The sequence below is a fragment of the Lactiplantibacillus paraxiangfangensis genome (assembly GCF_036246185.1).
Lineage (GTDB): Bacteria > Bacillota > Bacilli > Lactobacillales > Lactobacillaceae > Lactiplantibacillus > Lactiplantibacillus paraxiangfangensis.
Genome location: NZ_BTPW01000024.1, coordinates 1 through 44,144 on the forward strand (window position 1 = coordinate 1; position 44,144 = coordinate 44,144).

Sequence of the window (44,144 nt, forward strand, 5' to 3'; positions counted from 1 at the left end):
AGATAATCATTTGCTTCGTATCTTCTGATATCTGGCAATGCGGTTTAACTAATGATGTTTGTGCGCTAAAAGTATGCTTACAGGATTTACACCGATAACGTTGCTTACGCAATTTTAAAATAATTGGTCGTTCTTTGACTGGGGGCATTCTGACATTAATTAGATTAGTCCCAAAACGTACTACTTCGGGCTGGCCACAAAGTGGGCAGTTCTTTAAAGGATAGGTCAGTTTAGCGTGAATGACCTGTTTGCTTGGATTACTACTATCAATATCAGTACAAATAATATTTGGGTCTTTAATTTGAAGAGTATCTTCGATAAAATGATTTTGGGACATCTTTTCTCACTTGCCTTTACTTTTACTTTGGTCGGTACGGGTGGTGCATTGGGGGAAGTTGTCCTTTTATTTTACACAAAAACTGGGTGTTGATGGATTTCCATCAACACCCAATATTCTAGAGCCACTATTTCTGAGAGAGATTTTGTTTTTTAGTATCAAAATTTCCGGTTAACGACTGACACGGGAATGTGTCACAAGTATCGTTGAGAATGAAAACGCTAACATGGTATAAATACTGTGCAAGCGAGATTTAAGAAAAGGAGGTACAAAAAATGAAACACTTTATTGCTTTTATGGAGAAGTATTTTTTACCAGTTGCTAGTAAGATTGGTAACCAGCGCCATTTAGTGGCCGTGCGGGACGCCTTTGCGTACACCATGCCACTGATGATTCTGGGTGCCTTTGCCGTATTGATCAATAACTTACCAATTCCGGGCTTCCAAGACTTTATGAATGGCATCTTCAGTGAAAAGGTCGGCGGATCCTACGTCTGGACGCTACTTGGCGGTAACATTTGGAACGGAACGTTCGCCGTGTTATCCCTATTTATCGCGTTCTTAGTCGCCTACAATTTAGCCACTTCGTATAAGGTCGACGGAATTTCCGCGGGGATTATTTCCTTAGGAAGCTTCTTCGCCGTAGGGGGCGCCAAGGGCATGGACTCGGCTGGGTTATTCGTTGCCTTGATCGTTGGGCTCCTCTCAGCTGAAATCTTCCGGCGCTTATCCAACGTTGATAAGTTCGAGATAAAGATGCCAGACGGGGTGCCACCTGCCGTTGCGCGTTCATTTGCCGCGTTGTTACCAGCTATTCTTACCATTACAATTTTCGGTTTTGCGACAATGTTACTCAACGCAATGCACATTGAAAACGTGGTGACCGCCTTCTACAAAGCGGTTCAACAACCATTCATGGGGATGGCGAACACGTATCCAACCGCGCTGTTGTTAGCGTTTATTACACCATTCCTCTGGTTCTTTGGGCTTCACGGCGCCAACATGATCGAACCGTTCATGCAGACGATCAACGCGCCGGCCATTCAAGCCAACGCCGCGGCGTTGAAGGATGGTAAGCCAATTCCATACATCGTCAACAAACCCTTTATGGATTCGTTCGTTAACCTTGGTGGGACCGGGGTGACGATTGGGTTAATCATTGCGATTTTTATCATCGGTCGCCGCAACAAACCTTACATGTCGGTTGCTTCGCTTGCCGCGGCACCGGGAATCTTTAATATCAATGAACCCCTTGCCTTTGGATTACCGTTAGTCTTGAATCCAATGCTGTTCGTGCCGTACATCTTGTCGCCGATGGTCAGTGTAAGCATTGCTTACTTTGCGACGGTCAGTGGCTTCATGCCGGCGTGTTCCAATATGCCGCCTTGGGTCACACCGCCAATTATCGGCGCCGTGATTGCGACGGCTAGTTGGCAAGGTGGCGTGATTGCCGCCATTAACATTCTGGTTTCGATTCTGATTTATGCGCCGTTTGTTTATATGAGTACCGCAATGGAAATTCGGCGGACAAAGAAAAACACCGCTCAGGAAGCCGTTGTCTAAAACTTAGTTGCATCATTAAAAAGCCTGTGACCGTGGTCGCAGGTTTTTTTGCGGGTGTGATTAAAGCTAAAAAATTGAAGGAATTTTGTCGAATGGTACAAGATGTATCACAAATGATACTTGTTTCAAGTTAGCCGAATTGTGACGCGTTTGTTCTGTGTTCACGTCATTCGTGGTACCGTTTACACGAATATGGATAATCGGAGGAAGACAGTTGTGGACTTATTGGGGAAAAAGAAAGCATTGGCAGACTATTTGATCTGTCTGGATATCGATGGCACGCTGGTTGGCGCCGATTTAGTTGTCTCTTCACGGAATCGTCAGGCGTTAAAAATGGTACTCGACGCGGGTGCCCACGTGTATTTAGTTAGCGGTCGGATGTGGTACGCGGCAAACGTCATCGCGGAAGATATTGATCCGCGCATTGGGGTCGTGGCTTCAAACGGCGCGGTTATCGACACGGACGGGGACATTGAGATGCACGGGCTGAGCAATCAGGTCGTTTTTAAATTAGTCGAACTGAGTTACCGCTTGAATTTTTCACTCTTTTTATTCGGGCAACGGCAGGTCTATTACACGCTGACCAAGCCAGAATACTTGAGTGGGGATGGCTTTCAACGCGTGCACAGTCCCAACCTGGCTGACTACCACCAGTTAACGCCGCTGGACCATGCGTTGGACCGGCCAGTAGCGAACGGCATCGTCGTGGACACGCAGCACCCAGAGCGGTTGCCCATGTTGCGGCACCAACTTTACAATAATTTAGGCTCCATGTTAAAACTGTCGACTTCTAACGTCACTAACATCGAATTGATTCCTAATTGGGTCAGCAAGGGGGGGGCGATTGCGCAGCTTCAGGAACTAACGGGGGTTGATGCCCAGCACACGGTCGCAATTGGTGACGGTGAAAATGATTTAAGCATGTTTGCCGGCATTAAATACAGCGTTGCAATGGGCAATGCCGCTTATTGTGTGCAGCGGGCGGCTAATTATCAAACCTTAGATTATCGGCACGACGGCGTGGCCGCATTTTTAGAGCGCGAGCTTTTAACGATGAAAGTGTAAACCGGTTTCAATTATGACTTGCCACTGGGCCCATAAACCCGCTAAAATATGGTTAACGAGAACTGTTGGGAGCTGACACTTGGGGATGAAGGTGGTGTTCAGCTAGTTTGGTTGATCATAGTAGGGGGTAGCGTATGCTTTTCTTGGATCACACGCCGGATTTAACGGAAACCGATATGATTATTTACCGTGCCATTGTGAAGAATATGAACACGGTGATTTACATGCGAATCCGTGATTTAGCGGGAACGACGTATTGTAGTACGGCTAGTATTCAACGATTCTGTCAAAAGTTTGACTGTTCTGGTTGGGCGGAGTTCAAGACCCGGCTACGATTATATTTAGATAATCAGGCGGCCCGCAACGCTTATCCAACTGATTTGGATAGTGGGGAAATCGTGCGCTCAATTATGGAAACGGACGCGACCGATAACTTACGGAAAATTGACCAGGCTGCGGAGCTGCTGTTTAACCGAAAACAAGTGCTCTGGTTTGGATGCGGGACGTCCCGGCTCTTGGCGGAGTTTGGGGCGTTGACCTATTCTGGGTTAGTGAATATGGCGGTGGCCATCAACGACCCGCTGAATCAGCCCATTATTAATTTGAATCCTAGCGTTGCGCGGGAAATGTGTCTGGTCGTTTGCTCGGTATCCGGTGAGAATCGGCTGGTGATTCAGTACATGGCGGAATTTATTAAGCATGACGTTCCGGTAATTGCGATTACCAACAATGCTAATTCGACGGTGGCAAAAATGGCCCAGCATAATTTGACTTACTTTGCGACGGTCCAAAATGTGGCGGGCGCTAACGTGACGACGCAGACGCCGGCCCTATTTTTAATTGAGAAGTTAATTCGCAGGGTGTCGTCACTGAGCCACGTGACGGACCCCAATATTGATACCCAGGAAAATATGCGGTAATAAAAGTGACACGACGAATCCGATTTGGATAAGTGGTGTCATTTTTTTTGATAGGACGTAATATTAAGAATCAGAATTATAATATTAACATTTCAACTAATAAGAAGTTGTAACTTGGGATCTATTCCGGTTGGCACTGATGGTATGCGGTCGTGGGACCGGGGCTAGCCTGGGGAGCGGTCTAGCCTCTCGCCCGGAACGATTGCAAAAGGCGCAATTGTCCCGGACCGTCCATGGCCTAAGACCGGAAAAATCACCGGTCAAATGCCATCTTCACGACCGATGCCATCAGTGCCAACCTCAGATAATCCGACAGTAATAGCAATCGTAAAGCTGTTTTAGCGGAGTCGGGAAGCTTTGGTGTGCTGTGTCGGCAAGATTAGCGAGTGAATTTTACGCTAATCTTGTGGGGCGATTCAAAGACGTGGGTTATCGACTTTGAATCGAGGTTGCAGACCGTACTATGGCTGCGACCATCCCCCATAGCGCACCAAGGCTTCCAGACGGAGCGGCTAATTTAGAAATGAATTTTGACTAAAATATCGGTAATTAATAGCTAGAGGTGGATTATCGTAAAGAGTTTATTAATTTGTGGCGGAATGAGTGCATTCTTGGCCAGTCCATGGTTTAATTATTATTTGAGATAACAAACGGCATAATTAGAAAGGAATGACATTGATGGCATATCGAACACCTCCCTTTATTTCACCATTTGCAATCGTATCAATTGTATTAGCACTTGGTGCCACAAACGTGGTGGTCAATAAAACGACTCATACGGTGAACGGTGCGGCGGCAAGTACTACTAGTCGCGTTGTCACATCGTCTTCTGATAGTAGCGATAAAAATAAACCTGACGATAATAGTTCTAGCGATAAAAGCTCATCGGACAAATCTAGCAGTGATTCATCCAGCGATAATCAAAGTTCAAGCTCAAGTAGTGAATCGCAAAGTGATAGCAGTTCAACGACGGATGAAAGCAGTAGCTCGGCGGCTAGTTCCAGTCAAACAACGACCCATAGCAGCTCGTCCAAGGCACACAGTAGCTCAGCTAATAATGATGACGATAATTCATCAGAATCATCAAGTACGACGCAGTCTAGTTCTGCAACAACGACGGAATCTGCGGACGATACGACTAGCGACGGGGGCGAATAGTGAATGTTTAGTATTTTAGATATGATCAACCACGCGCTAGGTTACGTGAACGTTAACCTTAAAATCAAGAACCAGATTTACATTGCGATTGGGATTGCCGGGAACCTTTACTTGGGTTACGTGGCGATTCGTTTGATGCAAAACGGGGCTTGGTTACGTGGCCTGGTTTACATGCTGGTCTTTTTGGTGCTGATTTACTTCATCGTGTTAAACGTGCTCTATTACTTTACCAATAAGACGGCTAAGTACGATTTATCACCGAAAATTGAGAAGTTACTAGGTGGCAAACCTAAAGAGGCGCTGGCAGCGGAGAAAAACGGGCAACAAAATCAGCAACAACCGTATATTCCAGCCAACGGGATTTTTGATGGTCAAGAGTTGTTACCAGCAACCGTCAAAACGTCGCGCGCGGAACAGGATAACGTTCATCAAATCGTTGACCAGCTACAAGCAGCCAATATTGTCCGGTTGGATTACGGTGGTTTAAGCGATAAAGAAATCATGCAACAGGCACAGGCAACGGGTGACTCGGTCTACGCAATTGGACAAGGCATCCAGATTCCGTTTTCACAATTGAAATTGGAAAACCACCACTTAGTGATCTATGCGGGGATTAACCAGATGGATCAAAAGCCCGTTGGACACATTAAACGGGTTGGATTGACCGACGTCCACGATGCCCATGAAGATTACAAGTTGTACTTGGCGTCAACGGTAATTACCGGTGGGATGGAAAAAATTGCGGGGCGCAATTCGACCATCGAACAGGCGGGCGATTATCAAGTGACGGCCCAAGTGGCGTACGAGGATCGTGAAAGCTAAAATAGATGTTATTAAGCAAGAAAGCTGTGATACTAGTTGTCATGGCTTCTTTTTGTTTTACCGCGATTACATAAGATGCTAGATCACGCCGACATTTTATGGACCGCCTGGGATGGCCCTAAATTAGTTGGCGTAAAAAAATGCAGCGCAGAAATTTTGAAATTTCTGCGCTGCATTTTTTATCATCTGAATTTAATTTTTAAATAATCGACCGATATCGTCAGGATGGTCAAAGCGGTGGGCGACTTGTTGATGGTCGGCGTTGGGGTCCATCCCCCAAACGGCTAAGCCGAAGTCGACGTTGGCTGCCTTGGCCGTCTGTTCGTCACTAAGCGAATCCCCAATGAATAAAGCATTTTCGGGGGCGACGTGGACGCGTTCTAACGCGGTCAGTAGGGGTAGCGGGTCGGGTTTTCGTTTAGGTGTGTCATCGGCCCCAATCGTGACGGCCATCTTCGCCATCATCGCTTGGTGGGGTTGCATGCCAGCTTCCATTTCGTTGCGTCGTTGTGACGTCACAATTCCGAGTTTGACGGTTGCTGGTAACGTAGTAATCAGGCGTTCAATTCCAGGATAGAGTTGAATATCCTGAAAATGATCGGCCATAACGGCTTCGTAACGAGCTTGGAAATGGTCAAACTCGTCAGCGGCGACGCCGAGGTCTGCCATGGCTTGTTCAGCGGCCATGGGAAAGGTCCGCTGGGCTTGTTCTTCGTTGAAGCTAAGTCCGTATTCTTTCAAAACTTGGCGCATGACCCGCGTGTACGCTGGTAGACTGTTGGTCAAGGTGCCGTCAATATCAAACATCAGTGCTTGGTAAGTCAAAATGCATCATCCCTTCAAAGTCATCTGTCTCTAGTATAGCAAATTACCTGTTGACAGAGATTCTTTGAATGGTTATAGTTAGATTAACAATTGATGAGGAGCTAATGATATGTCATTACCGTTAAGTCACATAAAAAATTCAACTAGCTTTTACTTTTGGTATTTTCGCTAGTGTTTGTGCCCGCTGCTTAGGTGCAAACACGGACTCGATGTTTGCATCGATGCGGTTGCCAAAAGCTTTTTGTGATTAAACGGCGCCCATGGATGTTTGAAAATTCCAAGGGTGGCTAAATAAGTGTTTTTTGGTGGCGCACCCTTTGAATTTTCAAAGGGTGCGTCTTTTTTGACGTAACCGAATGCCACCCACGTGACGCTCGCACCAACTTTTAAATAAACGGGAGGAACCAATATGTCAATTAGTCCAGAAGCATTAGTTCAAAATATGAATCATGAAATCGCGGCCATCCAGCCATCCGATATTTTAGCTTTTAACGCGGAAATCGCCAATATTCCGGGAATTGTTCGGTTAACCCTTGGCGAACCTGACTTCAATACGCCAGAACACGTGAAGCAAGCGGCTATTAAGAGTATCGAAAACAACGAAAGCCACTACGCTCCATCAAACGGGACGCCGGCATTACGCGAAGCGGCGGCTAATTTCTTAGCTAAGAAGTACGATGTCCATTACGATCCAGCTAGTGAAGTCATTATTACCGCTGGTGCCACTGGTGGGATCTACACCGCACTGAGTTCGATTTTGAACCCCGGCGACGAAGTCTTGATTCCAACCCCAATTTTTCCACTCTACATTGCGATTGCGAAGTTAAACGGCGCAACGCCAGTCTTCATGGATACGTCCAAAAATGGGTTCGTGCTTTCACCAGAAATGTTGAAGGAAACGTTAGCGGCCCATCCTAAGACAAAGGCGGTTGTTTTGAACTTCCCATCCAATCCAACTGGGGTCACTTACCGTGAGGATGACTTAAAGGCGTTAGCCGCCGTGTTGGCAGACAAACCAATCTTCGTTTTATCTGACGAAATTTACAGTGAATTGACGTACGGTGCGACCCACGTATCGATTGCGCGCTACTTACCAGAACAAACCATTTTACTCAACGGGGTGTCGAAGTCCCATGCGATGACCGGCTGGCGTATCGGAATCATGTGCGCGCCAAAGGCCATTACGGCGCAACTCGGTAAAATCCATCAATTCACGGTTACGTCGACGACGACAAATGCGCAAGCCGCAGCCGCTGAAGCATTGAGCAACGGGATGGATGACGCACAAACAATGAAGAAGGAATACCAGGCACGGCGCGACTACTTATACGACGCGTTAAATAAGCTCGGGTTCGAATCCGCCAAACCAGAAGGGGCCTTCTACCTGTTCAGTAAAATCCCAGCGGGCTTGCCACAAGATAGTATGGCCTTCTGCCGTGAGTTAGCGCACGAAGCCCGGGTTGCCTTAATTCCAGGAAGCTCATTTGGTCCTGGCGGGGAAGGCTACGTGCGGATTAGCTACGCGGCTTCAATGGACAATTTGAAGACGGCGGTCGAACGCATTGGTGAATACGTCGGTAAGAAAGCAGCGGAGGAAAAATAAGTATGAAAATTTTAATGTTCAGTGTTCGTGACGATGAAGAAGCAGCGATTAAGGCGTGGGCTGAAAGTAACCACGTTCAAGTTGATACCAATGATTTAGAATTCCATCCCGATACGGCGGAACTCGTGAAGGGTTACGACGGGGTCGTTATTCAGCAACGGAGTGCGATTGGTGACGATCCTAGCGTTTACCAAAAGCTCGCCGATATGGGCCTCAAACAGCTGACGAGTCGGACGGCCGGGGTGGATACGATTGATATTCCCGCTGCTAAGAAGGCCGGCTTAACGGTAACGAACGTCCCAGCTTACTCACCAAACTCAGTCGCTGAAATGTCAGTGGCGCAAACGATGCGTTTGATTCGTAACTTGGAACTCTTTGACAGCCGTCTGGGCCAACAAAACTTCCAGTGGGCCGGCTTACAAGCCCGTGAAATTCGTTCCTTAACGGTCGGAATTATCGGTGCTGGCCGGATTGGTGGGACCGCGGCCCGGTTATTCCACGGGTTAGGCGCTAAAGTGATCGCCTACGACGTTGTGCGCCACCCAGAACTAGAAGATGTTTTGACTTACGTTGAGACGAAGGAAGACTTGTTGAAGCAAGCTGACGTGGTTGACTTACACGTGGACCTCAACGAAACGTCAAAAGGGTTGATCGATGCCGCAGCTTTAAAGTTGATGAAAAACGATGCTTTCATTATCAACGCGTCCCGTGGGCCCGTTATTGTAACGGGGGACTTAGTTGATGCTTTGAAGGCGGGAGAAATCGCCGGGGCGGCCTTGGATACCGTTGAAGGTGAAGCCGCGTTATTCAACCAGAACCACCAAGGTGAAGTACTACAAGACACTAATGTTGCACAACTCATGCAGATGCCAAACGTCATGATTACGCCACACGTTGGGTTTTACACGAACTTAGCCGTTAAGAACATGGTCGACATCAGCCTGAATGACGTTCTCGCCATTTTGAAGGGTCAACCAACCGATCACGCTTTTTAAGATTGAAAGCTAAAATTAGGGATTAATTACTGTTGTATCGGTATCTAGATCAATATAAACACTTATAAGCTAATCCGGTTGCCATTGATGACATGCGGTCGTGGGACCGGGTCAAGCCTGAGGAGCGGTCTTGCCCCTCGCTCGGAACAATTGCAAAAAATACAATTGTCCCGAATCGTCCGTGGTCTAAGGCCGGAAATTCACCGGTCAAAGACCACCTTCACGACCGATGCCATCAGTGGTAACCTCCGATCATCCGATAGTAATAACAATAGTAAGACTGTTTTGAGCGCAGTTGGGTAGCCTTGGTGTGCTGTGTCGGCAAGATTGGCGAGTGAATTTTGCGCCAATCTTGCGGGGCAATTCAAAGACGTGGGTTATCGGCTTGGAATTGAGGGAGCAGACCGTCCTTTGGCTGGGACCGTCCCCCATAGCACACTTAGGCTACCCAACGGAGCGGATAATTTAAGTATAGCTACCGCTACTGTTATGGTGTTAAATAGTAATTTTAGTTTTTTTAAACTTTAGTTAGTCATTAAATAATTTCGATTGTGGGCACAAAAAGCGCATTCCTAAAATTTAGGGATGCGCTTTTTAGTAATGTTTATAATCGAATTTATGAAATGGGGGTTGGGGCTAACCAGCCGTTGTCTAGCAACTGGTGGTAGTGCCGGCCGACGGGGACCCAGAACTTAGCTTGTAAAATACTGCGGAGTTCGTCCCAAAATAGGGGATCACACTGTTCACTAGCAGATAGTTTTAATTGAAGATAGGTCCCATTTTCAGTTCGTGCGATGACAAAGGGATAGAACACTTTAAAAATTTGAGCGGCAATTATGTTAGTCATCGTTGTTTTTTGATCGAGTAACATACGCGGACCTCCTAAAATATTTTTCTATTATTAGTCATGATCATTAACTGCAGTTTAACCATTAAAAGTAAAGAAACTGGGATTAAAGGGTTAATAATTAGTTAAATGACTAAAATGAGAATTTTTCAGAAAATGCTAAGTTAGCGGTGCTTTTAGGCGGCGTCACAAACGGTTAGACTAACGTTAAACATCAAGAAAGCAGGGATTAACATGTTACCAATTAAATTAGGGTTAGCCGTCGTGTGGTTTGCGCGCCCAGTCCTCGTGGATATGACCGCGTATGCATTGTGGGGCGTTTTAATGTTAATGCTGGTTGGCTATATTGGCGTTATCATTTATGAAAAATCAAAGCAGAAATAAAGCTGCATGATAATGGTGGGCGTTGTCATGATGGCGGAATCTTAAAATAAAATTTTTAGTAAGCGACTACAAAATTTAAAAATTTTGTAGTCGCTTTTTTGGCCTAAATTCCGAACAATCTACGTTGAAAAAGACCTGCTATTCAGAATAAAAACGAAAAATGAGTTATTTTAACTGAAATAGTTTGGAAACTATACCACTATTTTGGCTATAGCGAACAATAAAAGTATGCTTTTTGACAGATTTACTAATTATGTATTAAACTATTTAAATAGCATTAACGAAGGATAAGGTTTATTTAACTTTTGATATTAATGCGATTATTCTTGTCCGTCAGTCAAAAGACTGATAGAGAAAGCGAAGGTGACAACGATGTCAATGATCGAATTTCACAACGTGGAAAAGTATTACGGTGATTTTCACGCCCTTAAGAACATTAACTTAACAATCAACGAGGGTGAAAAAGTTGTTTTGATCGGCCCCTCTGGTTCTGGTAAGAGTACCTTGATTCGAACCGTTAACGGTTTGGAACGGGTTCAGTCCGGGCAGTTGTTAGTCAATGGATTTGACTTGGCGGACCGGAAGACCGATATGAACAAGATTCGGAAAAATGTCGGGATGGTTTTTCAACATTTTAATTTATACGCTAATAAAACGGTATTAGAAAATATTATGATTGCCCCCCGGTTGGTGTTAAAACGGCCGGAAGCTGAAAATAAAAAATTGGCGATGGCGCTATTAGACAGCGTCGGGTTGGCTGATAAAGCGAATAATTTACCGAGCCAACTTTCAGGTGGACAGTCACAACGGATCGCCATCGCGCGGTCACTTGCGATGAAGCCCAAGTGTCTGTTATTCGACGAACCAACGTCGGCGCTTGATCCTGAAATGATTGACGACGTGTTAAACGTGATGAAGTCAGTCGCCGAAGATTCCAGTATGACCATGCTTGTCGTGACCCACGAAATGGGCTTTGCCCGCGAAGTGGCTGACCGCGTGATCTTCATGGCAGATGGCGAAATCTTGGAAGATGATGCCAAGGAAACCTTCTTCGATGGGCAACCGGCTAATGAACGGGCCCGCCAATTCTTGAGCAAAATCATCGCACACTAAGTAAGCGGGGAGGCATATGAATGAAAAAGTTGAAACGAATAACGAGTGCGCTCGGGATACTTAGCTTGTTGGTGATTGTACTGACGGCGTGCGGTTCCCGTAAGTCGTTATCCCAACAAGACGTTTTACAAAACGACCGGACGAGCAATACGATTACTTGGGGCGTCAAAGCCGATACTAAACTGTTTGGCTTGATGGACGTGAAGGATAACCAAGTTAAGGGATTTGACGTGGACATTGCTAAGGCGGTGACTAAACGCGTTTTAGGGAAGAACGGGCACGCTAAGTTTGTCCAAGTAACTAGTCAAACCCGAATTCCGTTGTTGAAAAATGGGAACATCGACGCGATCATTGCGACGATGACGATCACCCCCGAACGTGAAAAGCAGGTTGATTTCTCGCAATCGTACTTTGACGCGGGCCAGTCCTTACTGGTTAAGGAAGGGAGCAATATCAAATCTGTGAAAGATCTGAACAAACCTGGCACTAAAGTTCTCGGGGTGACCGGGGCCAACTCGGTGGCTAACATTAAGAAGTTTGCACCTAAAGCCCGGGTGTTGGAACTATCCGACTATGCGCAGGCCATGACGGCGTTGAAATCCGGTCAAGGCGCTGCGTTGACGACGGATAACGGGATCCTTTACGGGATGGCGACGCAAAACCCCGGGTACCAAGTTGTCGGGGGTGCCTTTACGAAGGAACCTTACGGAATTGCAATCAATAAAGGACAAGGGGACTTTAAAGCGGAAGTGAATAAGGCCCTAAAAGAAATTGAAGCGGACGGCACTTATAACCGCATCTTAAATAAGTGGTTTGGCAACGTGCCCGGCTTTGATTATAAGGAGGCGGCGCGCTAATGATCTATATCGTAACGCATTACTGGTCTGAGCTGGTTCAAGGAATCGGCTATACGTTGTTGTCCAGTGTCATTGCACTGGTCTTTAGTACCATCATCGGAACGATGTTTGCCATTTTTGAAGTGTTGCCGAATAAGGCGATGCGCGTCATCGGCCGGGTTTACATTGAAATATTCCGGAACATTCCGTTGTTAGTGATTGCGATGTTTTTTTACGTGATTATTCCACTGTACGTCGCTAAGATCGACGGCTTTACGGCCGGGACGATTGGGTTAACTATCTACACGTCATCGTTTATCGCTGAAACGGTCCGTGCGGGGATTCAGTCGGTTGATCCGGGACAGATGGAAGGTGCCCGGGCGAACGGGATGACGTACTGGCAAGCCATGAGTAAAATCGTGTTGCCACAAGCTTTCAAAATTATCATTCCGCCGCTAGGAAATCAGTTCATTAATTTGGTTAAGAACTCGTCGGTGCTCGCGTTCGTTGCTGGCTTTGATCTGATGTATCAAGCCAACTCGATTGCGTCACTGTCACTTGATACGATCAACAGTTACATGGTCGTTGGGGTCTTTTACCTCGTTATTACGCTGCCGCTGAGCTATTACATGCGGCACCTTGAAAAACGGCTGGCAAATTAAAGGGGGCATTCAGTATGCAAAATTTTATCCAAGCCTATTCGTGGGTTAACATCCGTTTTTTGCTCGAAGGCCTCTGGGTGACCGTGGAAGTTTCCGTGGTCTCCATCATTGCTAGCTTTATTATCGGGTCAATTCTCGGCGTGTTACGCTACGTTAAAATTAAGTATTTATCCGCGGTCGTCGGTTTTGTTGTCGACATGGTCCGCAACTTACCGTTGATTTTGATCATCTTCTTTACGTACTTTGGATTACCGCACTTGGGCTTTAAACCGGGAATCTTGTTCGCAACAATCCTCGCCATGACGATTTTTGAATCGGCCATGCTTGCAGAAATCGTTCGTTCCGGGATCTTGGCCGTTGATTACGGTCAGATGGAAGGGGCGCGTGCCAACGGGATGACTTACGTTCAAGCGTTGTGGCACATCATTTTCCCCCAAGCCATCAAGAAGACGATTCCAACGATTGTGAGTCAATTTATCTCATTAATTAAAGATACATCGCTGGCAACCATCATTGTTTTGCCGGAATTGTTAAATCATGCGCAAATTATTTACGGGCAAAATACGGCCTACATCATCCCAATGTTTATTATGATTGCGTTGATGTACTTCGCCATTTGTTACGCGTTATCCGTGTTATCACGAATCTTAGACAAAAAATTAGCGTAAGAATAAGGGTCTGACAGAAAATGTCAGATCCTTTTTTTACGTTATTTTGTGATTTTTTTAACAAATGTTATTTTTTTAATAAAATAAAGTGAATTATCCAGTATAATATCCGTAACAAGCGACAGTAAGATTAAAAGGAGGCGGAAGTCGGTGTTTAGTTCAGATGAAGTGATCACACAGGCAATTGATAAGGGACAAGCGAAAGTTAAGTTAGCGTTAGGTGCTAAGTTAATTCTAGGATTCTTTGGTGGGGCGCTGATTGCGCTCGGCTTTCTCGCTGATGTTCGGGTGGTGGCCGCCGTGCCGAAAGTCTGGGCGAGTTTTGCGCCGGTCCTCGGTGCGGGGGTCTTCCCGTTAGGTCTCATTGTGATTCTGCTCATGGGCGGGGAGTTGGTGACTGGCAACATGATGGTGGTCAGTTTATCGGCTTATGATCATAAGGTCAGCTGGCGTGATTTTTTAGTGAACTTATTAGAAATTACAATCATGAATTTTATTGGGGCGACGTGCGTGGCGTTCTTTTTAGGCCACGTGACGGGGCTAACCCACGCGCAACCCGTCCAAGCGACGGTGATTGCCATGGCGCAATCAAAAATTACCATGCCGTTTTGGGCGAGCCTCGTTTCGGGGGTCGGCTGTAACTGGCTGGTCGGAATTTCCGTTTGGCTGGCAATGGCAGCTAAGGACGGCGCCGGTAAGATGCTCGGCATCTGGTTGCCGATCATGGCCTTCGTTGCCATTGGGTTTCAACATAGTATTGCCAATTGCTTTTTGATTCCAGCAGCGATTTTTGAGGGCGGCGCGACCTGGGGGCAGTTCGTGACCAACATCATTCCAGTCTATTTAGGCAATATTATTGGCGGTGCCGGCTTGGTCGGCGGCTTGTATTACTTGAGTTTACGCAAGCTTCGTTAGGAAAGCTAATCATCACTATGGGGGATTTACAATATGAAGCATCAAATGATCGACAACGTTGTTTTTATGGGGATACTCGCTATTTTGGCGTATCAATACACGTTACTGTATTTTAGTGTCATCAATGGGTCTTGGCTTAACTTCATGGTCGTCGCGGGAACCTTTGGCGTCGGGCTGCTGTTAGGACGGTCAACTTACATTATCTTGGGCGGTATGCTGTCGTTTGTTGGGATGAGTGCCGGCGGTTTAATGCTGGTCATGCCCTATACCCGAGAAATGTATTTTTGGGCCGCAATCGCGTTATTAACAATTACGCCCTTAACGACCTACTTAACGTTCCTGTTAGACCACCATTTATTAAAACGGAAGGCGTTAGCGGCAACGTTGAGTGATCTTGAACGTGCCAAACCGGACTTGGAACTCATTACCGGTGCGCAAAATAAACACGCGCTAAATAATGCGATTAAACGGGAAATGAAGTTAGTCTGGCACCATGAACAAAATTACCGTTTTACGCTAACGATGGTCAAAATTGATTTCTTAGAAAACGTCGTTAACTTCTTAGGAAGCCAGCAGTTTAACGCGTTACTGCGGTCAACGGCGAAGCACTTGGATGGCTTGCTCTACGCGGAAGACCAGTTGTACTACTTGGGTGCTGGTAAGTTTATTATCTTGTCACCGATGCTCAGCCGCGCTAAGGCGCCAACGATCCGGCATAAGTTTAAGAAAAATATTGCCCAAGTTGCGGGAGGCATTGGCTTGGAGAGCAACGCGTTAATTTTGCGGGTCGGCCAGGTCACCTATTCGACGCAGCACATGGTGCGGGAATGTAACGCCACCAAAGCGTTGGCACAACTGGAACGGAATGCGGAAACTGATATTGCCAGAGAGTATTTATAGGAGAAATAACGAATGAATATGGAATTAGAAAACTGCCTGTGGGTCATGCCCATGTGTACGATTGTGACAGTTCTCTTAGCTTTGACGGTGATTACCCTCGGGCTATGTTGGTGGCGCATTTTTAGGTTGACCGTCCACCGGTTCAACAAGGAGGATTGCCGCCGTGATTAATACGTTATACATCATTGCGATTCTCTCAATTTGGTTATCCGTGACGGTGACCGTGATGACGTTAATTGGCGGTGTTTGGTTTATTTTTAAGCAACTGAAGCAGAATAACTCGGCCACGTTGGTGCCGCTAAAACGGACGCCCAGCGTGACGATCGTTGTTCCAGCCCACAACGAAGCCTTGGTGATTCAGGCAACGGTTCGCGCCATTCTTAACTTAAACTATCCGGCAAAACGGGTCGAAGTCCTCGTTTACGCGGATAATTGTCAGGATCAGACCGCGGCGCAGGTTCGCAAGCTAAAGGCAACACCGGAATTTGCGGGGCGGAACCTCCAAGTCATTGAACGAACGGGGACGGGGGGCAAGGCCGGGGTCTTAAACGACGCCTTGAAGATTGCGACCGGCGAATACTTGTGCGTGTACGATGCGGATGCGGCGCCAGAAGTCAACGCGCTCTACTTCTTAATCCAGAAAGGTTTAGAAGATCCTGAACGCTACGCGGCGGTATTTGGCCGCAACAAGACTCGGAACTATCAGCAGAACTTTTTGACGCGGTGCATTCACTTAGAAATCGTGAATACGCAACGCATTCAACATACTGGGATGTGGCAACTGTTTAAGATTGGCCGAATTCCGGGTACGAACTTTATTATCAAAACGCAGGTCGTGCGTGAGCTGGGGGGATGGAATAACGGGGCCCTCACCGAAGACACGGCGTTGTCATTTCGGTTAATGCGGTCGGGCAAACTGATTGCGCTGGCCCATCGTTCCGAGGCTTTTCAACAGGAGCCCGAGACCCTGTTTACCTACTACCATCAGCGTAAACGTTGGGCCCGTGGGAACTACGAAGTGATTTTTAGCAACTTACGCTACTTATTTGACCGTACGCCGTGGCGGGTCAAGTTGGAAATCTTGTATTACGTCTGCGTCTACTTGTGGTTTAGCGTCGCCATCATCGTTTCGAACATTTTGTTTGTGACGAACACGGTCTTAGCGTTTGCTAGTATCTGGTGGCCGCAGCTCAACCCGCTCGTTTCTTTGGAGACGCCACTCGCTATCGTGTTTGGAATCAATTGGTTGTTGATGTTTTACCTGTATTTGTTACAAATGAACATTGCCTTGGCCAGTGATTACGGTCAGGCAACGGTCACTAATTTTGTGCATACGGTGATGGCTTACTTTACCTATGCTCAGCTGTTTATTGTAGTTTCAATCGTCGCGTTATTAGAGATGTTAAGGGATAAGGTCACTGGCAAACGCCAAACCAAATGGTATAAGACGGAACGCTTTTAACGGGGGAAAAAGAGTTGAAACGACATTGGCAATTTTTAGTTGGTGGACTGAGTATCATCGCCGCTTTTGCGTTGGGGGTCGGAATCTACGTGACCCAACGACCAACGGCGACGATTAAGGTCAATAAACCAATGGTCGCGAAGCATTACCGTGTCTGGAAAGGCACCTACTTATATGGGGATTCGAACGCGAAGTTTGTCGTTACGAATGAAGATAAGAACAAGAAGCAGACGTTATCCGAAGCACAGGGATACGGGATGTTGATTGCGATTATGTCAGCCAGACAAGGGTTTGGGAGTCAAAAGACGTTTGACCAGTTAACGCAGTATTATATGGATCACCGCATTTCCAGCGATAACCCGCTAATGGCCTGGCGTCAGCAGCAGGTCGGCAAACGGATGGTCAGCACGGCTTCAGAGAAGACTAGTGCAACCGACGGGGACCTAGACATTGCGTACGCCCTGATCTTAGCGGATGAGTATTGGACTCAGCGTGGAAAACCAGGACGGCACGACTACGGCAAACTCGCGCGCCGGTTGCTTAAGGCCATTGCGGCACGTGAAATCAATCCGGTGACGAAGCTACCCCGGGTTGGTGACTGGGCAAAAGACGGACAGAGTAGCGAACTGGTGCGCTCTTCAGATTTGATAACCGCCTATTTCCGGAAGTTCGCGCGGTATACGCACGACGGTACGTGGACCCAAGTTGTTCATAACAGTCAGACCGTGTTGCAACGGTTAAGTGGAAAATACGAGACTGGTTTGATGGCGGATTTTGTAACGGTCCAAGGCCGCAACTTGGATGTGGGGTCGGTTTTACCTAAACAGGTGGATTCACCGTATGACCACCAGTACGGCTTCAATGCTTGCCGGGTACCTTGGCGGGTGGCCTATGATTATCAGTTGAACCACAGTCGGATCAGTTATGACGTTACGGCCAAGATGCTGAAGTTCTTCAGACACTGTCAGCGGCCAGGAACGGTCCATGACTTAAGCGGAAACTTATTAGCACAATATGATAGTGCTGCCTTTACCGCGCCGGTTGCGTATGCGGCCTACGTGTTAAATGATCAAAAGCTGAGTCAGCGGTACGCGCCTGAATTAGATATGGGCTTGGTTAAACAAGGCTACTATCCCGCGACGCTACACATGGTGACGTTGCTGGCAAGTGGGACGCTCGGGGACGCAGATTAAAAAAATAGTCAATAAAAATGAGCTGTGATTTTTATCACAACTCATTTTTTGTTTAAGAATTAATGGTCAGAGATTGTTTTAATCCGCTTAAGCGTTTTGCCGTTGTTTCCAGTAGTAAACGGGAATCCCAATGGCAACGATAACCATGGAGAGTAGGACCCCGGGAAGGTCGGAACCAATTTCACTGACGATGACGAACAGGGCCCCTAAGATGGCAATTAGTGGGGTGACTGGGAAGCCAGGTGTTGAAAATGGTCGCTCAATGCCCTGCTTGCGTTTACGTAACCGGAAGACCCCGATAAAGGTCGCCACGTAGAAACAATAAACGGTGAAGATACACAGGTCGGATAACCGGTCAGGATTAAAGAAGAGAATCATGACACTCGCGTAGGCCAAGATGACCAAAGTTGCGATGATCGGTTCGTGAGATTTTTTATTTAAGTAACTCAATTGTTTTGAAAATGGTAACTGGTTACGTTCAGCCATGGCGTAGACGATTCGGGGAAAGGTCATGATTTTCCCGTTTAGACAGCCCACCATTGAAACGATGATCCCGATATTGAGTAACCGACCGCCGATGGTTCCGAAGGCTGCGTTGGCGAAATAGACGGTCGTCTGTTGACCAAGCTTATGAATCGTATCAGCTGGAATAAAATGAAGAATCCCATAACTAACTAACGTGTAAGCAATTAAAACGAGTGAAATCCCAAGAATAATCGCTTGGGGAAGAATCTTTTGGGGATTCTTGATTTCCCCGCCTAAGTTGGCGACAAGAATCCAGCCGTCATAAGCAAACAGGGTGGCTAACACGGCGACCCCGAAACTTCCGGTCGATTGGGTAACGGTATGTAAGGATTGACCAAAGGCGTCTTGGTTACCGAAGAATAGACCGAAGATGATGATGGCGGCGATGGGAAGTAACTTTCCGAGGGTCGTCACAATTTGAAAGGCAGCGCCCCAGCGGTTCTCGAACATGTTTAGAATCCCGATTAACACAATGACGATAATCGCTAACGGTGCCTGCCAGCTCCCGTTCAAGTTGAAGAAGCCAACTAACAGGATGCCGAGGTAAGCGGCAATTGAAGCGATGATTGCGGGGCCGTAAACGACAACTTGCATCCAGCCGGACAGAAAGCCCCATAGTTTGCCGTAGATCTCCTCCATGTAAACGTAAAGGCCACCGGTATGCGGCATTTGGGCCCCAACTTCGGCAATGGTCAAGCCGGCCGTTAAGGTAATGAGTCCCCCTAGTAACCAGGCAAGCAGGGCCATGCCGGTGGAGCCAGCGCTATCGAGTACTGATGATTGTTTAAAGAAAATTCCCGAACCAATCACGGTACCGACAACGAGTGATAATGCTGACCAGAAGCCGAGGGACCGGTTCAAGGTCGTTTCTTGTTTCGCATCTTGCATGAAAAAGAGGTCCTCACTTTCAGAAGACCGTCCGGATAAGCCGGGCGGCCCGTTTCAAAATAACCACAGATAATTGTTCTAAGCATAGCAGAAATTTTATGGGGTGACAATGAAAAAAACATTAGAAAACTCACTTTTTAGCTTTAAACACGAACTAATGACAATTATTTTATTTTAAAGTTCGATAAAATCAATTGCTAGGCAACTTGCGATTGGATTTAGTTCGCCTTTAATAAAAATAATTATATCTAACGATAAAATTTAGTCTCTGATTGGCAATGGCTCTGATTATCGTTAGAAATTCAGTGTTTTTCGGCGCTTCGCCGGCAGAATCCGTGGGCCATGGGGTCGGCTACAGACAAAGAACGGTCTTCCGCCTCGCTTGAAAGCCTCAAAGGACGAGTCTTTCAAGTCGTCCCGCAATGTAACCTGGCAAAAAAACGCCAGCTAACATTGCCGACACGGCCCGCTGCTTCTGCCGGCTACGCTAAGATTGTTTTAAAACAAATTAGTCATGTTTGATAATACCCCATAATATAGCTGGAGGTCGCCACGGCAGATGAAATCACGGACGACCGGAAGTGGAAGGCCTAACAACTTTATTGATCCTAATGGTGCTATATCAATTAATTGGTAATCATTTTGTTTTTCAATCTTTAGGCAATGAATATAAATAGGTTCCCCTATCGGACTAAGTAGCTCGATGGGGGAACCTATTTATTGTTTGGTTTTATCTAATTTTGTTTGATAGTCAACCTTGATTGGATTGAATCCATAACGGAAATTAAGTTGTCACTAATTTAAATTGATGGTTGCGTCGAAGGTCTTAAAGTCATTGTCATCGTCGTAATCATCGGTATCGTAACTAGAATCCCATTTCAAACGGATACTTGTCAGGTCTTTAACACTGGATAATTTTGGCAAAATAAAGTATAAATTACCATCAGCATTGGTGCCACTGTTCAAATCACCGTCAAAGTCATCACTATCGAAATCGGCGTCCACCTGTTGGCCATCGTTGGTGCTGAGTTTAGCTTGAGTTGGGAATGCTGAAATATCGCGACCGGCATGAATACTCATGTGGACTTTTACGATCCCGTTAAACTCTTGCTTATCGCTACCCTCACCGTTAGTGTAAGTCCCGTCTGTTTTGTAAACCGTAACTTTGTCGATTTTAAACGTCGAACCAGCCCAGCTACTATCAGAAAATGAAGTCGTGTAAGCTTGTTGATCAGCAAGGTTAATCTTATCATCATCAATAGTAATACTGTCGGTATCAGAACTTGATTCAGAATCGGTATCGGTATCGTCGTCCTCACTATCAGTATCTTCATCATCACTATCATCATCGCTGTCATCGTAACTATCGTCAGAGCTGGTAGTGGTGGTCGTTGGATAATTGGCAAGGGACATCGTATAAGTTGAAAAACCAATAACGCCCGCAAAGACGGCGGTGGCTAGCACTAGAATGCACCAAGTCCACCATTTTTGTACCCAAGGTTTTGATTGACCTGATAGGTGATCGAAACGTTTACCGGCTTCCTTAGGTTTTTGACATAAGAAAACAATAAGTAAAATTGGTCCGACAATTGGAATAAGTGCTAACCATAAATAGTGGGCTGATCGGTTGGTATCATGGAGTCGGCGAACACCCGCTGTAAATTGCATGACTGAGATCCATGTGGAGAGGGCAGAATAAATAAGAAGCAAGATAGTATGTAAAATACCAGTTTGTAATGGGTCGCTATAGATTTTAGTACCAAGCATGATGTTTAAAATAAAACTGATCAACACTAAGTCTAAGTAAAGCCACCAGTATTGCGGGCGAGAAATGCGTTGCGACCAAGTAAAGGTTTGCTGAACGCCTAGTTTTAGTGCGGTCCACATATTGTCACGCTCTGGACGTTTAGGCTGATTGTTCTTTTCTGGAGCGTCGGTGTTCTGGTTCTGACCTTCAGTGGCGGACGTTGTTTCCTGGGTTGCACCACAAATAGGGCAAAAGGTAGCGTTTATGGGAATCTTCTTCCCACACTTCATACAAAATTTTGATTCTGACATCGATGTTCCTCCTAAGGATACTTATACTAGGCGAAATATTATAAATATAAGTAAAAATGTGTAACTGAGTAAATTATTATCACAGTTAAAAACTATCATATCATAATCGATTATCTTTATTAATAAAAAAATCACAAAATATTCACATTTTTATTATTTTGACGCGCGGTGTTAGTAGCAATTTATTTTGTTCCACCCCAAAAGGCGAGTATAATCTGACAAGTACGCATTAGAGAGTGGGGAAGAATTATGGTAATTGCAATCGTGGTCATTCTGACGTTATCCAGCGTCGGTTTATTTGGCTTGCTGCTAAACGGTGCCAAGCGTCGCGGCGTTGCTATTATTGATCGTAGTTTTGGCTGGGGGATGGGCATTGGCGCGCTGACGGATTTTTTAGATACTTTGGGCATCGGCAGCTTTGTCACTTCCACGGCGATTTTTCAAGCGAGTCACTATTTAAAGGATGAACGGCGTTTGCCGGGGACCTTGAACACAATGCACGCGATTCCGACGGCGTTTGAGGCGTTGTTCTTCGTGACGACGGTGAAAGTTGACCCCTGGACGTTGATCAGTCTAGTCTTGGCGGCAACCATTGGAGCGCTGTTAGGTAGCGAGGTCATGACCAAGTTAAATCAACGGCGGATACAGCTGATTATGGGGATTGCGCTAGTCATCACCGCTGGACTAATGGCGGCTAAACTCCTTGGCTGGATCAGCTTACTAGGTGCGGCGAATCAAGCTACCGCGTTACGCGGTTGGCCGCTTGCCATCGGTATTGTGGGTAACTTTATTTTGGGACTGTTAATGTCCGCCGGGGTTGGGCTATACGCGCCGTGCATGGTGATGGTTTACTTCTTAGGCCTAACACCGATTGCGGCTTTTCCAATTATGATGTTGTCATGCGCGCTATTGATGCCAACGTCAGCCGTCAACTTTATCCGTCACGACCGGGTCGATTACCGGGGTCTCTTTGGCATCATTTTAGGCGGCATTCTCGGGGTCATCGTTGCGGCGACGGTCGTCAAATCGTTGTCGCTGACGGCATTGAGCTGGCTAATCGTTATTGTAAGTTTATGGACGGCAAGTTCGCTATGGCGCGCCGCGGTCCGGAGCGGGAAAAAAGACTTCATGCAATAATCGCTCCGTCAGCCAGTATCGTTGTTATTGGCGAAAAAAACTTTTTAAAGTTAGTGATAAACAAAAACAGCTCCCGCAGTCAATTCTGCAGGAGCTGTTTCGTTTATTCATCTTTAAGCGGGTGTAACCACGTATTTTTCATAACGTTGGGCATCCACACTGTTAAGTTCAACTTCTAGCTGGGTTCCGTCGGCCACGTAATCCGTCTTCAGGATGTTAGCGTTGTCGTTTAAATAAGCAACCACGTCGCCATCGCTAAATGGGATGAGGAGCGTCGTCGTGACATAACCTTTGAAGACCTTGTCCTTCATCATTTGAGTCAGAACTTGTAGTGACTTTTCATCTCTGGCCGCGTAGATCAATTGATCATCTTGTTGATTAGGATAGTTGGCTTCCGTCAAATCAGCCTTGTTGTAGGCGTAGATCATCGGAATATCATTGACGCCGATTTCTTTCAAAGTCTTATCGGTCGTTGCCATCATTTCCTTGTAATGCGGGTCAGAGTAGTCGATAACTTGAATCAACAGGTCCGCGTTAGCGGCTTCTGCCAGCGTCGAGCGAAAGGCGTTGATCAAGTTATGCGGCAAGTCGCTGATAAACCCGACCGTATCGCTGAGTAACAATTGCTTGTTATCAGGGAAGGTCAGTTGCCGAATACTCGTATCCAAAGTGGCAAACAGCATGTCTTTTTCAAAGACCTGCTTGTCTTCGCCCTTGCCAAATAACCGGACTAAGCCGTTCATGGTCGTGGACTTACCGGCGTTGGTATAACCGACTAGGGCCACGTTAGGCAAACCGGCTTTGTCGCGTTGCAAGCGCCGGACTTCTTCGTCCTTATTGAGTTCCTTCAGTTCATGCTTAGCATGGCTGATACGGTCTTGGATCGTCCGTCGGTTTAATTCCAGTTGTGTTTCACCAGAACCACGGTTGGTAAAACCACCGCCACCACCAGCTGCCGCACCGGCCTGTTGGTCAAGACGGTTCGAAATACTGGTTCGTAAGCGTGGTAATTGGTATTGAAGCTGAGCAATCTTAACTTGGAGATTGGCTTCCTTACTGCGAGCCCGAGTACCAAAGATTTCCAAAATCAGACCAGTGCGGTCAATGATTTGAAGCCCCGTTTGTTCTTCAAGGTTACGGACCTGACTGGGCGTCAAGTCGGCGTTAATGACCATAATGTGTAAATCATGTGCTTCGGCGTCTTCCTTAATCTCAACCACTTTACCTTTACCAAAGTAGGTGGCTGAGTTGGGTTTGTCCAACCCTTGGTCGATCCGTAGCGCAGCGTGCATGTTATTTGCCTCAACGAGGGCTTCTAATTCCGACATCGCATAATCGTAATTAGAGACCGTTTTAGACATCCCGGCAATAATAACTTCTTGAACTTGATTGACGTTAGTTTCGGACATTCAATCACTCCTGACGTGTTATAGTTGCTTTAAGTATAACATGCCTAATTAAAATATTATTGGTTCGGGTATTAAGGGGGACTTTTAAATGGGTTACGTTTTAAATCTCAGAAAAAAAGTGGGCCACCAGCCGTTAGTCGTGGCCGGAGCGGCGATGCTTGCGCAAAATTCGGTGGGAAAAGTGTTGTTGGTCTACCGCAATGATAACCACTGCTGGGGGTTACCAGCGGGATCGACCGAACCCGGTGAGTCCGTTCAGCAGACGGCCCGTCGTGAATTAAAAGAAGAAACGGGTCTAACCGTTGGCGACCTGACCTTGATCGACGTTTTTAGTGGTCCCAAGATGCACTACCGCTATCCCAATGGGGATGTCATTGATAGTGTGACCGTGCTTTACCGTGGCAATACTAACGGCGGCGAACTCGTCAAAGCAACGGATGAGACGAGTACGGCCGGGTTCTTTGAACTAGATGCGCTCCCGGAACCACTAACGCCGCTAACAAAGTGGATGTTAATCGGTGAGTGAGCTTGACCGCTCAACCTACCTTTGCTATAGTGGACTGAATTAATTAAACGGATTGTCACCGGACAACGTGCAATCACCTTCCTTAGGTCTAAGTGGAAGGTGGGGCGCGTTGTCTTTTTTTATTTTGGGAGGGAATTATGATGACGTGGATTTATTTAGTAGTTGCCGGATTGTTTGAAGTGGTGTGGGCGACAATGATGAAATTGAGTAACGGTTTTAGCCATATAGGGTACAGTGCGGCGACCATTGTTGGGATGATCTTAAGTTTTGGCTTTTTAGCCCTAGCCACCAAACATTTACCGTTGAGTATTGCGTACCCGATTTGGACGGGGATTGGCGCGGTGGGCGCAATTCTCGTCGGTCTAGTCTTTTTCAAGGATACGATTGCGCCAGTGACCTGGATCTTTATCGCAATGCTGATAATTGGCATCATCGGCATTAAGGTTACGAGTTAATGGGACAGATAGAGCTTGAAAGTTAAAGTTAAGGATTATTGGTATCTAGATCAATACAAATTAGCTATTCCGGTTGTCACTGATGGCATGCGGTCGTGGGACCGGGGCTAGCCTGAGGAGCGGTCTAGCCCCGATTCCGGAACAGTTGCAAAACCCGCAATTGTCCCGGACCGTCCGTGGTGTAAAAACCGGCAAAAAATCGCCGTTCTAACGCCACCTTCACGACCGATGCCATCAGTGGTAGCCTCCGATCATCCGACAGTCATAACAATAGAAGACTGTTTTGAGCGCAGTCAGGTAGCCTTGAGTGCTGTGTCGGCAAGATTGGCGAGCGTTTCATACGCCAATCTTGCGGGGCGATTCAAAGACGTGAATTATCGGCTTTGAATCGAGGTCACAGACCGCACCATGGCTGTGACCGCCCCCCCCTAGCACTCAAGACTACCTGACGGAGCGGCTAATTTAGGACTAACTAGCGCTACTGTTATGGTGTTGATAGATTTTTTAACTTTTAGGGCGACATAAATAGGCCTCTCAAACAGCGGTGATTGCTGCTTGAGAGGCCTAATATTTGATTGGTTATTATGAATGTTGATTGGCGATGGTTGGGACGAGTTCTTTGGCGTAGTCCACAACTTTGATTTGGTCGCCATCCACGTCAATGCGGGTCAGGCTACCATTCTTAGGGCCCTGAGTGATGTCAATGTCAGGGGCGAAGTGGGCCACCATGCTTCGAATGGTCGTGCCGTGCGAAACGACCAAGAGGTTTTCGTGGTTATCATGGTGTGCTTTTAGGTAGTCGAAGCCTTGGTTGATGCGTTCCCAGAAGGTCGCGTTATCCTCAGCTTCATGCCAAGGATCGATCGACTTCATCAGGTCGCGGCTTTCTTCGATGCTGATATGGTCCAAGAGGGCGTGCAAGCTATTCACGCCGTACTTTTGGCCAACCAATGACCACGTGCGGCTCGAATCGTCACCTTCGTAGTAGCCGTAAAAGACTTCGCGGAAGTTCATCAATGACTTAGGCGTTAAATCAATCAAGTTCGCGGCTTCACTGATGAGGCGCGCGGTATCAATGGCCCGCTTAGAGTCGCTTGAGTAAACGGCGTCAAACTTAGTGCCGTTGAGGGCTTGCCCGACCTTGGTTGCCGTTTCCTTACCGTAGTCCGTTAGCGGGGAATCTGACCAGCCCTGCATCCGGTTGAATAGGTTAAAGTAGGTTTGGCCGTGGCGAATAAAGTAAATTGAAAATTGTGACATGGTTATTCCTCCTTACGCCAAGTGGTCTTTGCGACCCAAGTAGTCTAGCTGGACGTCGTCATCGGTAATTGTAAATTTAGTGACGCTCCCGTTTTGGGGACGTTCTGGTGAAGTCAGCGTGGCAAAGCGGTCGGCGATGCTATAAATGGTATTGCCGTGTGAAACGAGCAATACTTTGTCGCCGTCTTTTTGATTGGCGCGCAAAGTATCGATCCCGCCGTTGACCCGTTGCCAGAATTCATCGTTATTTTCAGCGCTGTGGAAAGGATCGGCCTCCTTACAGAAGTCCTTAGCCTTTTCGATACCGTACTGATCAATGATGGCTGAAAGGGTCGGGGCCTTGTGGGGCGCGCCGACTTCAAACCAAGTCTGAGACGTGTCGCCACCTTCGAAGTAGCCGTAAAAAGCTTCCCGGAAGGCAGCCAGTGGTTGGACGGTTAAATCAGCGTTATCACTGGCGGGTAGCATCAGTTGTGCGGTCCGCATTGCGCGGGACATGTCACTGGCATAGGCAGCGTCGAAATGAATGCCGTTAAGCATCTTACCCGCGTTGCGCGCGTCATTTTCGCCCACGGTGGTCAGTGGGGAATCACACCAGCCTTGCATCCGGCGGTATTTGTTGAAGTAGGTTTGTCCGTGTCGAACCATGTAAACGGAAAAAGTTGCCATTCTCAAACTCCTCTATATTTTAAACTAAGACACAATGTGTTCATTCTACCATAAAATGTTCAGGCGTTAGTTGGCAGTTGCTAAGGCTTGCCGAATGCGCGGCGCGTCTTGCTTTGAGCCGGTAAAAATCAACCGGTCGCCGAACATGATCATCGTATTTCCGTTTGGCACGATCAGTTTGCGGTTACGAATAACCTGACTAATGGTAATGTCCTTCGCAAAGGCGAGGTTCTTAATCTGAACGTTGGTATAGAGGTGGTTCACAACGCGGACTTCGTAAATGCTGTTTTCGGTATCACGGAGCATCAACATTGTCGATGGCGATTCAATCAGGGCACGCAGTAACGTGATATTAGCTTCCGGTGTATTGTAAACTTCTACGCCTAAGTCCTTCAGTTCGTCTTCGTGTTCGTTTAAGACATTGCGGTCTTCAAACCGGACAATGATCCGTTTGACCCCGTAGTCGTGAGCGGCCTTTGCCAACTCGTAGTTCCGTTCGGCGTCGATGTGACCTAAGACAAGAATGTCCGTATCAAAAACGGCGGCGTCTTCTAGGTCACTGGCGGAAAAGTTTTCCATTAACGTCACGGGTAGCTGTGAGTGGTAGGTCTCGTAGTTGTGCTCGTGGTTCGTGTACATCTGAACGTCGTACCAGCCTTTGCGCAACTGTTGGGCGACCGGCACCGTGCTTAAGTTGGCCCCGATAAAGTGGACCGACGTCTTGACGAGGTCTTCTTTTTCCGCGGAGTAGGCGCGGTTGAAAATCAACGGCGACACGATGCAGGTGACTAACGCAGCCAGCAAGAAGGCGCCGGACTGGTCGGTCGTAATCGTGTGCATGGATTTAGCGACCCGTAAGACGGCTAGGACCATGGTCATGGTCGTGGCGCTTAAAGCCGTTCCGGCTAAGGCGTTCGCGGATTTGAAACGTAATTTGAGTACCCAGTAGGCCCCGACTTTGGCGACCATGTAGGCGAGGAAGAATAACGGAATTAAAAGTAACGTTTTTCCGCTAGAGAGTAACGTGCGTAAATTCAAGTCGACCCCGGTCGTAATGAAGAAAATCGGGATGAAGAAGCCGTAACCGATGGAATCTAAACGTTCACGGGTACTTTCACTCGGTTGTAACAACTTCAACACGATCCCAGCGACGAACGCGCCCAAGATATTTTCAGCCCCGACGGATTCGGCGACCGTAACCATCGTGACGATTAGGAAGAAGGCTAGGCGAATGTCTAATTGCGTCGTTGATTTATTGATATTTTGATAAAAACGGAAGAACGGTTTGAACCGCAGAAGTAACAGTGCGGCAACCGCCAAGATTAATAATAATAACCATAAGCTTTTGGAATCACTCCCGTAAACGGAAGCGTAGAGCGTTAAGCCCATCATGGGAACCAGTTCACCGAAGACCCCAATCAGCAGGACAGTTTGTCCGAACGCTTTACTGAGGAGTTCCTTTTCCTTTAAGGCGGCGATAACGATTCCGAGGGAAATGGTGGCAAATAAGATGGTTGCCAGCCAGAAGTCACTGAATAACCCGCTAACTTTAAAGGATGCGGCTAGAAGCAGGGATAAGATGACAATGGTTCCGTAAGCGTAAACCGATAGCCGAACTGGCGAGTACTTTGGCAGGTTAACGGCGTTTTTTTGTTCCAGCGGCGTCAAGGCCGTGCGACGCTTTTTGAATAAACTGAAGTCAATTTCCATCCCGCTTAAAAATAGGAGGACGATGACGCCGATAGTGGAGAGCTGCGAAATTGAGCTGGTCGTGTTGACAAGGTTGAACACGCTGGGGCCAAGGATGATTCCGATAATGATTTCCATGACCGCGGTTGGCAGACTACTGATTTTAAACTTGGCCATCACCAGTGGAATCAGTAAAGCGGCAAATAAAATAATGACTAGTGAAACTTGATCCATAAGATAGATTCCTCGATTCGTTAATAAACACGGAGTTGGTCGTCGTCAAAGCCCCAGAAGGCTTCGTTTTGACTCGCGTCGGTAAAGACTTTGAGAATGGCGCTGATTCCGGGAGCTAGTTTTTCGGGCGTGAGCGCGCTGAGTGGCTGCCAGCTGATGGCGCCTTCGTAAGACCCCGCCAGCAGGTGACCGGAGTAGTCGTTAGTGGTGTACAGCGTTCCTAGCGACACGTCGCCTTGGTCATTTTCGACCCAGGTGACGGTGCCGACGAGCTTGAGCTGATTGACAGTCAGGCCGGTTTCTTCTAAGACTTCGCGTTTCATGGCGCTGACTTGCGATTCACCGGGATCGACGTGCCCGCCGGGAAAAGTTAGCCCGCGCCACTGTGCGTCGATCTTATTTTCGACGACGACCTCGCCGGTTTGAGGATTAACAATCAAACACATGTTGACGAGTTCGGCGCGAACGGTGCGGTCGTGATGCTCATGCTGATTCTTTGTAGCTAACCAGTCGCTGGCTTTGTCATTGATGCCTGCCATAAAAGCGGCCTTAGTCTGCAGGTAAGTTGTGGCATCCTGACTGGCCTTTTGCCGAATGGCCGTGTATTTACGACTGTCAGTGCGGTGCGCGTTGAGGTAGTCACGAAACGTCAGTAATTGCTGGTAGTCGTCTCGGTTCGTTAAAATAATCAGGTGGACCGTTTGACCCAGCAGAACCGTGCTAAACGTATGCGGGGCGCCATCAATTAAGGTGAGGTCGAGTTGCTTGGCGACGGTCACGACATCGGTCACCAGTAGGGCTAAGTCGATGGTTGGCCGCGCAAGGACTTGTGGCATGGCGGTACTACCAACGTGGCTGCTGGCAAGTAGGCTTGTTTCCAGAATCGTTTTTAAATTTGTCTGTAAGCGACTAGCCGTCGTGCGCCAGTCTGGTTGGTAAGGTGTTAATTCAACTATTTGCATGGCATTTTCCTCCAAGTATTCCCTTGAAAGATTACTCTTTTTGACGATTTTTGAAAAGGAATAGCCCACTTTCATGTAAAAATTAGTGCAAACGTGAAAATAATGGTCGTACAATCCCGGAAAAAACGATATATTAGAAGAATGTTGTTAAAAGGAGGAATCCCAAATGCGAACTAACCCAGACTGGATTTACTGGACGAACCGGATCTTTCAGGCGTTTTGTGTGCTGTTAGTCATTGCGATTGCTATCGCTTGGTTAACGGGCTTCGTCGAAGAATAAACAGAGATTAAATACATATTAATGAAAAAAGGGCCCCGCTCCGCCAGTCAGGCTCAGTACGCTGTGAGGACCGGTCGCAGCCAAAAATCGGTCTGCAACCTCGCTTTGGTGCCTAAAAGGCAAGTCACCAAAGGCGTCCGCAATCTAAACCGACAAACAACGTCGGTTAACATTGTTTTCACAGCGTACTGAACCTGACTGGTTGCGCTGGAAGCGTGATATAAATGATGACATTTCTGACCATTAGAATCGAAAGTTGGTATTAATTTTAGTTTGCCGAAGATTCAATTAATAATTATAGGGTGAAAGCTATGTTTAAGGACTGTTAAATTGGCACTCATGCTATCTAATGAATTTAAATCAATCTATAATAGTATGGACGTATTTAGCGCAGGCGGTCAGAATTGGTGTGCTGTCTCGGCAACATCAGGCGGCGATTTGAGCCGACTGGATGTTGCGGGGCACTTCAAAGACGTGGGGTATCGGCTTTGAAGTGAGGTTCCAGACCGAAGTTTGGCTGGAACCGTCCCCAATAGCACGCCAGTTCTGACCACCGAAGCGGCTAATTTACACGAGTTTTGTAGTTTTCATCCTTATAAACCATAATTAAACGGTTATTAATTGAGTCATGGCGCTGATAGTGCTAAAATTATTGTTCGATATTTAGGAATGGAGGGCGTCATAGATGGCTAAGTCAATTAAAGCTTTAGAACAAGAACACTTAGATCACGTGGTTGCAAAGATTAAGGTGGCCGAGGATCAACAAAGCCAAACCATTGCGCGCTCGGAGAAGGATCAAGCCGACATTAAAACCAACTTTTATAACGACGTTAATATTAAGACGGATAGTTATGAAGGGATGATGGAGACTGGCCTGTCCGTGCGCCAGCAGCAACAGATGTTAGATGAGCGTCAAAATAGCTGGCAACACGCGACTAAGCAGTTATCAACGCTTAAGAAGTTGGAAAAAAACGCGTATTTTGCGCGCTTGGACTTCCACGAAGCCGGTGAACCGAAGACTGAGACCATTTATATTGGGCTAAGTTCTTTTTCGGATACGCCGGATCACTTCTTGATCTATGACTGGCGGGCGCCCATCTCTAGTATTTATTATGACGGTGGTCTCGGCAATGTGACCTACAGAACGCCGGACGGTCCCCAGTCAGTCAACGTGAAGCTTAAGCGGCAGTTGATGATTGATGACGGGAAGCTCGTGACCGTCTACGATACTGACGAAGCGGTCGGGGACTCGATGCTCTTAGAAGTTCTAGACGAAAAGTCAGACGTTAAGATGAAGAGTATCGTAACGACGATTCAAAAGGAACAAAATACGATTATTCGGGATACTAGCTCCGATTTGTTATTTGTTCAAGGGGCGGCCGGTTCCGGGAAGACGTCGTCGGTCTTGCAACGGGTCGCGTACTTGTTGTACCGGTACCGCGGGAATTTAACGGCCGGACAAGTTATCCTGTTTTCACCGAACCAATTATTCAACGATTATATTAACCAAGTGTTGCCAGAACTAGGCGAACAAAACATGGTACAGATGACGTACTACCAGTACGCCTCGTACCGGTTGCCACGGATGCAGGTCGAAACCTTGCAACAACGGTTTGAAGCTGAAAATACGGATGCGATGTCCAAAGTGACGAAGCTGGAAGGTAGCCTAGCGTTCTTTAACGCGGTAACGACTTACGGTAAACACTTGGAACAAGCCGACATGCGTTTTCGAAACATCACGTTGAACGATGAGGTCATTATTCCACGGGAAAAAATTAAAGAAATCTACTATTCATTTAATGAAAATTATCACTTAGGCAACCGGTTATCGGAAACCAAGGAAGATTTAATTAAAATTTTGAATCGCAAAGTGGAATCTGAGATGCGGTCTAAGTGGGTTGAAGACGTCGTTCAGGACTTATCACGCGAAGAAATTAACCAGTTGTATGGTAATCAGCCCCGTGAGTTTAAGAACGGGGATCAGGAATTTAAGTTCTTAGCACGTAAAATTGTCATGAAACGGTTAGGGACGGCTAGAACACAGATCGTCCGGAACCGGTTCTTGAGTATCAACATGCAGTACGCGCACTTTTTACGCGAAGTACCGCAAATTATCGACCTAGCGAAGTACGATATTTCGCAGGACGAGTGGGACGCCGCGGTTGAACAGAAATTAGCCAGCATCAAGGAACGGCACATTTCATTGACGACCGTTTCAGCTTACATGTACTTGCATGATTTAATGACGGGTAAGAAGGGCCAACGGGATATTCGCTTTGTCTTCTTGGATGAAATTCAAGATTACAACGCCTTCCAGTTAGCTTTCTTGAAGTTTAGTTTTCCAAACGCGCGTTTTACGATGCTCGGTGACTTGAACCAGGCCATTTTCACTAAGGAAAACAGTCACACGCTGATTGGTGAACTTGAAACGTTGTTTGATCCGGAGAAGACCCGGGTGGTTCAACTAACCAAGTCGTACCGGTCGACCCAGCAAATCACCGATTTTACTAAGGAAATCTTAGTGAACGGTGAAGCCGTAACCGCCTTTGATCGCCAAGGGGACCTCCCTAATGTGGCGGTAACGAGTGATTTTGATGATGCCGTGGATCAAGTCGTTGACCAACTTGCCATGAATGATTCGGACCGGGACACAACGGCCATCATTGGTAAGACGTTGGCCGAATGTGAAGCGTTGACCGACGCGTTGCAAGCTCGTGGCGAAAAGGTCACGCTGATTCGGACCGAAAATCAACGGTTAGCACCCGGCGTCATCGTAGTACCGTCCTTCTTAGCTAAGGGACTTGAATTTGACGCAGTGATCGTGTGGAACGCTAACCCGGATAATTATCAGCGCGAAGATGAACGGCAATTGCTATATACCATCTGCTCACGGGCGATGCACGAATTAACGATTGTAGCGGTGGGCGAATTGTCACCACTGCTCAGCCGTGTTAACCCGGATTTATATACGTTAAATGAAGCGACCGTTTAGTCGCCGTAAAATGACCCGCCATGGTTAGACCAAGTCTAGTTATGGCGGGGCTTTTTTTGCGCTTTAATACGGGACAAATTTGATGAATTGTCGATAGTAATCAACGTTTAATTGTGATATTCTTAACAAAATGGAAACGATTACATAACAGGAGGAATGAATAATGACTATTACTGAAATGTTAGGAATCCAGTACCCGATATTTTCTGGTGCGATGATGCATATTGCGGATCATCGGCTCGTTGGGGCAGTGTCTGAAGCGGGCGGCCTCGGCGTTTTAGCTTCTGCCGGCCTCAGTGCCGATGAATTACGGGTTGAGATCGTAAAGACGCGGGAATTAACGGATAAACCATTTGGCGTTAACTTGATGCTTCAAATGAAAAATTGTCCGGAATTAGCACAGGTCATTATTGACGAAGGCGTCAAGGTTGTGACGACTGGTGCCGGGAACCCGGCGTCGTACATTGGCCCGCTGCATGCTGCCGGGATTAAAGTCATTCCGGTGATTGCGTCGGTGCACCACGCGCATAAAATGGTCGCGGCGGGGGCCGATGCGGTCGTCGCTGAAGGTCAAGAGTCTGGTGGACATATCGGGCAAACGTCAACGATGGCACTATTGCCACAAGTTGTTGACGCGGTTGATATTCCCGTCATCGGGGCCGGGGGTGTCGGTGACGGCCGCTCGGTTGCCGCCATGTTTGCGTTGGGTGCTTCCGGCGTGCAATGTGGGACCATCTTCTTAACGGCGGCCGAATGCCCGGTAGCGGAAGCGTACAAGCAGCGGGTCTTAGCGGCGAGCGATACGGAAACCATCGTAACGGGACGCGCCCACCGGGATCCGGTCCGGTCATTACGTAACCCAATGTTGGAACATTATTTACAATTAGAACAAGCAGCGGCACCGGTAGTGGACTTGAAACAGTTAGCAGACGGCTCGTTTGAGCGTGCGGTCGACGACGGGGACGTTGAAGGCGGCAACCCGATGGCTGGTGAAATTGCGGGGATGTTCACCAAGATTCGTCCCGCTAAAGAAATTATTGAAGATTTATTTAGTCAAGCAAACCAAGTGGCGAGTGCGTTAACGATCTAAGTTCGGGCTGATAAATGGATTGGCTATTTGAGAAAGCGCTTTCTTTTGCTATAATTGACCTATAAGCCGACGGTATTGATAGGGCAACTACTAATAGAAAGCGTGATTAATATGATTATTAAGTCAACGTTAGAAAATTATTTAGCATTTTTCAACACCCCACTATTATCAGCTGGGCAAACCATTGGTGAACTGGTCGTTTTAATTCAGGCACATTACGCACAACGGCGGACCGATGAACATCTATCGATTTACTATGACGCGGTCGCCGATAACATCGTGATTGATTGGAATGATCAGCACCAAGTCATCAAGCGGTTCACAAACGACCACTTTAATCGCATTGAATCAGCTTATCTAGCCATGCAGGCCGAACAGCGGACTGTACAAGCTTAGTCTTAATATAAAAAAAGGCCTTTTCCGTTTTTGCGGGAAAGGCCTTTTAGATTGGAAGCAGTTATTATTGGTAGCTCCGTCGGGCAGTCTTGGTGTGCTGTGGGGGACGGTCCCAGCCACGGTGCGGTCTGGAACCTCGATTCAAAGCCGATAAACCACGTCTTTGAATCGCCCCGCAAGATTGGCACAAGGTTCACCTGCCAATCTTGCCGACACAGCACACCAAGACTGCCCGACTTTCGCTAAATACGAAGTGGTCTGTTGTTATTACGCTAGTAATTAATGGCATAGCTATCAGCGACGACCAGACTAGGTTATAAAGGAATAACGCTCTTTGGGCCGTTACTGCTTAAAGTAGGCCGTTAAGAACGGCGCAGTTTTGCTGACGACTTGGGCTTGCGAATAAGTCTTCTTGCCGTCGCCCCAGATGGAGATGGCTGAGCCGATGTTTTTGCTGCTCTTCGCAAGGTCTTGGGGGTTCGTCTTATCCCAGACCTGAACGTTCCAGTTCTTCTTTAAGTCATTTTTCCAGTAGCTGACGTTGGCCTTCTTGAACGTCGCTGGTTTCGTAATGACGTAGAGGTACCAGAAGTTGGCGTTGATGGTCTGAAAGCCCGCTTTGTTGAGTTGGGGAAGGGTCGGACGAATCTTGCGGTGGAGTTTGACTTGCTTGGGGTCGTCGTTTTCACCGTCATAACTCCAGTAGGTGATCAGGATGTTATGGTCGATCTTTTTCAAATCCGCGCGCATCAGCCCGTCGTTCCACATGGTGGTTTTGAGATGCTTCTTATTCAGGTAGCGGTTCAACGTGTTGGTGTATTTAACAGTGTTAGGTTGATGAGTTGCGGTGGACGCACTGTATTCGTCGCCCCCGATAGCCATGTGCTGACCGCGGTAAAGCAGGCCGACGTACTCACCCAGGAGTTTTTTGACAAACGGGGCCGTTTTGGCTGACCGGAGATTCATCTCGTTGCCCGTTGTGACTTGTTTGGCCAATTTTTTGTTAGTGGCGCTGGACGTCTTGAGCAATTTGACGAGCGCCTTAGCGTGACCGGGCGTATCGATTTCGGGAATCACTTCAACGTGGCGCTTGTGACCGTAAACGATCAGAGAACGGAGCTGTTTTTTGCTCAAAAAGGCGAGCTTGGTTTTGCGATTATAATAGACGCTTCCCTTGTGACGGGCGTTTTTAGTGGTTTGATTCAGCGTTTTGCTTTCGACGCCGTAACGGTGGTCGTCCGTTAAATGTAACTGGATAAACGTTCCGCCCCCAGCGTGAACGCGGCGGATGAAGCCTTGGATCGTTTTGACCGAGTAATACTGACGAGCATTATCTAGAATTAGTCCCTTGGATTTCTTAGTTGCCTGTGCTGACTGTGTCATGAGGCTAATTCCTAAGATTAGCGTTAATGTGAGTAAACCCCACCGCCATTTGTGCATATTTATTCCCCCAATTAATAAAAGCTAATAGTTTAATATATATAGTTTTTTTATAAGAGTGCAACCATTTAGCACTATAAAGTTTAGAAAACTTTGGATTGGTAACGATTAATGACTAATCCGTTGAATTGAGAAGCGGGATTAGCGGTATAATATTTCCTGTTATTTTAATAAAGTTAAAATTTGGCGTGAGAGAGTGTTAGTTGATGAATTCAAAGGTGTTAGGCTCAGTGTTGCTGAGTAGCGCGGCGGCAATCTGGGGCGGAACGTTTGTGGCGGTCAAAGAAGTCGTTGGTTTGATCCACCCGTTACAACTCGTGTGGTTGCGATACTTGGTAGCGCTGATTTTTCTAATCGGGTTTGCGTTGTTAAAACGGGAAAAGTGGCACGTGCAAGTTAAGGATTACAAGTGGTTTGCACTGATTGGCCTGACGGGGTATACCGTGTCAATTGTCATGCAGGAGACGGGAACTTGGTTTTCCAGTGCCCAGACGGGAGCGGTCGTGACCGGCTCGACGCCGACCTTCATGGCGCTATTCGCGTGGTTATTATTCAAGGAAAAGCTCAACCGGGTTAAAGTGTTCGCGCTAATTTTGGCCACCTTAGGTGTGGTGATGATCGTCGGGATTCATCTCGCCGGCAAACACATCTTAGTCGGAGTATTATTGCTGATCCTAGCGGCGCTGACGTGGTCGTTGATGTCTGTCCTAATCAAAAAGGTGCCCGATTACAGTGCGTTGCAGATTACCATTATTTCCACGATCATTGCGATGGTCTGCTTGACGCCGTTTGCGCTGAGCATGCCGGACGCTTTTGCGGGCGTGAACTTCTTAAATCTGAAGGTGTTAACCTGCTTGATTTACGTCGGCGCCATTTCCACCGCGTTTGCGTTTGTGATGTGGAACGCCGGGTTAACGCTAATCAGTACGAGTACTTCTGGACTGTTTTACTTACTACAGCCAGTCGTAGGAACGTTGCTTGGTTGGCTATTGCTCGGGGAAAATTTAACGCCCGGATTTGTCGTCGGGTCGGTACTGATCTTAGGGAGCGTCTTTGTATCGGTCAGGTACGCGGCGTAACGGGAAAAATAATTTAATAAAAAGATTAATACGGGACACTGTGGTCAAAATGACGATGGTGTCCCGTATTTTGGCATGTTATTACGTTGAGATAGTTAATGAGGGTAACTTTTTAGACGTTTAAGTTGATTTACGCAATATGATTGAGTACTATAATTAATAAGAGCGTTGTTATTTAAATATACTTAATTGTTGTGGTATAAAAGTGATTAATAGCGGGGGCGACAAATCATGACACAATTACAAACAACTAAACGTCATTATAAGATGTATAAAAAAGGTCGGTTTTGGATCATTGCCGGAATTACGGTGGCAACTATGGGGTTAACACAGGTTGTGGGACAAGCCGATACGAATGAACCAGTTAATAACAATATTGATACGACGGCTACAGGTACGCAATCGACGGAAAAAGAAGTACCGTTGAAGACCACCAGTACGCCAAAAGTTGAATCGGAATCCCTTACCATGACTGGTAAGGTTGAAACGGAAAATCAAGGCAATTCAGAACAACCAGTAAAGCCCGCAGCGTCAGACGCGCAGCCTGATGAAAAGACGTCGGCTGAACCAGAAACACCAGCACAGTCTGGCACGTCCGGTGCGCAAAATGATGAAAAACCAGCGGCGGGTGCTGGGCAGGAATCTAATCAGAATAATGAGCTAACTAGTGATGCAGCTGCGCCGGCTGACAAAGATGTCGCGCAACCGACAGCGACTAATCAGAAGAAGACGTTGCGGGATGCACCCGTTGCGCCAGCGGACGATAATCAAGATTTGAGTGACCAGTTTGAGGATCCAACCTTACTGGCTGCCGTTCGCAAAGGTCTGAGTTTAAAGGATAATCAGTTACTGACTAAGGCCGTCATCAAAGCTTACGGTAACGGTTACGGGCAGAGTCTGAACGTGACAACCGCGGTCAACGGGGCTGTTCAGCCGGTGACGAGTCTTAAAGGCTTGGAAACCTTGGCTGATTTGCCATCCCGGGTTTCAGTTGGTGTCCAAGTGGCAATCGGGGCCAGCTACCAGGAAATGCCTAATTTCGATTTTTCACCACTGAAAGCGGTTACTCTAAGAGGATTAACGCTGGAGACCCCTTACTGGGGGGCCGCAACGGATGAGCAATTACGGACGATTGCCGATTTGGACCCGCACTATATCTATGACTTAGACTTTGGCTCTACTGAGCCGATGTCAATTAATCCTTACGGGATGAACAACCATCAATTTGCGATTTTAGCGCCGTTTGTTCAGGCAGTGCTTGAAAATAATTATCCGCAGTCTAGTCCAATGATGTCGTTTGGCGGGAATAATATTACCGACTTTAGCCCGTTGAACACGTTATCAGCGCATAAGGGCGGACGTGTAACCGGTTGGCTTCAGTATGCTTTTAACAAGCAGGCCGTTAGTTATCAGCAGGGCGACACGGTCGTCGTCACTTCCCCAATCAAGGGGATTCACGGCGAATCAATCAATTATCAAGTGCGCTACTATCAAGCTGATGGAACGGCAGATGGTAAGTTGGTCGTTGCCGACGCAAACCAAGTGACTCAGAAACAGGCTGACGGCACCACGGCAACCGTTTGGCAATATACACTAGTTAACCCACAGTTATTCCAAGGGCAGCTAGTGTACGGTCAATTTTATCTAAGCGACGCGTCATATACGACGTACCCAACGGATCTCAACGGCCAGTCGATGAACGGGTTTGATTTGCTAGCGGGGGCGTTGGTCTTCCAACCAGTGACCCAATCAAAGGCGCAAATTAGCTTTGATCCAAGTGAAGTGGTCATGGGGCCTAACGCCACGTGGAACTACTTAGACCACCTTGCCAGTGTCAGTGATTACGACGGTAATTCGATCGACGCCAGTGAGTGGGCTAATTTAAAGATTACTAACGTAAATGGCGGTCCAGATTTAACGCAGGCGGGCCAACAAACCGTCACGTTCGCGTACACCGATGACCAGGGCACCGTGCACTCAGCGACGGCCATCGTTAACGTACTTGCCAGTCAGGCGACGATTACGGCTAAAGCGGAGCAAGTGGTTTGGCCACAAGACGTCTCCAAGCTGACGGCGGCTGATTTGGTGCAAAGCGTGACGGACGCCTCCGGTAAAACAATTACTGATTTTACCGGGGTTACGATGACGTCAATCGATAAAACACAAGCGGGTGCCCAAACGGTGACGCTAACTTATACGGACGCAGCGGGAAATCCCGTCACGGCAACGATGACTGTGACCGTTGACCTAGCCAGTTTGGCGACCAAACCAACGCAAGTCATCGCTGGTCCGAACGCTAAGTGGGACTATTTAAGTGACGTCGACAGCGCGACGGACAGCACGGGGCAATCAATTGATAGCAAAAACGCTGACGTGCAAGTGATTACGGGACCCGATTTGAGCGATGCCATGATTGGGCAACCACAGACCATCGTGTTGGCGTACACTGACAACTTAGGCCGGACGCAGCAGTTTACCGCGGTGGTCACGACCGTTAAAACTAAGGCGGCTGTGAGTGGTGTTCAAAACGTGACGATTATCGCTGGACCAAAAGCCAGCTGGACGTTAAACGACAGCATCGATTGGCAAAAAACGTTTGCGGCGGACGGCACGCAGCTTTCCGCAGCGAACTTGAACCAGATTACGGCTACTGGGACACCAAACGTTCAAAAACCCGGAACTTATACCTTAACGTTACGGTACCTGGACGCCGCTGGAAACTTAGTGACGGGTACGGCGACCGTTAACGTGGTGGCAACGCAATCGACGTTGAAAGTCGCTGACAGCCAATTGAAAGTCGGGAGTACTTGGCAGCCGAGTGATAACTTGGTCCAAGCAACTGACGCAACGGGTCAGCCACTGACAGTGAGCGCGGTGACGGTTAGCGGAACGGTGAATACCAGCGTTGCCGGGACGTACCCGGTCACTTACACGTATACCGATATTGCGGGGAACTTCTATACCCAGACGGCGGTTGTTACGGTCGTTGAGGCCGGCAAACCGGACCAACCCGGCAACGGCGGTGGTACAACTGATCCCGGCGATGGCGGCGGTACGACGACTGATCCAGGCAATGGTGGCGGAACGACCACAGATCCAGGCAATGGTGGCGGAACGACCACAGATCCAGGCAATGGTGGCGGAACGACCACAGATCCAGGCAACGGTGGCGGCACAACGACTGATCCAGGCAACGGTGGTGGTACGACGACAGACCCAGGTAACGGTGGTGGTACGACGACAGACCCAGGTAACGGTGGTGGCACAACGACCGCCCCAGGTGATGGCGACGGTATTACTAATCCGGACAACGGTGGTAACGCGATTGATGCGGGCGATAACAATAGTACGACCGATGCAGGTAACGGTGGTATGATTACCGAACCTGGCACCGGCGACGCGGTTAAACCAGGAAATAATGGCGAGACCAGTCAACCGACTGCGCCAGCCAAGATTCAGAAGCAGGTGACGCCAGCTAAAGCGGCACAACCAGCGCAGCCTTTGACTTCAACTAGTCAGGTGGATCACACGGTTGCCCCCGCACAAGCTAAGGCGACGGCTTTACCACAGACCGATGAACGGGCGACTGGCTTAGCCGGAATTATCGTTGGTGCGCTTGGCCTGACTGGCTTATTAGCTGGATTAGGTGCGAGTCACCGGCGGCATGAAGATTAAAAGAGTGAGATAAAAGGCGGTTAATTTGTGAGCATTAACGTGGCATCAGTGATTATTCCTGGGGTTGGAATGATTGCTGATGCCGGGTTAAGCGGAGCAAATTGCCTTTTAGAACACGTTTTGACCATGATAATAGGAAAAATCCAATCAGAAATTATTAACTTTTCTGATTGGATTTTTGCGCTTTACTCCAGATTGTTTTCGATAGATGAATGTTTTAACTTGCTAGCCCAACGATTAGTTATGTAATGATTGATTATGGTTAAATTAATCCCCGGCAAACAGTATATTTTATGCTATAATCAACCCATTAATTTACTATTGGTGGCAGACAACTATGGAAGAGCAATTGAATTATTATCGCTTCTCACGGGAACAGTGGAAGCAGTTTTACCGCGACGGGCACGTGCCGTTAACCGCCGACAACTTACATGAGATTAAAGCGTTTAATGATCGCATTAGTTTGGATGATGTCCGCGAGATCTATTTGCCGGTGACCCACTTGTTGCAGGCAAAGTTTGAGCATTACTTATCTTGGCGGGCGACGGAATCGTCTTTTTTGCGTCGTCAAAATCGACAATCGCCCTTCATCATTGGGGTATCCGGCAGCGTGGCCGTGGGAAAAACGACCACGGCGCGCTTGCTAGAAATACTACTGAAGTACCTGTATCCGGATCGCCGGACGCAGTTGATTACGACCGACGGATTCTTATATTCCAACGCCGAATTGAAGAAAATGCAGCTGATGGAACGCAAAGGGTTTCCGGAAAGCTATAACATGCCGCGGCTGATTCAGTTTTTAAACGACGTCAAGAGCGGCCAGCCGCTGGCGAAGGCGCCGGTGTATTCACACCAAACTTACGATATCGTGCCGAACCGCTTTGACGTCATTACCCACCCGGATATCCTAATCATCGAAGGAATCAACGTCCTCCAGCTACCGTCTAACGAACGCATTTACATTAGCGATTTCACCGACTTCTCGGTTTACGTGGATGCGGACGCCGACCTGATTGAATCGTGGTACTTGGACCGGTTTGAAGCGTTGATGAAGACGGCTTTCCAAGATCCTAAGAACTATTTTTACCCGTGGGCGATTGGCGATCACGGTGAAGCTATCGAGATGGCGAAGCGGGTGTGGGAAGACGTTGATTTGAAAAACTTGAATGATTATATCCTGCCAACCCGCAATCGTGCGGATTTGATTTTACACAAAATCGCGCACCATGTGATTGACGCCGTTTATTTTCGTAAGTATTAGCGCCTAAGAAATTTCTCATATTTATTGACCACTTGTTTAGAAATCAGTATGATAGACCTATTGAGCATTAATTAATCCAAAAGGAGTGAACAACTTGGCAAAAACGGACACCGCGTCTTTCGACTCAATTCTTGTGTTGGATTTTGGTAGTCAATACAATCAGTTGATTACCCGACGCATTCGTGATTTCGGCATTTATTCGGAATTACTGCCTAATACGATTTCCGCTGAAGAAATCAAAGCCCGCCACCCTAAGGGAATTATTTTCTCTGGTGGCCCCAACAGTGTTTACGATGATGGCGCCTTTCGGGTTGATCCTGAGATCTTCAATTTAGGCCTGCCTATTTTGGGAATCTGTTACGGGATGCAACTGATGACTTACATGCTTCCGGGCGGTAAGGTCGAATCAGCTGACAACCGGGAATACGGTAAGGCTAACATCCAAGTGACCGGCGACGCGTCAACTTTGTTTGATGGCACGCCTAAGGAACAGTCAGTTTGGATGAGCCATGGTGACTTGGTTACCCAGGCACCAGATGGTTTTGACGTGGTGGCAACTTCGAAGAACTGCCCAATCGCAGCGATTCAAAACGTTGATAAGAAGTTCTACGGGATTCAATTGCACGCTGAAGTTCGGAACACGGACTACGGCGAAAACATCTTGAAGAACTTTGCGTTTAACGTCTGCCAAGCAGAAGCTAACTGGTCAATGGATGACTTTATCGATATGCAAATCGAAAAGATCCGGGCCGAAGTTGGCGATAAGAAGGTCTTACTCGGATTATCCGGTGGGGTCGACTCCAGTGTCGTTGGCGTGTTATTACACAAGGCCATCGGGACGCAATTAACCAGTATCTTCGTGGACCACGGCCTGTTACGTAAGGGTGAAGCTGACCAAGTTATGGCTAGTTTGGAAGGTAAATTCGGTCTGAACATCATTAAAGTTGATGCGAAGGAACGATTTATGAGCAAATTAGCTGGCGTTAGCGATCCAGAGCGTAAGCGGAAGATTATTGGAAACGAATTTATCCAAGTTTTCGACGAAGAAGCGACGAAGTTAAACGGGATGGAATTCTTAGCGCAGGGGACGTTGTACACTGACGTCATCGAAAGTGGGACGTCCACGGCGCAAACGATTAAGTCTCACCATAACGTCGGCGGGTTGCCAAAAGACATGCAGTTCAAGCTGATCGAACCATTGCGGACTTTGTTCAAGGACGAAGCACGTGAATTGGGTGAAAAGCTGGGCATGCCATCCGCCCTTGTATGGCGGCAACCATTCCCAGGCCCAGGTCTTGGGATTCGGGTGATTGGTGAAATCACGGAAGATAAGCTTGAAATCGTTCGTGACAGTGATTACATCTTACGGGATGAAATCAAGAAGGCCGGCTTAGACCGCGAAATCTGGCAATACTTTACGGTATTACCAGGGATCAAGTCAGTCGGTGTCATGGGTGATGGCCGGACGTACGACTACACAGTCGGTATCCGGGCCGTAACGTCAATCGACGGGATGACCGCCGACTTTGCACGGATTCCATGGGATGTCTTGCAAAAGATTTCCGTACGGATCGTAAACGAAGTCGATCACGTTAACCGCATCGTGTACGATGTTACGAGCAAGCCACCTTCGACTATTGAATGGGAATAATGGACTAAATGAAGCTGGAGCGTTGGATTAACGGTGTTTTAGCTGTATAAAGCGAACTTAAATAGTGGGAAGATTGGCTCTTTGTCAACGGCTGTTGATGAGGAACTTTATGAGGAAACCAATTCATTTTCGAATTGGTTTCCTTTTTTTGTTCTGAATTGTAAATTCAATCCGAATTCGTGTGTAAAAACGCGACCAATT

39 protein-coding genes are annotated in these 44,144 nt (G+C 47.4%); 28 read left to right on the forward strand and 11 right to left on the reverse strand.

Annotated elements, in window-relative coordinates; genetic code table 11:
- On the reverse strand, nucleotides 1-337 hold a 337-nt coding region (locus AAA939_RS12110), incomplete at its 3' end, for a transposase family protein (RefSeq protein WP_338230428.1).
- A gap of 275 nt (nucleotides 338-612) precedes the next feature.
- Here AAA939_RS12110 and AAA939_RS12115 point away from each other — a divergent pair.
- From AAA939_RS12115 to AAA939_RS12135, 5 genes are all read left to right on the forward strand, one after another.
- Complete coding sequence (locus AAA939_RS12115; protein ID WP_338210893.1) at nucleotides 613-1,899, forward strand: PTS sugar transporter subunit IIC; 1,287 nt, start codon at nucleotides 613-615, stop codon at nucleotides 1,897-1,899.
- 216 nt (nucleotides 1,900-2,115) lie between these two features.
- Nucleotides 2,116-2,964, forward strand: a complete 849-nt coding sequence (locus AAA939_RS12120; protein ID WP_338230898.1) for a Cof-type HAD-IIB family hydrolase — start codon at nucleotides 2,116-2,118, stop codon at nucleotides 2,962-2,964.
- Nucleotides 2,965-3,098: 134 nt separating this feature from the next.
- On the forward strand, nucleotides 3,099-3,884 hold the full coding sequence (locus tag AAA939_RS12125) for a MurR/RpiR family transcriptional regulator (RefSeq protein WP_338210889.1): 786 nt from the start codon (nucleotides 3,099-3,101) through the stop codon (nucleotides 3,882-3,884).
- Between the two features lie 678 nt (nucleotides 3,885-4,562).
- The gene (locus AAA939_RS12130; protein ID WP_338210887.1) at nucleotides 4,563-5,042 is read left to right on the forward strand and encodes a hypothetical protein; all 480 of its coding nucleotides are present in this window, start codon (nucleotides 4,563-4,565) and stop codon (nucleotides 5,040-5,042) included.
- 3 nt (nucleotides 5,043-5,045) lie between these two features.
- Complete coding sequence (locus tag AAA939_RS12135) at nucleotides 5,046-5,864, forward strand: DUF6681 family protein (RefSeq protein ID WP_338210885.1); 819 nt, start codon at nucleotides 5,046-5,048, stop codon at nucleotides 5,862-5,864.
- 192 nt (nucleotides 5,865-6,056) lie between these two features.
- On the opposite strand, the gene AAA939_RS12140 is transcribed toward AAA939_RS12135, so the two are convergent.
- Nucleotides 6,057-6,689, reverse strand: coding sequence for an HAD family hydrolase (locus AAA939_RS12140; protein WP_338210882.1), 633 nt, complete (start codon nucleotides 6,687-6,689; stop codon nucleotides 6,057-6,059).
- A 409-nt stretch (nucleotides 6,690-7,098) separates the two neighbouring features.
- On the opposite strand from AAA939_RS12140, the gene AAA939_RS12145 reads away from it, so the two are divergent.
- Both AAA939_RS12145 and AAA939_RS12150 read left to right on the forward strand, forming a co-directional pair.
- Nucleotides 7,099-8,292 carry an aminotransferase class I/II-fold pyridoxal phosphate-dependent enzyme gene (locus AAA939_RS12145; RefSeq protein ID WP_338210880.1) on the forward strand — a complete coding sequence of 398 codons (1,194 nt, stop codon included), beginning with the start codon at nucleotides 7,099-7,101 and terminating at the stop codon, nucleotides 8,290-8,292.
- A gap of 2 nt (nucleotides 8,293-8,294) precedes the next feature.
- Nucleotides 8,295-9,287, forward strand: coding sequence for a D-2-hydroxyacid dehydrogenase (locus AAA939_RS12150; RefSeq protein ID WP_338210878.1), 993 nt, complete (start codon nucleotides 8,295-8,297; stop codon nucleotides 9,285-9,287).
- Nucleotides 9,288-9,903: 616 nt separating this feature from the next.
- Here the strand turns inward: AAA939_RS12150 and AAA939_RS12155 are convergent.
- Nucleotides 9,904-10,158: a hypothetical protein gene (locus AAA939_RS12155; RefSeq protein ID WP_338210876.1), complete on the reverse strand. Its 255-nt coding sequence runs from the start codon at nucleotides 10,156-10,158 to the stop codon at nucleotides 9,904-9,906.
- 210 nt (nucleotides 10,159-10,368) lie between these two features.
- Here AAA939_RS12155 and AAA939_RS12160 point away from each other — a divergent pair, with 210 nt between their 5' ends.
- From AAA939_RS12160 to AAA939_RS12205, 10 genes are all read left to right on the forward strand, one after another.
- A complete protein-coding gene (locus AAA939_RS12160; RefSeq protein ID WP_338210874.1) occupies nucleotides 10,369-10,518 on the forward strand; it encodes a hypothetical protein in 150 nt (49 codons plus the stop codon).
- Nucleotides 10,519-10,890: 372 nt separating this feature from the next.
- Entirely contained in the window at nucleotides 10,891-11,631 is a 741-nt protein-coding gene (locus tag AAA939_RS12165) for an amino acid ABC transporter ATP-binding protein (protein ID WP_057706748.1), read from the forward strand.
- Between the two features lie 20 nt (nucleotides 11,632-11,651).
- On the forward strand, nucleotides 11,652-12,488 hold the full coding sequence (locus AAA939_RS12170; RefSeq protein WP_338210872.1) for a transporter substrate-binding domain-containing protein: 837 nt from the start codon (nucleotides 11,652-11,654) through the stop codon (nucleotides 12,486-12,488).
- A complete protein-coding gene (locus tag AAA939_RS12175; protein ID WP_057706746.1) occupies nucleotides 12,488-13,129 on the forward strand; it encodes an amino acid ABC transporter permease in 642 nt (213 codons plus the stop codon). Before AAA939_RS12170 ends, AAA939_RS12175 begins: the two co-directional genes overlap by 1 nt.
- Before the next feature lie 14 nt (nucleotides 13,130-13,143).
- Nucleotides 13,144-13,797: an amino acid ABC transporter permease gene (locus AAA939_RS12180; protein ID WP_338210869.1), complete on the forward strand. Its 654-nt coding sequence runs from the start codon at nucleotides 13,144-13,146 to the stop codon at nucleotides 13,795-13,797.
- Nucleotides 13,798-13,947: 150 nt separating this feature from the next.
- A complete protein-coding gene (locus AAA939_RS12185; RefSeq protein WP_338210867.1) occupies nucleotides 13,948-14,712 on the forward strand; it encodes a formate/nitrite transporter family protein in 765 nt (254 codons plus the stop codon).
- 33 nt (nucleotides 14,713-14,745) lie between these two features.
- Entirely contained in the window at nucleotides 14,746-15,612 is an 867-nt protein-coding gene (locus AAA939_RS12190; protein ID WP_338210865.1) for a diguanylate cyclase domain-containing protein, read from the forward strand.
- Nucleotides 15,613-15,624: 12 nt separating this feature from the next.
- A complete protein-coding gene (locus tag AAA939_RS12195) occupies nucleotides 15,625-15,783 on the forward strand; it encodes a hypothetical protein (RefSeq protein WP_338230899.1) in 159 nt (52 codons plus the stop codon).
- Nucleotides 15,776-17,074, forward strand: a complete 1,299-nt coding sequence (locus AAA939_RS12200) for a glycosyltransferase family 2 protein (protein WP_338210863.1) — start codon at nucleotides 15,776-15,778, stop codon at nucleotides 17,072-17,074. The genes AAA939_RS12195 and AAA939_RS12200 overlap by 8 nt, the downstream gene beginning before the upstream one ends.
- Nucleotides 17,075-17,088: 14 nt before the next feature.
- Nucleotides 17,089-18,267, forward strand: a complete 1,179-nt coding sequence (locus AAA939_RS12205) for a family 8 glycosyl hydrolase (protein ID WP_338210861.1) — start codon at nucleotides 17,089-17,091, stop codon at nucleotides 18,265-18,267.
- Nucleotides 18,268-18,354: 87 nt separating this feature from the next.
- Here the strand turns inward: AAA939_RS12205 and AAA939_RS12210 are convergent, their stop codons facing one another.
- The gene (locus AAA939_RS12210; protein WP_338210859.1) at nucleotides 18,355-19,680 is read right to left on the reverse strand and encodes an APC family permease; all 1,326 of its coding nucleotides are present in this window, start codon (nucleotides 19,678-19,680) and stop codon (nucleotides 18,355-18,357) included.
- Between the two features lie 795 nt (nucleotides 19,681-20,475).
- Nucleotides 20,476-21,738, reverse strand: a complete 1,263-nt coding sequence (locus tag AAA939_RS12215; RefSeq protein WP_338210857.1) for a DUF805 domain-containing protein — start codon at nucleotides 21,736-21,738, stop codon at nucleotides 20,476-20,478.
- A 249-nt stretch (nucleotides 21,739-21,987) separates the two neighbouring features.
- Here AAA939_RS12215 and AAA939_RS12220 point away from each other — a divergent pair, with 249 nt between their 5' ends.
- The gene (locus AAA939_RS12220; RefSeq protein WP_338210855.1) at nucleotides 21,988-22,875 is read left to right on the forward strand and encodes a TSUP family transporter; all 888 of its coding nucleotides are present in this window, start codon (nucleotides 21,988-21,990) and stop codon (nucleotides 22,873-22,875) included.
- Between the two features lie 113 nt (nucleotides 22,876-22,988).
- On the opposite strand, the gene hflX is transcribed toward AAA939_RS12220, so the two are convergent.
- On the reverse strand, nucleotides 22,989-24,284 hold the full coding sequence (gene hflX / locus AAA939_RS12225) for a GTPase HflX (protein WP_338210853.1): 1,296 nt from the start codon (nucleotides 24,282-24,284) through the stop codon (nucleotides 22,989-22,991).
- A gap of 88 nt (nucleotides 24,285-24,372) precedes the next feature.
- Between hflX and AAA939_RS12230 the strand changes: the two genes are divergently transcribed.
- Together AAA939_RS12230 and AAA939_RS12235 are read left to right on the forward strand one after the other, a co-directional pair.
- On the forward strand, nucleotides 24,373-24,810 hold the full coding sequence (locus AAA939_RS12230) for an NUDIX hydrolase (RefSeq protein WP_338210852.1): 438 nt from the start codon (nucleotides 24,373-24,375) through the stop codon (nucleotides 24,808-24,810).
- Between the two features lie 140 nt (nucleotides 24,811-24,950).
- Nucleotides 24,951-25,265, forward strand: a complete 315-nt coding sequence (locus tag AAA939_RS12235; protein ID WP_338210894.1) for a DMT family transporter — start codon at nucleotides 24,951-24,953, stop codon at nucleotides 25,263-25,265.
- 582 nt (nucleotides 25,266-25,847) lie between these two features.
- Here the strand turns inward: AAA939_RS12235 and AAA939_RS12240 are convergent.
- From AAA939_RS12240 to AAA939_RS12255, 4 genes are all read right to left on the reverse strand, one after another.
- Nucleotides 25,848-26,525, reverse strand: a complete 678-nt coding sequence (locus AAA939_RS12240) for a histidine phosphatase family protein (RefSeq protein ID WP_338210849.1) — start codon at nucleotides 26,523-26,525, stop codon at nucleotides 25,848-25,850.
- 12 nt (nucleotides 26,526-26,537) lie between these two features.
- Complete coding sequence (locus tag AAA939_RS12245) at nucleotides 26,538-27,194, reverse strand: histidine phosphatase family protein (protein ID WP_338210847.1); 657 nt, start codon at nucleotides 27,192-27,194, stop codon at nucleotides 26,538-26,540.
- A gap of 66 nt (nucleotides 27,195-27,260) precedes the next feature.
- On the reverse strand, nucleotides 27,261-29,117 hold the full coding sequence (locus AAA939_RS12250; RefSeq protein WP_338210845.1) for a cation:proton antiporter domain-containing protein: 1,857 nt from the start codon (nucleotides 29,115-29,117) through the stop codon (nucleotides 27,261-27,263).
- Between the two features lie 20 nt (nucleotides 29,118-29,137).
- Nucleotides 29,138-30,079 carry a GrpB family protein gene (locus AAA939_RS12255; protein WP_338210843.1) on the reverse strand — a complete coding sequence of 314 codons (942 nt, stop codon included), beginning with the start codon at nucleotides 30,077-30,079 and terminating at the stop codon, nucleotides 29,138-29,140.
- 965 nt (nucleotides 30,080-31,044) lie between these two features.
- On the opposite strand from AAA939_RS12255, the gene helD reads away from it, so the two are divergent.
- From helD to AAA939_RS12270, 3 genes are all read left to right on the forward strand, one after another.
- Entirely contained in the window at nucleotides 31,045-33,351 is a 2,307-nt protein-coding gene (helD, locus tag AAA939_RS12260; RefSeq protein ID WP_338210842.1) for an RNA polymerase recycling motor HelD, read from the forward strand.
- A gap of 163 nt (nucleotides 33,352-33,514) precedes the next feature.
- Complete coding sequence (locus AAA939_RS12265) at nucleotides 33,515-34,441, forward strand: nitronate monooxygenase (RefSeq protein WP_338210840.1); 927 nt, start codon at nucleotides 33,515-33,517, stop codon at nucleotides 34,439-34,441.
- 111 nt (nucleotides 34,442-34,552) lie between these two features.
- A complete protein-coding gene (locus tag AAA939_RS12270) occupies nucleotides 34,553-34,837 on the forward strand; it encodes a hypothetical protein (RefSeq protein ID WP_338230900.1) in 285 nt (94 codons plus the stop codon).
- Nucleotides 34,838-35,179: 342 nt separating this feature from the next.
- Here AAA939_RS12270 and AAA939_RS12275 read toward each other — a convergent pair whose 3' ends face one another.
- Nucleotides 35,180-36,277: a family 20 glycosylhydrolase gene (locus AAA939_RS12275; protein ID WP_338230901.1), complete on the reverse strand. Its 1,098-nt coding sequence runs from the start codon at nucleotides 36,275-36,277 to the stop codon at nucleotides 35,180-35,182.
- A 206-nt stretch (nucleotides 36,278-36,483) separates the two neighbouring features.
- On the opposite strand from AAA939_RS12275, the gene AAA939_RS12280 reads away from it, so the two are divergent.
- The 5 genes from AAA939_RS12280 to guaA all read left to right on the forward strand — a co-directional run bounded on the left by AAA939_RS12280 (nucleotide 36,484) and on the right by guaA (nucleotide 43,943).
- Nucleotides 36,484-37,356: a DMT family transporter gene (locus AAA939_RS12280; protein ID WP_338210834.1), complete on the forward strand. Its 873-nt coding sequence runs from the start codon at nucleotides 36,484-36,486 to the stop codon at nucleotides 37,354-37,356.
- A gap of 231 nt (nucleotides 37,357-37,587) precedes the next feature.
- The gene (locus AAA939_RS12285; RefSeq protein ID WP_338210832.1) at nucleotides 37,588-41,031 is read left to right on the forward strand and encodes a bacterial Ig-like domain-containing protein; all 3,444 of its coding nucleotides are present in this window, start codon (nucleotides 37,588-37,590) and stop codon (nucleotides 41,029-41,031) included.
- Nucleotides 41,032-41,058: 27 nt separating this feature from the next.
- Nucleotides 41,059-41,280: a hypothetical protein gene (locus AAA939_RS12290; protein WP_338230902.1), complete on the forward strand. Its 222-nt coding sequence runs from the start codon at nucleotides 41,059-41,061 to the stop codon at nucleotides 41,278-41,280.
- Between the two features lie 88 nt (nucleotides 41,281-41,368).
- Nucleotides 41,369-42,292 (forward strand): type I pantothenate kinase, encoded by a 924-nt coding sequence (gene coaA / locus AAA939_RS12295; protein ID WP_338210828.1) that lies wholly within the window; start codon nucleotides 41,369-41,371, stop codon nucleotides 42,290-42,292.
- A 94-nt stretch (nucleotides 42,293-42,386) separates the two neighbouring features.
- The gene (gene guaA / locus AAA939_RS12300) at nucleotides 42,387-43,943 is read left to right on the forward strand and encodes a glutamine-hydrolyzing GMP synthase (protein ID WP_083491609.1); all 1,557 of its coding nucleotides are present in this window, start codon (nucleotides 42,387-42,389) and stop codon (nucleotides 43,941-43,943) included.
- The last annotated feature ends 201 nt before the right edge of the window (nucleotides 43,944-44,144 follow it).

What these genes read in the sequence shown, in the direction of transcription:
- coaA (WP_338210828.1), top strand. Translation starts at nt 41,369, where the DNA reads ATGGAAGAGCAATTGAATTATTATCGCTTCTCACGGGAACAGTGGAAG.
- AAA939_RS12240 (WP_338210849.1), bottom strand. Translation starts at nt 26,525, where the DNA reads ATGTCACAATTTTCAATTTACTTTATTCGCCACGGCCAAACCTACTTT.
- AAA939_RS12135 (WP_338210885.1), top strand. Translation starts at nt 5,046, where the DNA reads ATGTTTAGTATTTTAGATATGATCAACCACGCGCTAGGTTACGTGAAC.
- AAA939_RS12255 (WP_338210843.1), bottom strand. Translation starts at nt 30,079, where the DNA reads ATGCAAATAGTTGAATTAACACCTTACCAACCAGACTGGCGCACGACG.
- AAA939_RS12245 (WP_338210847.1), bottom strand. Translation starts at nt 27,194, where the DNA reads ATGGCAACTTTTTCCGTTTACATGGTTCGACACGGACAAACCTACTTC.
- AAA939_RS12220 (WP_338210855.1), top strand. Translation starts at nt 21,988, where the DNA reads ATGGTAATTGCAATCGTGGTCATTCTGACGTTATCCAGCGTCGGTTTA.
- AAA939_RS12210 (WP_338210859.1), bottom strand. Translation starts at nt 19,680, where the DNA reads ATGCAAGATGCGAAACAAGAAACGACCTTGAACCGGTCCCTCGGCTTC.
- AAA939_RS12115 (WP_338210893.1), top strand. Translation starts at nt 613, where the DNA reads ATGAAACACTTTATTGCTTTTATGGAGAAGTATTTTTTACCAGTTGCT.
- AAA939_RS12170 (WP_338210872.1), top strand. Translation starts at nt 11,652, where the DNA reads ATGAAAAAGTTGAAACGAATAACGAGTGCGCTCGGGATACTTAGCTTG.
- AAA939_RS12160 (WP_338210874.1), top strand. Translation starts at nt 10,369, where the DNA reads ATGTTACCAATTAAATTAGGGTTAGCCGTCGTGTGGTTTGCGCGCCCA.
- AAA939_RS12250 (WP_338210845.1), bottom strand. Translation starts at nt 29,117, where the DNA reads ATGGATCAAGTTTCACTAGTCATTATTTTATTTGCCGCTTTACTGATT.
- AAA939_RS12265 (WP_338210840.1), top strand. Translation starts at nt 33,515, where the DNA reads ATGACTATTACTGAAATGTTAGGAATCCAGTACCCGATATTTTCTGGT.
- AAA939_RS12180 (WP_338210869.1), top strand. Translation starts at nt 13,144, where the DNA reads ATGCAAAATTTTATCCAAGCCTATTCGTGGGTTAACATCCGTTTTTTG.
- AAA939_RS12195 (WP_338230899.1), top strand. Translation starts at nt 15,625, where the DNA reads ATGAATATGGAATTAGAAAACTGCCTGTGGGTCATGCCCATGTGTACG.
- AAA939_RS12155 (WP_338210876.1), bottom strand. Translation starts at nt 10,158, where the DNA reads ATGTTACTCGATCAAAAAACAACGATGACTAACATAATTGCCGCTCAA.
- AAA939_RS12190 (WP_338210865.1), top strand. Translation starts at nt 14,746, where the DNA reads ATGAAGCATCAAATGATCGACAACGTTGTTTTTATGGGGATACTCGCT.
- AAA939_RS12235 (WP_338210894.1), top strand. Translation starts at nt 24,951, where the DNA reads ATGACGTGGATTTATTTAGTAGTTGCCGGATTGTTTGAAGTGGTGTGG.
- hflX (WP_338210853.1), bottom strand. Translation starts at nt 24,284, where the DNA reads ATGTCCGAAACTAACGTCAATCAAGTTCAAGAAGTTATTATTGCCGGG.
- AAA939_RS12285 (WP_338210832.1), top strand. Translation starts at nt 37,588, where the DNA reads ATGACACAATTACAAACAACTAAACGTCATTATAAGATGTATAAAAAA.
- AAA939_RS12175 (WP_057706746.1), top strand. Translation starts at nt 12,488, where the DNA reads ATGATCTATATCGTAACGCATTACTGGTCTGAGCTGGTTCAAGGAATC.
- AAA939_RS12165 (WP_057706748.1), top strand. Translation starts at nt 10,891, where the DNA reads ATGTCAATGATCGAATTTCACAACGTGGAAAAGTATTACGGTGATTTT.
- AAA939_RS12275 (WP_338230901.1), bottom strand. Translation starts at nt 36,277, where the DNA reads ATGCACAAATGGCGGTGGGGTTTACTCACATTAACGCTAATCTTAGGA.
- AAA939_RS12125 (WP_338210889.1), top strand. Translation starts at nt 3,099, where the DNA reads ATGCTTTTCTTGGATCACACGCCGGATTTAACGGAAACCGATATGATT.
- AAA939_RS12280 (WP_338210834.1), top strand. Translation starts at nt 36,484, where the DNA reads ATGAATTCAAAGGTGTTAGGCTCAGTGTTGCTGAGTAGCGCGGCGGCA.
- AAA939_RS12150 (WP_338210878.1), top strand. Translation starts at nt 8,295, where the DNA reads ATGAAAATTTTAATGTTCAGTGTTCGTGACGATGAAGAAGCAGCGATT.
- AAA939_RS12230 (WP_338210852.1), top strand. Translation starts at nt 24,373, where the DNA reads ATGGGTTACGTTTTAAATCTCAGAAAAAAAGTGGGCCACCAGCCGTTA.
- AAA939_RS12130 (WP_338210887.1), top strand. Translation starts at nt 4,563, where the DNA reads ATGGCATATCGAACACCTCCCTTTATTTCACCATTTGCAATCGTATCA.
- AAA939_RS12145 (WP_338210880.1), top strand. Translation starts at nt 7,099, where the DNA reads ATGTCAATTAGTCCAGAAGCATTAGTTCAAAATATGAATCATGAAATC.
- AAA939_RS12270 (WP_338230900.1), top strand. Translation starts at nt 34,553, where the DNA reads ATGATTATTAAGTCAACGTTAGAAAATTATTTAGCATTTTTCAACACC.
- helD (WP_338210842.1), top strand. Translation starts at nt 31,045, where the DNA reads ATGGCTAAGTCAATTAAAGCTTTAGAACAAGAACACTTAGATCACGTG.
- AAA939_RS12215 (WP_338210857.1), bottom strand. Translation starts at nt 21,738, where the DNA reads ATGTCAGAATCAAAATTTTGTATGAAGTGTGGGAAGAAGATTCCCATA.